This is a genomic window from Massilia luteola (assembly GCF_034420155.1).
GTDB lineage: Bacteria > Pseudomonadota > Gammaproteobacteria > Burkholderiales > Burkholderiaceae_D > Telluria > Telluria luteola.
This window is the reverse complement of the sequence record NZ_JAXOFN010000038.1, coordinates 1-57,239: the sequence shown is the minus strand read 5'-3', so window position 1 is coordinate 57,239 and position 57,239 is coordinate 1. Positions and strand designations below refer to the sequence as shown.

The following is a 57,239-nucleotide window of genomic DNA, read 5'->3' as shown; positions in this document are numbered from 1 at the left end:
GAACGCGCGCAACCGTAGGGTGGGCGGCTGCACCGATGACTAACAACGCCGCGTGCGCCGCCCACGCGGTGATACGCGGCGCCGCTGCTGCCGCACCTGGAATCGACACCCGATCATGCGCCTCGCCCTGCTGACCGACCTGCACGCGAACCGCGAAGCCGTCGAGGCCTGCCTCGCGCACGCGGAGCGCCAGCACGTCGACCAGTACGCGTTCACGGGCGATTTCGTCGGCTACGGCGCCGATCCGGCCTGGGTCGTGCGCACGGTGATGGAATACGTGGAACGCGGCGCCGTGGCGGTGCAGGGCAACCACGATGATGCCGTCACGCGGCCGGTACGTTCGCAGATGCATGCGGAAGCGCGCGCAGTCATCGCCTGGACCGGCGGCCAGCTGGACCAGGAACAGCTGGCCTTCCTGGCCGCGCTGCCGTTGACGCACAAGCACGGCAACGCCTTCTTCGTGCACGCCAGCGCGCATGCGCCGCAGCAGTGGGAATACGTCACGGACCTCGATGCGGCCGAGCGCAGCATCCGCGCCAGCGGCAGCCGCATCGTGTTTTCCGGCCACGTGCACGCACCGGCGCTGTACCGCCGCGCGGACGACGGCCGCATGGGGCGCCACGTGCCGGCGGCCGGCGAATCCATCGCGTTGCAGCCGCAGCACCAGTACCTCGTGCTGCCCGGCGCCGTGGGCCAGCCGCGCGACCAGAACAACGCGGCGTGCTATGCGATCTTCGACGACGCGGCCCGCGAGATCCGGTATTTCCGGGTGCCGTACGACCACGGCGCCGCCGCGAGAAAGGTCATCGCGGCCGGGTTGCCGATCGTGTTCGCGATGCGGCTGGTGGAGGGGATTTGACGGCGGTGCGCTGACGCCGGCACATCGCGAACGTCACTCGTGGGCACCCCGTGCCCACGAGTACGAATCACACCGGCTGCTGCATGATCCGATGCTTGCGCGACCGGCTCGCGAGATACCACACGATCGCGACGGGCACCAGCAGCGGCAGCAGCAGCGGCGAGATCAGGAGCGCCAGCACGCAGGCGCCGATGGCCAGGCCGCCGATGCACAGGATGCCCACGCCGGCGAACACCACCGCGAGCACGGCGCCCACGACCAGCATGATCAGGCCGGCCAGCAGGATGCCGCCGCCCGCGAAGACCGTCGCCAGCACGGCGCCCAGCGGTCCGCCAATCTCGTCGCCGTCGAAGCTGACGACGCTGTCGCCGAACGTGAAGACGTTCCAGGCGAGCAGGGCGAACAGGAACAGGATGATGATGGCGGTGGTCTTTTTCATGATGGTCCTCTTGGGTTTCTCGTTGATTGGGTTCGCGTTGAACGGGTCATGTCGTTCTCGGCATGGTCGTACTGTATCCATACGTCCCGTGCGGCTCCAGCGGGCTGCGACAAACTGCATGTTTCGAGGGCCGGAGGGCGGCTTGCGGCGACGAACGGCGCCGACCCGGGCGCTGGTCCAACCAGGAACGGCTAGTCGTCTTCGGCGTCGAACCGGCTGCGCACATAGTCGATGTGCGTCTGCATCGCCGTGCGCGCTTCTTCCGGGCGGCGGGCGCAGATCGCGTCGCAGATCGTGCGGTGTTGCAGCGCCAGGTTTTCCGATACCGACTGGTTCAGCTCGCGCAAGCCGTCGACGTTGCGGATGATGTGCTCGCGCATCATCTTCGTGATGCTGCTGTGCAGATGCAGGAACATGCTGTTGCGCGAGGCCTGGGCGATCGCCTCGTGCAGTTCGACGTCGACGCGCGATTCGCCGGCGTGATTGCCGTCCCGGCGCGCCTGCTCCAGCCGCGCCGTCGCGGCGCGGATGCGTTCCAGGTCCTCGTCGGTGCCGCGCAGCGCGGCGAAGTAGGCGGTGGCGCCTTCCAGCACGCGCCGGAATTCCAGGATGTCGTCGCGCCGCGCGGGACTGTCGGCGATGAGCTGGGCCCACGGCGACGGCGCGCCCGTGCGCAGCTGGTCGGACACGAAGACCCCGCTGCGCGGCCGGATGTGCACGAGGCCGCGCGCGTCCAATTGCTGGATCGCTTCGCGCACGGTGTTGCGCGACACCGCGTAACGCTGCGCGAGCTCGCGCTCCGACGGCAGTTTCGCGTTGGCCGGAAAACTGCCGTCCAGCAATGCTTCTTCCAGCCTGCGTATGACCACAGCGACCCGTCCGCCGGCCTGCCGGTTCCCTGTGACCACGCGTTCTCCTCCTCTGGCCCAACCAGTTTGTGATGCACACAGAATACTGGAAATATCGGCCGACCAAAAGAGAAGCCAACGAACCTGGAGGCAATGCATGACCCGTAACGTGTATCTGTTCGGCACCTGTGTGATCGACCTGTTCATGCCGCAGGCGGGGCTCGACGCCGTGCGCGTGCTGGAATCGGCCGGCATCACCGTCCACTATCCGCGCGGCCAGAGCTGCTGCGGCCAGCCCGCATGGAGCAGCGGCAATCCGGACGAGGCGCGGGCCGTCGCGCGCGCCCAGCTCGACCTGTTCCCCGAACCGTGGCCCGTGATCGTGCCCTCGGGGTCGTGCGCCGGCATGATGCGCAAGCACTGGCCGGCGCTGTTCCGCGCCGATCCGGTAGTCGAGCCGAAGGCGCAGGCACTGGCCGGGCGCGTGCATGAGTTCGCCGAATACCTGACGTGCGTGCTGGGGTGGGAAATGCCCGCCGGGGCGCCGGCCGCCGGAACGCCGGCCGCCGGGACCGAGGACGTCGTGCTGCACACCTCCTGTTCCGCACGGCGCGAGATGGGCACGCGCACGCACGGCGTGGCGCTGCTCGACGCTCTGCCCGGCGTGACGCGGGTGGAACACGAGCGCGAATCCGAATGCTGCGGCTTCGGCGGCTCGTTCTCGATCAAGCATGCGGACATTTCCGGCGCGATGGTCAAGGACAAGATCGCGTCCGTGCGCGCGACCGGGTGCCGCCGCGTCGTGTCGGCCGACTGCGCGTGCCTGCTCAACATCGGCCACGCCGCGCAGCACCAGGGCGCGCCGCTGGCCGTCGAGCATCTCGCCAGCTTCCTGTGGCGCCGGATGGGGGAGCCGTCATGAGCGCGCGCGACCGCATCCTGGGCCGCCTGCGCGACGCCAGCCCGCGCGAACCCGCGGTCAGCGATCTCGAACGGCGTATCGACGCGCATTTCGACGCGCGCCGGGCGGTCCCGCCGCCCGCGCCGGACGTGCTGGCGCGGCGCATGCAGGCCGCGCTCGTGGCCGTGCGCGCGCAGGCCTGGTGCGCGCATGCTGGCGAATGGCCCGTGCGGCTGGCAGCGAGCATCGCCGAGGCGGGCGTGTCGCGCATCGTCGTCGACACCGCGAGCCCGGAAGGCCGGGCCTTGCGCGCCGCGCTGCCGGCCGGCGTCGAGGCGCTCGCATTCGAGCGCCCGCTGGAAGACTGGAAGGAAGAATTGTTCGGCACCGTCGATGCCGGCTTCACCGTCGCGCGCTCCGGCATCGCCGCCACCGGCACGCTGGTGCTGGCGCCGGATGCGGCGTCGCCGCGCACCGTGTCGCTGGTGCCGCCGCTGCACATCGCGCTCGTCTACGCGCACACGCTGCACGCCGACCTGCACCAGGCCCTGCACGCGGAGCGCTGGCAGGACGGCATGCCGACCAATCTCGTGCTGGCGACCGGACCATCGAAGACGTCCGACATCCAGCAGACCCTGGCCTTCGGCGCGCACGGTCCGCGCTGGACGTGGGTCGTGATCGTCACCGACGCACCCGACGTAAAGGAAGCCGCATGAAGACGTCCACCCTGCATTTCGTTCCCTCCGACGATTTTCACGCGCGCAGCCGCGCGGCGCTGGACGACCCGCAGCTGCGCCAGAGTTTTCGCGGCGCGATGACCTTCCTGCAGGACAAGCGCCGCGGCCAGTTCGGCGACGAGGACGAATTCCAGCGCCTGCGCGACCTCGGCGAAGCGGTGCGCAAGCACGCGCTGGCCAGGCTGCCCGCGCTGCTCGAACGGCTGGAAGCGACGCTGACGGCGGCCGGCGCCAAGGTCCACTGGGCCGACACGCCGGACGAAGCGAATGCGATCATCCACGGCATCGCGACCGGCCGCGCCGCCCGCCGCATCGTCAAGGGCAAGTCGATGGCGAGCGAGGAAATCGAGCTCAATCACTACCTCGAGCAGCGCGGCATCGCGTGCCTGGAATCGGATATGGGCGAATACATCGTCCAGCTGGCGGGCGAAAAACCGTCGCACATCGTGATGCCGGCGATTCACAAGACCCGCGCGGACATCGGCGCGCTGTTCGCCGAGCACATCCCCGACACCGGGTACACGGAAGACGTCGACCGCCTGATCCAGACCGGGCGCCACACGCTGCGCAACGCGTTCGTGGAGGCCGACATCGGCCTGTCGGGCGTGAACTTCGCCGCCGCCGACACGGGCACCTTGTGGCTCGTCGAGAACGAGGGCAACGGCCGTCTGTCGACCACCGTGCCGGACGTGCACATCGCCATCATGGGCATCGAAAAGGTCGTGGGAAAGCTGGAACACATCGTGCCGCTCGCGAGCCTGCTGACGCGGTCCGCCACCGGCCAGGCCATCACGACCTACTTCAACCTGGTCTCGGGCCCGCGCCGTGCCGGTGAACTGGATGGGCCGCGCGAACTGCACCTCGTCCTGCTCGACAACGGCCGCACGCAGGCGTATGCCGACGAAGAGCTGCGCGCCACGCTGCAATGCATCCGCTGCGGCGCGTGCATGAACCATTGCCCCGTCTACGGCCGCATCGGCGGCCATGCGTACGGCACGACGTATCCCGGACCGATCGGCGCGATCCTGTCGCCGCATTTGCTGGGCCTCGAGTCGACCGCGGATCTCGCCACGGCATCGAGCCTGTGCGGCGCGTGCGGCGACGTCTGCCCCGTGCGCATCCCGATCCCGCAACTGCTGGTGCGCCTGCGCACCGAGGCCAACCGCGCTCCCGACGCCGCGGTCGAACACCCGCTGCGCGGGCAGGGTGCCAGGTACAGCCGCGGCGAACGCCTCGTCTGGCGCTTCTGGCGCGGCGCGTTCGCCCGGCCGGCCGTGTACCGGATGTTCCGCTGGGCGGCCACGCGGCTGCGCGTCCTGGCCCCGCGGGACCAGCTGGGCTGGACGACGTACCGCACCCCGCTCATACCGGCCCCGCGCAGCCTGGCGGACCTGTTGCGCGCGCGCGGACAACCATGAACGTTGCCGTCTTTTCCGAATCCCGGCCGGCACGTATTCGGTGCCGCCATCGGGGACTGACTGACCGGTGGCGCACGGGTAAAAAGTGGCCGGAAATCAAGCCTTGCAATGCTGGACTCGAAGTCTATACTGACAGCCTGCTCTGTTGCAGGAGGCATTCTATGCAATGTGTTTTGAACCACCGCAATCTGGACGCGGCCGGCCACAAGAATCCGCCCTCGGCACCGCCGGCGATTCCACCCATCATCATCAATCCGTTCAGTCGCCATATTCCGTCGCCATCGCCGGCCATCGACCCGCGCAACACGCCGCCCGGCCCACCCATCGTGCCGCCACGCGGCCCCGACCTGCGCATCATCTAGCGGTACGGAATCGGCGCTTGTCCAGTGCGCCGCGAAGGCCTATGATCTCGCTTCTGGGCGTATGCCCGCACGACCGAGACAGCAAGAATGAACGACCAAACCCCCGACCACGCTCCGGAGCAGGACAGCGACGCCCCCGTGCAGGAGCCCCGCCTGTGGCAGGGCAACGGCTGGACCGCGCGCGTCATCAAGAACGAGGACGATGACGGCTGGGCCGTGGCCATGTACAAGGATGGCGAATCCGAGCCGGCCCTCGTCGGCCCCTGGACCATGGGCCGCGACAAGAAGAACCCGAAGCCGCTCGATACCCCCGCCTTCCACACGCTCGTCAAGACCGCGTCGGAGGTGATCCGCCGCCACGAGCAGCAGCTGCACGCGCGGCTGCACAAGAGCACCGTCGTGTCGACCGCCGAGGGCGAGCTGAAGGTGACGCTGGACATCGTCCCGGACGAGGACAACCCATATGCGCTGCTGAGCGCCTTCGACGAGATGGGCGAGCGCGTGGCGCAGGTGCGGGTGGCGCCGGATTTCAAGCTGTCCCCCGGGTCGGCCACGACCTGGATCGACAACGATTTCCGCGCGCCCCGTTAGGGTGGGCGGCCTCCGCCCACGCGTAAGGCACGCGATGCTGCGGCGTCACCAGGCGGCCGGACATCGGGTGTGTGGTTTTTGGCGGCACAACCCCCGCAGTCACGCCCCAAGCTGATAATATTTCCCGAACGCATCTTTATGGTCCGATAAGGGGAATCGATGGAAGACCGTCTCGCCCGCCTGGAAGCGGTCCAGGCCATGTTGCTCGACATCGGGCACCTGTCCGCCAGCTGCACCGACGTCACCGAGTTCATCGGCGCGGTGCATCGCGCGCTGGGCCGCATCATGTATGCGGAGAACTTCTACGTTACGCTGGCCGAACGGGAAGACGACACGGTCCGCTTCGTCTACTTCGTCGACTCGATCGACCAGGGTCCGAGTCCCGACGAGCGTGTGACGCTCGCCTCGCCCGACCAGTCGCCGACGGCCTGGATCATGCTCAACAAACAACCGCTCGCGATGACGGCCGACGAGATGCGCCAGCGTGAGACCGGGATGGCATGGGGCACGGGCAGCATCGCCGAGCACTGGATGGGGTGCCCGCTGCTGGACCAGCAGCACGAGGTCCTGGGCGCCGTCGTCATCCAGAGCTACCTGCCGGAACACCGGTACAACGCCGAAGACCAGGCGCTGTTCGAGCTGATCGCCAGCCACGTGTCGAATGCGCTGCAGGGCCTGCAGAGCATGGACCGCCTCGAGCGCGCCGTGCAGGAGCGCACCCGCGCGCTGGCGCGCGAGGTCGCGGAGCGCCGCCGCGCCGAGCAGGTGCAGCACGCGCTGTACCAGATCGCCGACCTGTCCGCGACCGCGCTCGAGACCGACGTGCTGGCCGCAAGCCTGCACACCATCATCGGCGAATTGATGATGGCGAAGAACTTCCTCATCGCGCTCACGCACCCGGACACGGGTGAGATCAGCATCCCATATTTTGCCGACGAAAAGGACAGCGAGGCGCCCCATCAACGCTTCCCATTCGGGATGGGCATGGTGTCGTACGTGCTGCAGACCAAGCAGGCGCAGCTCCACGACGCCGGCAGCTTTGCGCGCCTGCATGCGGCCGGCAAGGTGAAACACCCGCTGGGGAACACGGACATCGCCAGCTGGATCGGCGCGCCGATGCTCGTGCACGACAAGGCGTACGGCGTGCTGGTCGTGCAGAGCTACGACCCGACCATCGTCTACGCGAAGGCCGACCTGGACCTGCTGGCCTTCATCGCCAGCCACGTCGCGGTGGCCATCGCGCGCATGCAGGCCGACCGTGCCATCCGCAAGGCCAAGGAACGCCTGGAACAACAGAACGCCGCGCTCGAACAGGCGCTGCACCAGTTGCAGGAAGCGCAGTCGGAGCTCGTGCGCAAGGAAAAGCTCGCGTCGCTGGGCCAGATGGTCGCCGGCGTCGCCCACGAAATCAACACGCCGCTGGGCATCTGCGTGACGGCCACCAGCCACCTCGTGCAGGAACTCAAGCTGACGCGCGAGGAACTGGCGGCGGGCGAGATGACGGAAGACAGCCTGGGCGCGTTCTTCGACGTCGTCGACCAGTCGCTGCGCATCATGACGACGAACACGCAGCGCGCCGCGGCCCTCGTGCGCAGTTTCAAGCAGGTGGCGGTGGACCAGTCCTCGGACGACATCCGCAGCTTCAATCTCGGCACCTATCTGAACGAGGTGCTGCTGTCGCTGCAGCCGAAGCTGAAGGGGCGGCCGCTCGAAGTCGCGATCGACTGCCCCAAAGACCTGCTGCTGGAGAGCTTTCCCGGCGCCGTGTCGCAGATCGTCACGAACATGGTCGTCAATTCGCTGATGCACGGCTTCGAGCGCGACCAGCGCGGCCACATCACGATCCAGGCGGCGCTCGACGGCGACGACGTCGTCTTCGATTATGGCGACGATGGCGCGGGCATGGATGCGGAGACGCTGGCCAAGCTGTTCGACCCGTTCTTCACGACCAAGCGCGGCAGCGGCGGCAGCGGCCTCGGTGGCCACATCCTGTACAACCTCGCGACCGGCGTATTGGGCGGCACGCTGCGCGTCGAGAGCAGCCCGGGACAAGGCCTGCGCTACCACCTGCGCTTCCCGCGCAAGTCCGTCCGGCCCGCGCTGAAGGCCGCCTGAGTTTCAGCGGAACACGGCGGCGCCGGTCGCGCACACTGTCGGGCTCGTTGCCGGACCGGCCATCCAATCCTACCCGACGAGCGTCGCCGCGACCGATTGCCGCGCCGGCGCGGCGTCGGGGAGGGGCGCGCCGGCGGCCGGCTCATCGAACCGGTAACCGCTGGCGTCGATCACTTCCCAGCCGCCGTCGCCTTGCAGATGCAGCACGTGCGTGTGATGGCGCAGCACGCCGGCGCGGTGGGCGATGCTGACGAGGGTCGCGCCGCTGTCGCGCAGGCGCGCGTACAGGGACGCTTCGTTGCCACTGTCGAGCGCGCTCGTCGCCTCGTCCAGGATGACGATATGTGGCTTGTGCACCAGCACGCGGCCGAAAGCCAGGCGTTGCTGTTCGCCGACCGACAACAGTTTTTCCCAGTCGTGCACGGCGTCCAGGCCGCCCACGCGTTCGGCCAGGCGCGGCAGGTGAACCTGTTCCAGGATCTCCAGCAACTGCTCGTCGCCCAGGTCCGACCGCACGCTGGGGTAGATGAGCTGGCTGCGCAAGGTGCTCGCCTGCAGATAGGGCTGCTGGGGCAGGAAGAACACGTCCTCGATGGGCGGATGGTGGATCACGCCGCTGCCTTCGTGCCACAGGCCCGCGATCGCGCGCAGCAGCGAGCTTTTGCCGCAGCCGCTGTCGCCGGTGATGAGCAGGGCATCGCCCGGCTTCAACACCAGGCTCAACTCCTTGATCAGCACCCGGTCGGATTGCGGCGGGCACAGCGTCAGGGATTCCAGCGCCAGGTGGGTGCACGGCGTCATCCGGATGCTCGGGCGCTCGGCGCCGGCCGCGCCTGCGGGCGCCGCGCCGGGCAGGACGAGGTTCGATAACGCCTGCAGGCGGCCGATGCCCGCCACGAAGCGGCTGAGGCTCTCGAAGTTGTCGACGATGACGCCCACGGCACCGAGCACGGCGGTGAACGCGCCGGCCGCCTGCGTCGCGCGGCCCACTTCCAGCGCACCCGACAGGACGCCGCCGGCCAGGATCACGTAGGGCAGCACCACGGTGAGTTGGCTGAACGTGCGCTGGAAAAAGTTCAGCGCACGCTGCTTCTTGATCAGCCGGGCAAAGTTGCGGATCACCTTGTCGAACGTGTGGTCGATGTGCGTGCGTTCCTGCGCCTCGCCCCGGTAGAACGCGATCGATTCGGCGTTTTCGCGCAGGCGCATCAGGCTGAAGCGGAAATCCGCCTCGCGCCGCAACTGCCAGAAATTCAGCTGGATCAGCGGACTGCCGAAGACGTAGAGGGCGACCACGTTGCCCATCACGGCGTACGCCACCAGCACGCCGACCAGCACGTGCGAGATCGACCACAGCACGGTGCTGAACGCGACCAGCTGCATGATCGACCCCAGGAAGATCAGCAGGAAGTTGATGGACCGTCCCGTGAACGTGTTGATGTCTTCGCTGATGCGCTGGTCCGGATTGTCGATCTCGCCGCCGGACCCCAGCGCGTAGTATTTGCGGCCTGTCAGGTAGCCGTCGAGGAAGCGGCCGGTGAGCCAGCGCCGCCACTGGTTCGCGAAGACGTCGCGCATGTAGTAGTAAAAGGCGTAGGTCGGCACCGCGAGCGCCAGGATCGCCAGGCAGGCCCGCACCGACGTCCAGAACCGGTCGCCGTTGCGTGCGGCCAGCGCCGAGGTCAGCTCGCCGGTCTGGTTGTTCAGCATGACGGCCAGCTTGGTGTCGACCAGCATCAGGACGATCAGCAGCATCAGCAGCGTCCACGCTCTTTTCTTTTGATCGCCCAGCCAGTAAGGCTTGGCCACGTTGACGAACTGCTTCCATGCGGCGAGCGACAGGGGCGCGGGCCTGGGTAACGGCGTGTCATCCGTTGCGGCGCCGGTGGGTGAGGATGTGGGGGTGGTCATGGTCGGTCTCTCCGGTCGGCGGCGGGGTATTGTCTTTACCCTCGAGCTTACGACCGGGCGTGCGACCGTTCGGTGCGGAGACGGACATAGCACGCCGTTCCGGTTGTGATCACGTGTGCGTCCAGTGCTGCGATTACCGTCGATCCGGACGCATGCCGCAGCCCGTCCGGTCCCGCAATGCATCACATAGCGCCACGCTTCACGTCTGGCGGTGAAATGAGCAGGCGATGCTCGGGAAGATCGAACAGCACGCGATGTTCATGAAAAAATGGCGCGCCCAACAGGCCGTCGAACGGCGCCCCGTCCAATTTGACCCGTTCAGCCTTCAATTCGCCCAATGAGTGGCCGTCGCTGTCCTGCACATTTCCAAGCGAACGCGGATCGCAATCCGGCTTGCCCGAAGCCGGCTTCCGACATGCGATCGACGCGACCGCCAGGTTCTCGGCGTTGACGAGATTGACGGGTGTCCCGGTATCCAGTACGAATTTTAGCGGCTTCCCATTGACGACAAATACGACGCTCGGGCCTTCCTTGCCGTAGCCAAGGCGCAGCGTCTGCCATTCCTGGCGGCGGGCCCATGGATCTTCGCCGGGCGCGTAGATCGCCAGGTTACCCAGACGATAATCGAACATCACCGGCCGATTTCCGAATGCCGCGAGACCGATCGCGCCGGCCTGCCGCGCCTTCGTGAGCTCCGCGTCCGGTCCTTCCGGGGCGCCGCCCCACTGTACGTGCACCCGGCCTTCCACCGGATCGAGCCGGGTAGCACCGATCACAACCTCCTTGGCGACGAGATTCCGGACTTCGTACACCTGGCCATGTAAGTCGCGAAACTTGCTTGTGCTGTCGAGCAGCGTTACCGATCCGGATGTTTTCGCCATCGTTTCCGGCATCGAGATGCCAAGCGAACCACCCGAATCAATCATGAGACGAGCGGACGCATTACCCACCTTGACGGTCGTGAACGGGATGTCGTTGATCAGGGTGATCGGCACGAGATCCGCCGCATCTGCCGCGGCAGGGAGGATCGTCCCGAGAATCGCGATAAAAGCTCTGCTTTTTAAAAATCTCTTCATTCCACTCATGATCAATCAGGCTCCGGATTATTGAACAGCTGAATCGAAGCCGATGAGCTTACCGAAAAAGCGGCGCCGAATACGCGCGGATTCTCCCCACGAGTGCTCGTTCCCACGCCGACCGCAACGGTATCTCGTCCGCCCGGGTATGAAAGGCCCCGGCTCGCCGGCCACGTCACGGAAGTGCCGGCCGGCGCTGACGAGTCAACACCGTCAAGCCTTCACGAACAACTCGTCGAACCCGGTCGCCGGATCGAACTCGCGCCGGAACCGGTGGCGCGGCAGCAGTGCCACCAGCACCTCGGCCGTCGTGCGCACGATGCAGCCGGGGCCCAGGTGGCCGCCCAGGACGCGGCCGCCGTCGTCCGCCACGGACACGTGCAGGTGCGGGCCGTCCGGCGACAGCGAGCCGCCCAGCGTGAGGATTTCCAGGTCGCCGCGCAGTTCCGTGAATTCCGGCCGGCCGGCGAAGCGCAGCCGGGCGACGGACAGGCTGCCGACGCCTTGCAGGACGAAAGCGGCTTCCACGTGGTGCTGCGCGACGAGGGCGTCGAGCACGGCGCGCAGGTCTTGGCCGGCGCCGATTCGCAGGGGCAGGGTCTGCATATTGGTGTCCTCCATGATCGCTTTCATTCTACGCCTGCCGACCGCGATGGAACGCAACCGATAGTTTCTGTACGGGAATTGTAAATATCGGCATTCGGCCGGAATTTGCATTGCAAAAAATAAATATAAATTGTCTTTTTTGAATATTGATTTTCAGAAAAATACCCGTATGATTGCGCGTTCCTGAAGAGAAACGCGAAGATAAGCGAAGATTACACAAAGATGTCAACAAAATTCATGATCGCGGCCGTCCTGGCCGTCACAATGTCCGGCTGCGCTGCGTTCGCGCCGGTAACCGACACTCACTACACGAGCCGCGACGGGAAGCTGGACATCCATGGCGAACTGGTCGACAGCTCGGACGTCCGCATCTTCGTCAACGGCGCCAAGGTCATCGATGACCAGATCTCGCTGCTGCACGGCGACGGCAAGTTCGACGGCAGCTACCAGGGCAAGCCGGTCCGTGCCGATTGCGCCACGTCGGCGGGGCGCCAGGCCAACGCCACCCTGTGCACGGTCGCGGTCGACGGCGAGCGGGTCACGCTGCGGCTTTAACGCTTCAAAACGGCGGTTCAGCGCGGGGTGGACAGGTTGGACAGCAATTCGACCAGCTGGTCGATCTCGTAGGGCTTGGCCAGCACCTGCACGCCCGGGATGACGGCGCGCTGGTCGGTGTAGCCGGTCGCGAGCACGACCGGCAGGCCGGGGCGGCGTTCGCGCAGCAGGCCGGCCAGGTCGATGCCGCTTACCTTGCCGGGCATGACGATGTCGGAGAACACGACGTCGGCATCGAGGCCGGCGTCGAGCATGGCGAGCGCCTTGTCGCCGTCCGCCGCCACCATCACGTCGAAACCGCAGTCCTCCAGGCCCCGCACGACCGCTTCGCGCACGAGCGGATCGTCCTCGACGAACAGGACGCGCCCGCTGCCGCGGCCCGGCGCCTGGCCGTCGGCGCGCGCCGCGACGGCCGACAGCGGCTGCTGCGAGCGCGGCAGGTAGATGTCGATGGTGGTGCCGGCGCCGACGGCGCTCGACAAGGTCAGCCAGCCGCGCGACTGGGTGGCGAAGGCGTACGCCTGGGGCAGGCCGAGGCCGGAGCCCTGGCCCGGCGGTTTCGTCGTGAAGAACGGGTCGAGCGCGCGCGCCTGCACCTCGGGCGGCATGCCCGTGCCGGTGTCGGTCACGCGCACGCGCACATAGTCGCCGCCCGTACGCTCCACCGTCGGCTCGAGGGTGCAGTTGCACACCTCGATGGCGAGGCGGCCGCCGTCCGGCATGGCGTCGCGCGCATTGATCGCCAGGTTCAGCAGCGCCAGGTCGAACTGCACGGGGTCGACGGTCACGGGCCACGGATCGTCCGCGCACAGCACCTCCATGCGCGTGCCCTGGCGCAGCACGCCGCGCAGCAGTTGCACGGAGCCGCGCACCAGGTCGCCCGGATCGACCGTCAGCAGGCGCGCGTCCTGCACGCGGCCGAACGACCCCAGGCGCGTCGTGAGCGCCGTGGCGCGGCTGACCGTGCGCTTGCAGGTGTCGACCAGGCTCAGCACCTTGGGCTGGCTTGCGGTCAGGGCGGCCAGCTGCAGGGCCGTCGTCAGCGTCTGCAGCAGGTTGTTGAATTCGTGCGCGATGCCGCCCGTGAGGCGGCCGAGGGCTTCCAGCTTCTGGCCGCGCACGAGGGCGCTCTGGGCGCGCTCGCTGGCGGCCACGGCTTCGGCCACGCGTCGTTCCAGCTCGGCCTGGGCCGTGAGGATCTGGTGGCTGGCTTCGGCCATGCGCTGCGCCACCGCGTCGATCTCGATGATGCCCTGGGGCTGGTAGCGCACTTCGCGGCCGGCACCGAGGTCTTCGGCGCTGCGGCCCAGGTATTCGATCGGGATGGCGGCGCGGCGCGCGAACCAGCGCGCGGCCACCGACGACAGCACGAGCAGCATCGCCATGATCGCGGCCAGGAACGTCGCCGCATGCAGCGGCACGCGGCGCAGGTCGGCCGTGGGAATGCTGACGAGGACCTTCCATTCCGATGCGGGCACGGTGCTGTAGAACGCCTGCACGGGAATGCCGGCCAGGTTCTTGTTGGAGAACACGCCTTCGCGGTGGGCCGCGAACAGGGACATGGCCATGTTGCTGACGGTGCGCCCGCGGTACCGGTCGACGTCGAGCGAGCGCGCGACGACCTTGCCGTTGCGGTCGAGGATCGTGGCCTGCCACTCGGCGGGGAAGCGCTGTTCGCGCAGCACGTTCTGGAGGATGGCGGCGTTCACGCCCATCGACAGGTAGTAGCGGATGGCGCCATCCACGCGCACCGGCACCTGGATGGCGAAGTCGTGGCGGTGCAGGATCTGCGAGACGAACAGGTCGGACACGATCGTGCGGTCGGCGCCGTCGCGTTTCATGAGGCCGTCGATGTTCGACGCGCGCCGGAACGGCAGCGGCGCGCCCAGCGGGGCCCGCGTGTTGACCAGCTGGCGCCCGTCCAGGCCGATCAGGATGATCGCGGTCTCGTCGGTCGGGGCCAGCGACCTGACGTGGCGGTAGAACGTGTCGAAGTCGCCCCGGGCCAGCGCGGGGGAATTCGCCAGCGCGTGCAGGATGCCTTCCTTCGTTTCGAGTTCGTTGTCGACCACGAGGGCGAAGGCGCGCACGGCTTCCTTGACGCTCGTTTCCTGGGCGACGCGCTCTTCCTGATAGACATACCAGACGGCCAGCACCGCCGCGACGAAGGCGGGGACCAGGATCACGAGGATCAGGATCAGCAGTCGGGTTCGGATACGCATGGGCCGGAATGGCAGTCGTGACAACGTTGCCTCGAAGCTCAGCATACTACCCGACAATGCCTAGCTTGTCCCGGCCTGGCGGAAAGAGGACTCGTGCGTCAGTCCGGCCAGCGTTCGTTGATCTCGGCCGCCTTGTCGAGGTTGCGGATAAGGATGTCGACATAATACGGGTCGAGGTGCTGGCCCGCCACGTCGTGCAGGTAATCGCGCACCTGGTCGATGGGCCACGCTTTCTTGTACACGCGCTCGTGGGTGAGCGCGTCGAACACGTCGGCCACGGCCACGATTCGGGCATACGGGTGGATGTCGGCGCCCTTGAGCCCCTGCGGATAGCCGCTGCCGTCCCATTTTTCGTGGTGCTGGTGGGCGATCACGGCGGCCGCCTTCAGGATCGGGCGCTGGGAGCCGTCGAGGATCTGCAGGCCGATGGTCGGATGCTGCTTCATGATGTCCCATTCCTCGGGCGTGAGGCGGCCCGGTTTCAGCAGCACGGCGTCCGGCGTGGCGATCTTGCCCACGTCGTGCATCGGCGCGGCATGCATCAGCACGGCCGTTTCGTCGTCCGGCATGCCGGATTCCAGCGCCAGCAGGTGGCAGACCTGGGCCATGCGGCGCACGTGGTTGCCGGCCTCGTTCGAGCGCGACTCGACGACGTCGCCCAGCCGCAGGATCAGTTCGGCCTGGGTGTCGGTGATTTCCTGGTTCAGCAGGATGTTGTCGAAGGCGATGGCGACGCCCGAGCAAAAGACGTCGAGCAATTGCACGTCGATCTCGTCGATCTCGTCCACGCCCTTGAGCACGAGCAGCGACGCCTTGCCGCTGTTGTTCGGGAAATAGCCGACATAGGTATCGCCGTGCAGTTTCGAGATGCGGTTGTGGCGCGCCTCGTCCAGCTGGGCGATCAGTTCCGGCCCGATGTCCTGTTCGCCGACGTCGCCGATGCGCGCCAGCACCTCGTACTGGCTTTCGCCCGCGATGACGCTGGCGCCGGCCACGCGCAGCAGCATGCTCTGCTCCAGGCGCAGCAGGGCGACGACCTGCTGCAGCAGGCCGCTGGCGAAATCCTTCAGGTTGCGCTGCTTGAACAGGTGCGACGACGCCGAAATCACGCGCTCCAGGCCCTCGCGGTAGTTCTGCTGGACGCGGCGGGCGTCCTCGACCTTCATGATGTCGCGGTAGGCGCGCAGGGCGGCAAACGTCGTCGTGAACAGCTTGGTGCGGTCGAGCTCGGTCTTTTCCTTGTAGTCGTTGATGTCGTAGTCGACGATCACGCGTTCCTCGGGCGCCTGGCCGGGCTGGCCCGTGCGCAGCACGATGCGGGTGAACTGGTTGTCCAGCTCCTGGCGCATCCAGCGCGCCACTTCCAGGCCGCTGTCCTCGCGCTCCATGACCACGTCGAGAAACACCAGGGCGATGTCCTTGTCGCGCGCCAGGATGGCTTTCGCCTCGGCGCCGCTGTACGCGTGCAGGAAGGACAGGCTACGGCCGTCGAGGCGGAACCGGGACAGCGTGAGCTTGGTGATGTCATGGATGTCCGGTTCGTCGTCGACGAGCAGTACTTTCCAAGGGGCAAGCTTCGGCGCGGCTGAGGACAGGAAGGACATAAGACGATCCAATCTCGTAACGATATCTGGGAAAAGAACAGGGCATTGCGATGAAGCAGCACCGTCTTAAATAATTGTAGTATGAGCAGTGACCATTAACAACAAGAAATATTGCTGGCATCGGGTCAAAAGTCACAATGTCGCGATGTGTTGCTTCCCAGTCATTTGCGCCGCTCATTCATACCGCTTCTGGCAGCGCTCGCACCAGAAGCTGCGCCGGTTCGTCCGGCCCAGGTGCGCTTTGTGAAATGGGATATGGCAGCGGGGACATGTTTTCTTGTTATGCGCAAGCCAATGTTGCTTGAGGGTGAACGCCTTTTTCCATTCGAGGAAGTCGAAGCTGTACTGGCGCGCCTCCTGCACGAGCGCGCGCAGCTTGGCCGGCGGCAGCGCGCCCACCGTCGACAGCGGGTGCACCCGGATGCGGAACAGCACCTCGTTCTTGATGATGTTGCCGACGCCGGCAAAGATGTCCTGGTCGAGCAGGGCGTCGCAGGCGAGCGTGTCCGGCGCGGCCCTGAGCTTCTTGCGCGCCCTGGCCGGGTCCCAGGCGTCGGACATGACGTCCGCGGCCCAGTCGTACGACGCGTCGATGTCGCTGTCGATTTCCTTCACGGAGCAGGCATAGAAATTCAGCTCGCCGCCGTCCGCGAAGCCGAGCGACAGGCGCGGGGGCTTGTCGCGCCGCTCGTTCACCCGGTACGTGCCGAACAGGAGGAAATGGATGCGCACGACCATCGCCGGCGTCTGGATCAGGAAGTGTTTGCCCCACGTGCGCAGCGCAACGATGGGCTGGCCGACGAGGCGCGCCGTGTCGATGGCCCAGGTATTGCCGTCGGCGCGCACGATCTCCTGGCCCACGAACCGGGCCGTCTGCTCTTTCAGGATGACCAGCGACGGGCCTTCCGGCATGATGTGTCCTTGCTGATGTTGAGCCTGTTGGAATTGTGCTGCGCAAGACCTCGAGGCACCTGTGCGGGGACTAACATTTCGATACAAACTTTGACGATCTTGTAACGGACAGCGGGATGGAAACCGGCGTATAAGAATCAGGTATTAACGGTGGCAGCAGTTCGATGACAGAGAAAGAAAGGAAGACATCATGAAAACGTTCATGAAGACGATGGCCCTGGCGGGCCTGCTGGCGCTGGCCGCGGGCAGCGCGTCGGCCGCGGTCAGCGTGACGTGGGTCCACCCCGAGAATTTCCATGATTTGCCGTTCCCGACCTGGGAGCGCAAGGAGATGCTGGACCAGATCGCGGACCACTTCAAGAAGCTGGGCGAGAACCTGCCGCCGGGCCAGGACCTGCGCATCGAGATCACGGATTTCGACCCGGCCGGCCGCCTCATCCCGAGTATCCGGCTGGGCCGCGACCTGCGCGTGTTGAGCGGCCGCGCGGACTGGCCGCGCATGGAACTGAATTACGCGGTCGAGCAGAACGGCCAGGTGCTCAAGAGCGGCCAGGCGCAGCTGCAGGACATGAATTACCAGCAGACGTACAACCACTACTTCGATTCGGAGCCGCTGCGCTACGAGAAGCAGATGATCGACGACTGGTTCGTCAAAACGATCGCGCCGATCCGCAAGCGCTGACGCTCATGGCGCCTTGCTGCCCGCCTTGTCGCGCCAGCGGGAACCCGCGTCGCGCACCGTGTAGTCGGCCGGCACGATGAACAGGGCTGCGGGCGGTTCCTCGCGCTTGATGTTTTCGAGGCGGAATACGACGTCGCCGCTGCGCGGGTCGCTGTGCTTCGTGTAGACCGTCACCAGCAGGTCGGGCGCCGTCCACGTCTCGTCCGCTACGACGATCGGGTTGCGGTTGCCGATCGCGCCGGCCGGGATCTCGTAGCTGCGCAGCTTGCCCTCGGCCTTGATGCCGCCGAAGTCGCGCGTGCCCAGGTCTTTCGTCACGGCCTTCGACGCCCACTTGAGGTCGTCGAACGCGCTGGCCAGCGGCGCCACCCGCATCTGCATGTCGCGCACCGCCGCGCCGTTGTCCGCGAACGCCCTGGGAACCTGGATGCGGACGTCTTCCTGCGTACGCTGGCGGGCGTCCGGACCGGTGCGCACGACGCGCTTGACGATGACTTCCTGCTGGCCGTCCGGGGTCGTGCGCCGCTCGATCGACGGCAGCGTGCCGTCCTGGCGCATCCGTGCGACGCGGGCGCGCAAGTCGTCGGCGCTGACGGGATGATGCCGGTCGAGCTTGATGGCCACACGCTCCCTGGGCTTGAGCACCCAGTCCAGGCCGGCGGCCGGGTCGTCGATTTTCACCGTCTGCAACTCACCCTTGTCGTCGACGATGTCCTGGCGCGTGCGGCCCGTGCTGTCGCGGTAGGCCGCCATCGGGCCGCGGCGGACGTCGATCTGGTTGCCGTCGGCCAGGTGTTGCGAGCGTTCGCGGACGACCTGGGCACTGTACGGCGCATTCCTGACGGGGCGCATCCAACCGGTAACGGTGCCGTCGGGCGCGGTGGCGATCGCGTCGGCACGCATGATCGTGGTGCCGTCGCGGCGCACTTCGAGATGCCCTTTGCCCGCCGCGCCGGCCGTGTCGTCGGCGAGCACCGGTGCAACGATGCCGGACAGCAGCAGCGCAAGTATCAATTTCTTGGTTGTCATGACATCCTCTTGTCGATCAGGTCATTCGATGGCACTGAGCCGCAGGGCCAGCGGCTGGCCGTCGGCCGCGACGAGCATCTCGGCGCGCACCGAATCGCCCGCGTTTTCCGGCGTCAGCGGCACGCCCAGCGCGGCCAGGCTCGCGCGCGGCACGTCGGCGGCGACCATGCGCGGCGCCGGCTCCGCGGCGATGCGCTCGGCCGAATCGAGCGCGATGAACAGGCCGCTGTCGTCGCGCGCGACGAGCGTGCCGGCCCGGCCGCCAGCCACGTCCGGCGCCTGCAGGGCGAACGCCAGCGCGAGCGCGCCGGCCGCCAGGCCCGCCAGGCCGCCGGCCAGCGTCCAGCCGCGCCTCGTCAGGCCGTGATACCAGCGGTGCCGCGACGGATGCTGCCGGGCGAACGCCTGCAGCAATGCGTGTTCGACGGCGCGCGGGGTGTCCAGCCGTCCGACCTCGGCGCGCAGGACGTCGAATTGGGGATCGCGGTCCGTCGTTTTTCGGGTGTCCATGGTGACTCTCCTTTTCATGCCGCGCGGTCGGTCGCGCGCCAGCCGACCAGCCGTTTGGCCAGCGCGGCCCGCCCGCGCGACAGGCGCGAACGCACGGTGCCGATGTCGACCTGGCACACGTCGGCGATCTCGGCGTACGACAATTCATGCATCTCGTACAGGATGACGGCGTCGCGGTAATGCGGCGCCAGCAGCGCCAGCGCGCGCCGCACTTCCTCGGCGGCCTCGTTGTCCAGCAGGCGCCCCAGCGGGCAGGCCGCGTCGTCCGGCGGTTCGGACCCGGCGTCGCCGTCCTCGTCGTCCGGGCCGGACAGCACCACGTGGCGCTGGTGCGCCGTTTCGTGTTTCAGGATCAGGTTGCGCGCCACGCCGAACAGGAAGTGCTGCAGCTGGCCGCGCAACGGATCGAACCGGAACCGTTCCGTCAACAGGCCCATGAACGTTTCCTGCACGACGTCGGCGGCCGTGTCGGACGAGCCGCAGCGCAGCAGCGCGAAGCGGTACAGCGGCCCCTGGTGGCGCCGGTACAGGGCCGCGAAGGCGTCGGCGGCACCGCCGCGCATGCGGCGCAGCAGGTCGGTGTCGTCGCAGCGGGTCGAGGTCGTGGTCATGGGTCGTTGTGTTTACCCATATTCCGGCGGGAGGCGGGGAAAGTTCCAGGTTTTTGTTTTTATCTGGAAAAATATGCGGGGCGCTCAGTCCACCCAGTTCACCCGCTCGAACTTGCTGCGGAATTCTTCCGGCATGGCGACGACCTGGCTCGTCTTGTAGTTGAAGAAGACGAAGCCCTGCTTGGCCATCGCGACCAGGGTCTTGTCCTTGGGACGGGTGACGCGGAACGTGATGTCGCCGCCGTACTTGTTGAAGTCCATGACCCCCACTTCGAACAGCAGCTGGTCGCGCGCATGCGCTTCGGCGCGGTACGTCGTCGCGAGGTCGGTGACGATGATGCCCGTGCCGTCGCGTTCCGTCTCGGGGACGCCGAATTCGAACAGGAAGCGTGCCCGCGCCTCGGAAATCATCGAGATCATCGAGTCGTTGCCGAGATGGTTGGCGGCGTTGATGTCGGTGACGCGCACCGTCAGCAGGCTCGTGTAGTAATACTGGTCTTCGGGGAAGGTGAGTGTCAGTCGTGCCATGTCTGCATTCTAGCCCGTGCGGGCAGTGTGTCCGGTTGAGGGAATTCGACGGGCGTCAAGGCCGGAGCCGCAACGCCCATGGGTTCAGCGGGTCAAACGATAGATCAGCAATGCGGCGCGCACGGCACCCCGTTCGATCGAGCCCACGTCCAGGTCTTCGTTCGGCGAATGGGCGCCGTTGCCGCTCGCACCGAGGCCGTCGAGGCTGTCGACGAGCGGCGCCACGAACTGGATGTCGCCGGCGCCGCGCGCCTCGGCCGGCACGGCGCCGATCGGACCCAGCCCGGCGTCCTGGCTGGCGCGCGAGTACAGGGCCAGCAGTTTCAGGTTGCCGGGTGTGACGGCCATGGGAGGGTAGGAATCGTGGAACGTGATGGTGGCGCTGGTGCCCGGCAGGTTCTGCGCGACGATCGCCTGCATGCGCGCGTGGGCGCGGTCGCGCTGTGGATAGTCCAGGTAGCGCAGGTCGCCTTTCACGGTGGCCGTGTTGGCGATCACGTTCGTCTTGCCGAACGCGGTGCCGCGCGCGGCGGCGGCGTCGAACGCGACCTCGGTGCCGCCCAGGATCACGCCCGGGTTGAACGTGAGGCCCGGCTCGATCACCTGCTGGCGGAACGCGTCCAGGATGCGGGCCGTCTCGTACACGGCGCCGTAGCCGTTGGCGCCGAACACGGCCATCGAATGGCCCTGGCGCCCCTTGACGTCCAGCTCCCACGTGGCCGTCGCGCGCCGGCCCACGGTGGCTGTGGCCATGCCGTCCTTGTCGATGATGCTGCCCTCGAAGCTGAGCGCGACGTCACTGCGTTTGGCGAGTTCCGCCATGTCGCCGCGCGAGACGCTTTTCGGATTGCCCGCTTCTTCCTCGTCGCCCGTGAACATGACGGCGATGCGCGCGCCGTCGAGGGCGCCCGCGCGTTGCAGCGCGCGCAGCGCTTCGATGACGATCACGTCGCCGCCCTTCATGTCGGAGACGCCCTGGCCGCGCACCCTGTCGCCGTCGCGTTTCCACATGGGGACGTCGGAACCCGGCTCGAACACGGTGTCGAGGTGGCCGAGCAGCAGCAGGCGCTTGCCGCGGTTGCCGTCGCGCGTGGCGACGAGGTGGCCGGCGCGGTGCATCCCGGGCGGCAAGTCGATCCAGCGCGTGCTGAAGCCGAGCTCGTCGAACTGCTTGCGGAACAGCTGGCCGACGTCGCGCACGCCGCGCGTATTCATCGTACCGCTGTTGATGAGGACGCTCTGCCGGAGCAGGTCGAGGGCCTGCGGCGCATGCGCCTTGACCTCGGCGACGATTCTCTGCTCGGTCGGATCGAGCCCGTCGGCATGCGCCGCCTGTACGCACGCCAGCGCCGCCAGCACCGCCCCAGCCATCTTGCGCATCGTGATCTTTCCAAAAACAATGATGCTCAACTTTACACCGATTCAGTCCGCTTGCGCGTCGAGGCGCTGGTTGCTCACCTGCACCGTCTGCGAGCGGATCAGGCCGTTGACCACGTCGTAGATCGCAACGAGGTCGACCTTGCCCCGGCCCTCCGGAAAATTGCGGGTGACCGTCTCGTAATCGATGACGATATTGCCCATGACGGCACGCTGCAACAGGTGCGCGTGCAGGTCCGGCTCCTGGAAGCGCGCGGCGAAGCGGGGGCGCATTTCCGCGTGGCCCGTGGCCAGCAAGGTCGCCGGCAGTTCGTACTGGCGCGCGTCGGGCGCATAGGTCGCGAGCAGGGCGTCGAGGTCGCGGGCATTGTAGGCGTCGAGCTGGCGCTGGATGACGGCTTCGGGGGAACCGGATGTGGGCATGGCGCTTGTGGTAGGGATCGAAGATGTCGATTCTGCCACGGAACACGCGTCAGTGTTTCGGGTCGGTCGGGTCGGTCGCGTCGCTCGGCTCAGGCGGCCGCTTGCGCATCTTCCGCACGACGCCGTCGCGGCCGAGCAGCAGCACGAGTTCGGTATGCCCGCCGCCCGCCGCCGGCGCCGTGTAGAGCCACGCTTCCATGCCCGAATCGAACACGACCGTTTTCGTGGGCCCGAACGCGGCCAGCAGCTCGGCGCGCGTCGTGCGGCCCGGTACGACGAGCGCATCGAAGCGGGCCTCGGCCACGCTCGTGCCGGGTTCGGGCGCGCGCGTGGCGCAGCCGGACAGCAGCGCTGCCGCCAGCGCGCCGATGCAGACAAGGCGGCGCGGGGTCATGGCGCTGTCTCCGGGGCCGGCGACGCATCGTCCATGGTCTCGAAGCTGACGAGCGTATCGTCTGGCCAGCCGCGGTCCCAGATCGGCGCGTAATACGTGCGGTCGAGCAGCACCTGGCAGTCGCAGAACGGCAGCATGTCGCGCGTCTGGTCGCCGCCCGCATACAGGAAGTGGAAGGGCAGCACTTCCGTCCGGTCGCCCGCGCGCAGCGTCACGGCAAACACGGGACGCTCCGTAAAGAACAGGAAATTGCCGTCGGGGCTGTCGCAGACCTGCTCGGGACGCGTGAGCGCATTCGAGATCCACCCGAACAGCGGCGAGCTGTTCGACACGAGTCCGGCCTCCATGCCGACGAGACATTCCAGCCGCAGGTCGCCCAGCCGGCGCGTACCGGGCGGCAGGCCGGGTGTCACGACGTGCGCGCGCCACGTCATGCTCGTCGTCTTGCGGTTGGCGACGACGGCGGCGTCTTCCCGCAGCGCCTGCTCGTTGCGCGGCAAGGTAAAACTGTTGTCCGGCGCAACCGGAACGGGCACGGCGATGTGGTCGCCGATGACGCGCAGGGTGATGCCGTGCATGTCCACGGTTGGCGAGCGGGGCAGCAGGCGGAAGCGCAGCGTGGCCCGGGGCGCCAGCGCATGGTCGCGCTCGAAGCGTTCCATGCCGCGGATCATTTTGCGGTAGGACTTGTCGACCGGGTCGCGCGTGTACGTGACGGTGACGGTCTGGATGCCCGCGGCCGGCGCGGTCTGCTCGGTTGGGGGTGTCACGGTTGCCGGCACGGTTTGCTCGGTCGGCCCTGCTGCCGCCGCTGCCCTCACGGTCTGCTCGGCCGGGCTCGCCACCGCAGCCGGCGCGTGCGCCGACCACGCCAGCACGGCACCCAGCAGTGCCGGCGCGATGCCACGCGAGACCGGCCGCCGCATGATCACCAGTAACGCACGCGGCCGACGTCCATGTGCACGAACTGCGATTCGGGGTAATAGCCGACCCCGCCCGCGCGCTGGGCCATCGCGACCGTGTGCAGCTTGGCGAGGTCCTGGCCCGGGATACGCACGTCGATGGCCTTGCCCTCCATGTGCAGGCTGTGCTTGGCTACCCCGCTCGTGTTTTCGTGCAGCATCGCATTCGTTTCCGGCGAGCGATAACCCGAGATCACGTGCATGGTCGGATGGCTGCCGTATTGCGCGCTGATGCGGTCCAGCAAGACGAGCAGCTTCGGATCGATGGCCGCGATCTTGTTGTTGCGGTGGTCGCGCAGCAGTTTATTTATGTCCTGCAAGGCTTCGGGAATGAACTCGCCCTCGGCCCAGAAAATGGTCCGCAGGCTTTCGCCCGTGTGCGTGTTGTACAGGCGCACGATGCGCTCGCTGGGCGCGACCGGTGACACGGGCGCATCCGGCAGGGTCTTGGCGCTGGCGCGGATCGCGGGTGCACCGAGTACCGATGCGAGGACGGCCGAGCTTTTGAGGAAGGAGCGTCGTTGATTCATGAGCTTATCCTTTGCTGATTGCCAGCCTCAATGATACGCCCCATGCATGATTCGTGCACAGGACTGCGCCCGGGGCGCGTGTCGGTGCAGGACGACAGGGCGTGACTGCCTTGGGGGCACTTGGTTCCTGGACGGCAAGGCCGATATGATGCACCGCGGACGCGCGTCTCGCAGTGCCGCGTGGCAAATGTTTGGCTATGACCGGTAGATCGGGATGTGGCAAGCGCACATATTTACCTGAGCGAAATCAGCATGGATAGTATCGCATCATAATGAAAAGATCCTGTTAGCATAGAAAGTTGTTATGTTTAAAACCATTGGTGCAGTAAATCTCGTTTTTTCTCTATGCTGTCTGCCTGGCACATCGCAAGCGAATGATTTCAATTTAACCAGGCTCGGAAACGTTTTGAGTTTTGAGGGCTATATTACTCCAGACTCTGCCAGGGCGGTAACTAAGGAACTCGAACATAATACCGATGTATTTTTGATCGACTCTTTTGGTGGAGACGCTGTAGCAGGCCTGCAAATTGCAACCGAGATTCGAAAAAAGGATGTGTTAGTAATCGTTAATCGATATTGCCTATCCAGTTGCGCAAACTACATTTTTGTAGGTGCAAAGCGAAAAATTCTGAACTCGGCCGGGATAGTTGGTTTTCATGGTGGCCTAACGGGCTCACCGCCACCAGTTTTGGAAAAAAATGATTATCCCTTCTTAACTGAAAACGAATTAAAGAAAGAGCAAATTGACTTGCAGCGGCAATATTTGCGCGAGGCCGATTTTTATAAATCGATTGGCTTTAATCCGGAATTTTTAAAAAAGTCTTTTGATCTTACAAAACTGGAGAGGCCCGAGCGATACATTGAAATAATCGCCGATAAGAAAAATTACCACTTCGAGCTAAAATATGCCGATAAGGCAAAAGAGAAAATGGCTCAACTCGACGCTGCTCATAAGAGCTATGAATTTCACGTTATGACGAATGTTCAAGTTAAAAAAAAGTTTTATTTTCCAAAAAAGGAGACCCTGGAAAAATATGGTGTCAAAGGAATTGAGAAATATGAGTACCCAAGAAATCCGGTGGAAATCCGGGAATTGAAAAAGGGCTTGGATAAGGAATATTTGCTGCCTGGGCTAATTTTGGTCGGTGACGATTTTTAGTTCCGAAGTCGACGGCAAAACAGTTTGTTTATAAATTAATAATATTTATTGATGATTCTCCAGCACTAAAAATTGTCAAAGAAGTGTAGAAAGCACATCGACGGCGTCCTGAAAAACCCCGGTTGACCTGACGCTGGCTCGATAAAATTCCGACGTCGAATCAAGTCAGCGAATGCGGCGACGATGGCTTAGAATGGGCGCGGTCATGTGCGTCATGCAATCTTGCCAGGAGAGCAGCATGCGTTTTGCTTACCGTTTCGTGTTCGTATCGATGCTGGCGCTCGCCGGCAGCACGGCCAGCGCCGCGCCCGCGCCCGCGCGCGACGCCGGCATCGATATCCCGATCCCCGACATCCCGTACACGAAATTCGTGCTCAGGAATGGCCTGACGGTGCTCGTGCACGAAGACCACAAGGCGCCCGTCGTGGCCGTCAACACGTGGTATCACGTCGGCTCGAAGAACGAAAAGCCCGGCAAGACGGGTTTCGCGCACCTGTTCGAGCACCTGATGTTTTCCGGCAGCGCCAATTTCGACAAGACGTTCTTGTCTGCCCTCGAAGGCGTCGGCGCGACCGACCTGAACGGCACGACCAACAAGGACCGCACGAATTATTTCGAGACGGTGCCGACGTCGATGCTCGACTACGCGCTGTTCGCCGAGAGCGACCGCATGGGCCATTTATTAGGTGTGCTCGACCGGAAGAAGCTCGACCTGCAGCGCGGGGTCGTCCAGAACGAAAAGCGCCAGCGAGAAAACCAGCCGTACGGCATCGTCGAGCAGATCGTCACGGAGAACACGTGGCCGGCGAACCACCCGTATTCCTGGACCGTGATCGGTTCCATGACCGACCTCGATGCCGCGTCGATGGCCGACGTCACCGACTGGTTCAAGGGTCACTACGGCCCGAACAACGTCGTGCTCGTGCTGGCCGGCGACATCACGCCGCAGCAGGCGCGCGACAAGGTCGAAAAATACTATGGCGACATTCCACCCGGCCCGCCGCAGGCGCACCAGCAGGCGTGGGTCGCGAAGCGCAGCGGCACCCATCGCGGGCAGGTGCAGGACCGCGTTCCGCAGGCGCGCATCATCCGCCTGTGGAACGTGCCCGGCGCCGACACGCCGGAAGAACCGCTGCTCGACCTGGCCGCGCAGGTGCTGGGCGGCGGCAAGACGTCGCGCCTGTACCAGCGCCTCGTCGTCAAGGAGCAGCTGGCCACGAGCATCGGTTCCGGCAACGATTCGAACGAGATCGCCGGCCAGTTCGGCATCAACCTGACGGCCAAGCCGGGTCTCGCGCAGGCCGACGTCGCGCGCATGGAAACCGGGGCCGACGAGGAATTGCGCGCGCTGATGAAGTCCGGCCCCGCGGCCGCCGAACTGCGGCTCGCGCAGACGACCATCCTCGCGCAGCACGCGCGCGCCGTCGAGCGCGTGGGCGGCTTCGGCGGCAAGAGCGACGTGCTGGCGCGCTGCGCCACCTACACGGGCAATCCGGACTGCTACAAGGTCTACCTGCAGCGCATCAAGGATGCGACGCCGGCCGCCGTGCGCAAGGCCATACAGGACTGGTTATCCGACGGCGACTACGTGCTGGAAGTCGATCCGTTCCCGGCCGCGCTGTCCGCCGACGCGTCCACGGTCGACCGCAGCAAGGGCCCGCCGACGGGCCATCCGGAGCCGTTGACCCTGCCGCCGATGCAGAAGATGACCCTGTCCAACGGCCTGAACGTGGTGCTGGCCGAGCGCCACGGTGCGCCCGTGATCAATCTGTCGCTGATGTTGAACGGCGGCTTCGCATCCGATACGGAGGCGCTGCCGGGGCTCGCGAGCCTCACCCTGCGCATGCTGGAAGAGGGCACGGCGACGCGCAGCGCCTTGCAGATCAGTCGCGAACTGGAAGCGCTGGGCGCCTCGTTCGGCACGACGATCAACCTGGACGGCGCCTTCGTCAACATGAACGTGTTGAAACCGACGCTGACGCAGGCGCTGGGCCTGTACGCGGACCTGGCGCTGCACCCGTCGTTCCCGCAAGCGGACTTCGAACGCGTGCGCAAGACGCGGCTGGCCGCGATCCAGCGCGAGCAGACCGTGCCGCGCCTGATGGCCTTGCGCGTGCTGCCGCCGCTGCTGTACGGCCCCGGCCATCCGTACTCGTTGCCGCTGACGGGCACCGGCACGGAGGCCGCCGTGGCGCGCATGACGCGCGCGGATCTCGTCGCGTATCACGACACCTGGTTCAAGCCGAATAACGCAACGCTGCTCGTCGTCGGCGACACCACGCTGGCCGAACTGAAACCGCTGCTGGAACGCGCGTTCGGCGCGTGGAAGGCCGGCACGCTGCCTACGCACGACATCACGACAGTCGCCCAGCCGGCAGGCACGACGATCTACCTGATCGACCGTCCCGGCGCCCTGCAGAGCGACATCGTCGGCGCCCAGCTGGCGCCGCCGCGCAATACGCCGGACGCCGTCGCGCTGAATCTGTTGAACGATGTGTTCGGCGGCACGTTCAGTTCGCGGCTGAACATGGACCTGCGCGAAGATAAACACTGGTCGTACGGTGTCGGCACGTCGCTCGTGGCGGCGCGCGGCCAGCGCATCCTGTACAGCGATTCGCCGGTCCAGACCGATAAGACGGCCGACGCGCTGCGCGAACTGGCGCGCGAGTACGCCGAGCTGGGCAGCGCCCGCCCGATCACGCCGCGCGAGTTGCAGGAGGCGCAGGCCAACGAGACGCTGGGCCTGCCCGGTTCGTTCGAGACGGTCAGCCAGCTCAGCAACGCCTATGCGACGATCCTGCAATACGGCCTGCCCGAGGATTACTACAACACGTACACGGCGACGGCGCTCGCGTTGACGCCGGTGCAGCTGAACGCGCTGGCCGGGCGCGTCGTGCTGCCCCGGCAGCCGGTGTGGATCGTCGTCGGCGACATGAGCAAGATCGAGGCACCGATCCGCGCGTTGAACCTCGGCACCGTGCGCCGCATCGACGTCGAGGGGAACCCGTTGCAGTGACCGCGGTAGGATGGGCATTTGAGGCCGGGGGCCTCAAATGAAACGTGCCCACGCGCGCCGCCACCGCCCACGTTACGGTTTCGCCTGCTTCCGCAACTGCTCCTGGTAGCGCTGGAAAATCTCGAACCGTTCCTCGCGCCTTAAAATCTTCGAATGCGGGTCGAGCGTGTACGTGGCATCGGGCGGCAGGGCGATGCTGCCGTGCCCGTCCGCCATCGGCAGCGTGACGATGCGCGCGCCGACGCGCACGTCGAGCGGCATCGGGAACGGCGTGTTTGCGGCCGTCTTCCACGTCAGGTCGAGGGTTTCGGCATGGCGCCGGGCCACGAGTTCGGGCAGGGCGGCCTGGTACATATAGGCCTGGAAGAACCAGTCCAGGTCGCGTCCGCTCGCGCGCCTGACGATGGCGATGAAGTCGGGTGTCGTCGCATAGCGCGGCGTGAAGTTGCCGGGACGCGGGTCGGGACGGCCATACACGAGTTCGCGCACGGCGCGGAAAAAGGCGTCGTCGCCGATCAGGCCGCGCAAGGTGTGCAGCACGAGCGAACCCTTCGTGTAGATGTCGCCGCCGGGGCCGCCGCGTTTGAGGTCGTAGACGTCTTCCTCGCGCTTGTGCTTGCCGGAGACGAGCGGCGCCTTGTTGCGGATCGACGCCCGTTGCTGCATCAACGCCGCGTAGTATTCCTGGTCGCCGTGCAGGTATTGCATGTACAGGGGCTGCATGTACGAGCCGAGGCCTTCGTGCAGCCACATGTCGTCCCAGTCGGCATTGGTGAGCTGGTTGCCGAACCATTCGTGGGCGAATTCGTGCTGCAGCAGCTCGTCGTAGCCGTACGGCGTCTTGGCGTATTTGTTGCCGTAGGCATTGATGGTCTGGTGTTCCATACCCTTGTGCGGCGTTTCCACGACGCCCATTTTTTCGTCGCCGAACGGGTAGGGGCCGATCGTCGATTCGAAGAAATCGAGCATCTGCGGGAATTCCGCGAACAGGTCCCGCGCATGCGCCTTGTTGTGCGGCAGGTACCAAAGCCGCAGCGGGATCACGTTGCCGTAGCGGCTGTGGTATTCGCCATCCAGCTCGGCGTACGGCCCGACGTTGATCGCCACGCCGTAGGTGCTGGGGTGCCTGGCGCGCCAGTGCCAGGTGCGCCAGCCGTTCGCTTCCGTCATGCCGAGCGCGACGCCATTGCCCGCCGCGACCAGCGGCGCCGGCACGGTGATGTGTTCGTCGACGACGTCCGGCTTGCCCATCGGGTGGTCGATGCAGGGCCAGAACAGGTCGCAGCCTTCGCCCTCGACGGCGCTGGCGACCCACGGCCGGCCGTCCGGCGTGCGCGCCCACACGAAGCCGCCGTCCCATGGCGCCCGCTTCGCCACGTGCGGCTCGCCGTGGTAGGTCACGCGCACCTTGACGCGCCGGCCCGGCTCCAGCCGTTGCGGCAGCGTGATCGTCAGCTTGCCGTCCGGATTGCGCCACTGGCCCGCGCCGAGCGGCGCGCCGTCGACGCTGATGGCGTCGATGGGCAGGTTGCGGTCCAGGTCGAGTTCGATGCGGTCCAGCGGCGCGCGCGTGCCGAACGTGAGCGTCGCGTCGCCGCGCAGGCTGCGGCTGTCCGGGTCGATGCGCAGGCTCAGGTCGGCGTAATCGAAGGTGAGCGCCTGCTGGCCGGGGCTGCGCTGCGCGCCCGAGTTGACGGTGTAGTCGGTGAGGGCGGGCTGGCTGGCGCAGCCCGCCAGCAGCAGGCCCAGGGCGGCGATGGCGATTCTTTGCATGATGCAGGGAATTTATCACAGCGGAAAGCGGCGCCACGCAAATCGCGACTGGTGAATACTGCGGCGAGGAGGACTTGCAATGAGCGACCTGGACATCGACATCGGCCGCACCGCCCTGGTGCTGATCGATTTGCAGAACAGTAATGTGAAACGCGACCTGGCGCCGTACACGGCCGAGCAGGTGGTGGGCAATTGCGTGCTGCTGGCAAGCGAAATGCGCGACCGCGGCGGGATGGTGATCTTCGTGCGCGTGCTCGTCGACCAGCTGCAGCTGCCGCCGGCCGACGCGCCCATGCGCAAGCCGGGCACGCCCGCGCCGCCGCCGGATGCGTCGCAGCTTGCGCCGGACGCCCAGGTGCAGGCGACCGACATCGTCGTCACGAAGCGCCAGTGGGGCGCCTTCTACGGCACGGAACTGGACCAGCTGCTGCGCCGCCGCAACATCAAGACCATCATCCTCGGCGGCATCGCCACCAACCTCGGAGTCGAGTCGACGGCGCGCGCCGCGTTCGACCGCGGCTACGGCGTCGTGTTCGTCGAGGATGCGATGAGCAGCATGCGGGCCGACATGCACAGGTTCGCCTGCGAACACACCTTCCGCATCATGGGCAAGGTGCGCTCGACGCGCCACGTGATCGACGCGCTGCAGGCGGGGACGGGCGACGCGTAAGCCGGTTCGTCAGCGTTGCATCGTCGTCCCCGCGCAGGCGGGGAGCCAAGTTGCGCGATTTGCCGGCAAACCTGGATTCCCGCCTGCGCGGGAATGACGGTAGAAGAGGGGCTTACTTGCGCGGTGCCGGCTGCTGCGCATTGGCCTGCGCCTGTGCCTGGGCCTGCGCATTGGCCTGGGCCTGTGCCTGCCGTTGTTGCTCGCGTTCCTGCTTCTTCGCCATGTGGTGGCCGATGGCACAGCCGGCAGCGGCGCCGAGCAGGCCGTGCTTGCCGGCCACGTGGCCGCCCACGCCGCCGACGATGGCGCCTTTCGCGCAGCTGGGTTTGGCGTAGGCGGCGCCCGTCGAGGCGAGCGAGAGCATGAGGGTTGCGGCGATGAGCTGGATTTTCATGGTGTCCTCCGTGGATGATGCTATCAACGGCCGAATGCCGTCCATGGATGACAGCCTAGCCGCTGCCGCGCCGGTTGAATGTTCGCCAGATCACCGTTGCGGCCGACGGTCATGTCTGTCAGCTTTTCGTCCGGATCGCCGCCGCGATCTCGTACGAGCGCAGGCGCGCCGCGTGGTCGTGGATCTGCGACGTGATCATCAGCTCGTCCGCACCGGTGCGTGCGATGAAGGCTTTCAATTGCTGCTCGACGGTGTCCGGCGCGCCGATCGCCGAGCACGACAGCACGCCGTCGAGCATGCCGCGTTCCGCCGGGCCCAGCAGGTCGAGATAGCCTTCGACGGGCGGCTTCAGGCGCGTCGGGTGGCCGCTGCGCAGGTTGACGAACGCCTGCTGCATCGACGTCGCGCGCCACCGGGCTTCCGCGTCCGTCTCGGCGGCGAACACGTTAAAGCCGAGCATCACATACGGCTTGTCGAGCTGGGCCGACGGGCGGAAGTTGGCGCGGTAGATCTCGATCGCCTGCATCATCATCTGCGGCGCGAAGTGCGACGCGAACGCGTACGGCAGGCCCAGCATCGCGGCCAGTTGCGCGCCGAACAGGCTGGAGCCGAGGATCCACACGGGCACCTTCAGGCCGGCGCCGGGCACGGCGCGCACGTGGCGGCGCGGGGCGTCGGCAAAATACTCCATCAGCTCCACGACGTCCTGCGGAAACTCGTCGGCGTCGGACGCGAGGTTGCGGCGCAGCGCGCGCGCCGTCGCATGGTCGGAACCGGGCGCGCGGCCGAGGCCCAGGTCGATGCGGCCGGGGAACAGCGATTCGAGTGTGCCGAATTGTTCCGCGATGACGAGCGGGGAATGGTTCGGCAGCATGATGCCGCCGGCGCCGAGGCGGATGGTCGAGGTGCCGTTGCCCACGTGGGCGATCAGCACCGCCGTCGCCGCGCTGGCGATGCCCGGCATGCCGTGGTGTTCGGCCAGCCAGAAGCGGTGGTAGCCCCACCGTTCGCCGTGCTGCGCGAGGTCGAGCGAGCGGCGGAAGGACTCGGCGGCGTCGCTGCCTTCCGTGATCGGGGCGAGGTCGAGGATCGAGAAAGGAATCATGGGTGCAGTCATCGGTAAATGATACGCCGATCCTTTTTTTCGCGTGCGCCACGGTCCGGAACGGCGGGCGCGGCGCTGTCCGTGCTTGACCCCGCCTGGCGGGCTGCCTATGATGGCCGGTCGATCCATGTCCTGTGGTCATCTTTTTCGTCCCGTCATGCGTATTTACCCGCCCCCATCCCGAACCCTGCTGGCCGCCGTCTGCATCGCCGTGCTGGCCGCCGGCTGCGCCGCGCCATCCCGTACGCCGCGCGTGCCCGCGGGCGAGGCGCCGCAGCTGGACGTGCGCCGTTTCCCGCAGATCGACCATGCCATCGACGCCGCCATCGGCGCGCACAAGCTGCCGGGTGCCGTGTTCCACCTGGAGCATGGGGACGCCGTCTACGAACACGCCTACGGCAGCCTGGCGTATGACGACGACGCGGCGCCCGTCACGACGGCCACCGTGTACGACGCCGCGTCGCTGACGAAGGTATTGGCCACGGCGCCGTCCGTGCTGATCCTGGCCGAGCAGGGCCGCCTCGGCCTGGACGACAAGCTCGTCAAATATTTCCCCGAGTGCGCGAACGGCGGCAAGGAAACGATCACGATCCGGCAATTGCTCACGCACAGTTCGGGCCTGCCCGCCGGGCTGCCGAAGGAACCGGACTGGCGCGGCCGCGCGGCCGCGCACAAGCTCGCGTGCGAGCAGACCGTCACGCACGCGCCCGGCACGTTCTTCCGTTACTCCGACATCAATTACATCCTGCTGGGCCAGATCGTCGAGAAAGTCACGGGCACGCCGCTGGACGATTACGCGCAGTCCCACATCTTTGCGCCGCTGCGGATGCAGAACACGGGTTACCTGCCGCTGCGCCGCGTGGACGCCGCGACGATCGCGCCGACCCAGCTGGGGCGCGACGATGGCCAGGCCAAGGACAGGGGCGCGCATGCGGACCTCGCGCCGGGCGAGCTCCTGCGCGGCGTCGTGCACGATCCGACGGTGCGCCGCATGGGCGGTGTGGCCGGCTCGGCCGGCGTGTTCACGACGGTCGGCGACGTGGCGCGCTATGCCCGCATGCTGCTCGCGGGCGGCGTGCTGGACGGCGTGCGCATCCTCGGCCCGCAGAGCGTGCGGCTGCTGACGACGGTGCAATCGCCCCCGGGCCTGGCCAGGCGCGGCCTCGGGATGGACATCGATTCGCCATATGCGAAGCGGCCGCGCGGCTCGGTGTTCCCGGTCGGCAGCTATGGCCACACGGGCTTCACGGGCTGCGTCCTGTGGGTCGATCCGGGCTCGGGCGCGTTCTACGTCTTCCTGTCGAACCGCGTGTATCCGGACGACAAGAGCAACGTGCTCGACCTCTACACTCGCATGGGCACGCTGGCCGCGCAGGCAGCCGGCGTCGACTGAACGCCGAGCGCGATCCGCCGCTTTCCCTCTGCACAGGCCTCGTTCGAGGCCTTTTTTTGTTGCCGTCAGGCTAACGCGCGCACCCTTCGCGGCGATCTCTTTAAACTCCGCCTCCACAATATCTTCTTGATATTGCAGAGTTTTTTGCCCCAAATCCATTCTCTCAGGAGTGCGACATGAAAATGAATAAGTTATTGAAAGGCCTGCTGGGTGCCGCCGTCACGGTGGCGATGTTCGGCACGGTGAATGCCCAGGCACAGACCAGCGGCAGCTCGTCGACGGGCAGCAGCGCGACTGCGCAGGATCAGGCGACGTCGGGCAGCGCAACCACGAAGAAACACAGCAAGAAAAAACATCATCACAAGAAGAGCAGCTCGAGCAGCGGTTCGAGCGGCAGCAGCGGCACCACCAGCAGCGGCTCCAGCACCAGCGGTTCGAGCATGGGCACCGGCTCGTCGTCGAGCGGTAGCCAGGATACCCAGGGTACCTCGGGTTCGTCGGGCACCAGCGGCACGTCCGGCACGTCCGGCAGCATGGGCACCGGCACCACGACCACGCCACCGGCCGGCAGCGGTTCCTCCGGTTCGAGCGGGATGAGCGGCAGCACGGGCTCGGGTGCGTCGGGCACCAGCGGCATGAGCGGCAGCACCGGCGCCAGCGGCACGGGCCTGTCCGGCTCCGGCATGAGCGGCACCGGCTCGGGTTCGGGCACGGGCACCAGCGCGACCGGCACCGGCACGAGCGGCACCGGCACCAGCAGTACCGGTACCACCAGCGGCACGAGCCAGGATGGCAAGCGCGGCTATTGATCCCGCGCGCCGGCCGGCCCGGCCGGCAACGACGACGCCAGCTGGCAAGCTGGCGTTTTTTTTTTGCACGCGGCGAGGCGCGGCATCGCGCGACCACAGCCTTTTTTGCTGTGTCCGCGCCGGGTATGTGAACCGAATCCGGTTGCCGGGGTCATCTCCATCCAGAATGTCGACAGCCGGCGCAGCCGTTTCGAGAGCCGGCTGCTGCGCTTGTTTACCTAAATAACGCGAACACAGCGTTTTTTTTACCAACCAGTACCAGAAAGGCTGTTCACTGGTATAACATGATTTCTTTCGAATAATGATATGCGCAAACATCCGCATCGAGCCGGATGGCGCACCAAGACAACGACGAGGAATCATGATGGAGACAACGCGGATGGCCGTGCCCCTGCTGGCACTCGCCGCCGGCTGCGCCTGCCTGCCCGGGCAGGCGGCCGAACTCGGACTGGCACGCATCTTTTCCGACCACGCGGTCCTGCAGCGGGACCAGCCCATCGCCGTGTGGGGCACGGCCGACGCGGGCCGCAAGCTGGCCGTGACCCTGGGTGGGCGCACGGTGAACGGCAGCGCGGACGCGCACGGCAAATGGAAGATCCAGCTGCCGCCGCAACCGGCTGGCGGACCGTACACGCTGACCGTGGCGTCGGGCGGGCAGACGGTCAGCCGCACCGACATCCTGGTCGGCGACGTGTACCTGTGCTCCGGCCAGTCGAACATGGAATTCACGCAGCGCCAGTCGACCAATGCCATCGGTGCGGCTTATGCGGGGCGCAACGAGACGCTGCGCTTCCTGAACGTGCCGAAGAACAGCACGGCGACGCCGCAGGATGAGCTCAAGGGCCCCGTCGAGTGGAAGGTCGTGACGCCGGAAACGGCCGGCGACGCCTCCGCCGTGTGCTACTACATGGCGCGCTCCCTGCAGGGCAGCTACAAGGTGCCAGTGGGCTTCGTCAACGCCAGCTGGGGCGGTACGACGATCCAGGGCTGGATCGGGGGCGAGTCGCTGCGCACCCTCGGCGACTACAAGGCCGGCGTGGACGCCGTCGCGCAACTCGGCGCCGATACGGCCGCGGGCATGCGCGCCGAGGAGGCGCGCAACGAGGCATGGTGGCGCGCGCACGACCCGGCGGCCACCGCGCAGCGCGCGTGGATCGCGACCGACTTCGACGACAGCGCGTGGGCGACCGTGACGCCGGCCGGTTCGTGGAAGGACAGCGGCCTGGCCGGCTTCAAGGATTTCGACGGCGTGGCCTGGTACCGCACGACCGTCACGCTGACCCAGGCGCAGGCGCAGGCCGCGAACATGCTGCACCTGGGCCCCGTCGACACCTACGACACCACCTGGGTCAACGGCGTGCGCGTGGGCGGCGCCAGCACGTCCTGGATGTGGCGCGATTACGCCGTACCCGCCGGCGTGTTCCGGCCGGGCCGCAACGTGATCGCCATGCGCGTGCTGAGCGGCGGGCAGGGCGGCGGCCTGTCGGGCGCGCCGTCCAGCCGCACCATCGGCCTCGCGGACGGCCAGGCGATCCCGCTGCCGGCCGCATGGAAACTTGCGCGCGGCAGCGCATTGAAGGGCCTGTCCGTGCCGCCGGCGCCGTGGGACGTGCCGACGAGTCTCACCACGCTGTACAACGGCATGATCGCGCCGCTGGTCGGCTATAAATTCAAGCTGGCGGCGTGGTACCAGGGCGAATCGAACGCGGGCGCGGCGCAGGAATACCGCACGCTGCTGCCGATGCTGATGCGCGACTGGCGCCAGCGCTTCGGCCAGCCCGCGCTGCCGTTCTTCGTCGTGCAACTGACGTCGTTCGGATCGCCGGCAAAAGCGCCCGGCCAGTCCGGCTGGGCCGAACTGCGCGACGCGCAGGCGTACGCCGTGGCCAACGATGCGCACGCGGGACTCGCCGTCACGCTCGACGTGGGCGACCGCTTCGACATCCACCCGACCCAGAAGACGATCGTCGGCGAACGCCTGGCGCGCGCGGCGCGGGCCATCGCGTACGGCGAGAAGACCGTGCCCGGCAGCCCGACGGCCGTGGCGGCGCGCAGGACCGGCAACGACATCGTCATCGCGTACAAGGACACGGGCGGCGGCCTCGCGACGTATTCGTCCGACCGCGCCATCGGCTTCGAGGTGTGCGCGGGCACGGCCTGCCGCTATGCCGAAGCGCGCGTGGCCGGTGATACGGTCGTCCTGCCCGGCGCCGCCACGCCCGGCGTCACGCGCGTGCGCTATGCCTGGGCCGATGCGCCGTTCGTGAACCTGTTCGGCGCCGACGACTTGCCGGCCGCGCCGTTCCAGCTCGACGTCAAATAGCTCAGCTGAGCCGATAGTTTTCCGGCAGCAGGGCGGGCGGCAGGTCGCGCTCGCCCAGGGCCGTGCGCAGGTCGATCTCGATCGTGCGGCACAGCGCCTCGAGCGGCAGGCCGTTGTCGGATGCACGGAACGGTTCCTCGAGCTCGTCGCCGAGGGCGTCCAGGCCGAAGAAGGTGTAGGCCACGATCGCCGACACGACCGGCGTCAGGTAGCCGATCGTGTCGACGAGGCCGAACGGCAGCAGGAAGCAGTACAGGTAGGCCGTGCGGTGCAGCAGCAGCGTGTACGAGAACGGGATCGGCGTGCCGCGGATACGTTCGCAGGACGCCGCGACGGCCGTCAGCGCCGACAGGCTGGCGTCGATCGACGGCGCCAGGCAGGCGTCCAGGCGGCCCGTGCGCAGGCAGTGTCCGAGGTCCGTTCCCATTTCCAGCATCAGCGCGTACGGCACGTTGGGCAGCGCGCGCACGCGTTCCCATTCGGCCGGTTCGAGCCAGGGCGCGACGTCGGCTGCGGGCATGTCGCCGGGCGCGCCCGCGCCCGCGCGCAGGCGGTGGCGCAGCACGAGTTCTCCCCACTGCTTGCGGCCTTCCCAGTAGCGGTCGTAGGCGGCGTTGTTGCGGAAGCCGAGGAAGATGGCGAGCGGGAGGCCCATCAGCGTGAACGGCGTCGTCGTGAAATGCAGTTTATGGTGGCCGAGCTGGCCGTCGGTCCAGGTCACGAGCAGCGCCAGCAGCGTGCTGACCGCGAGGTGCATCCAGATGCGCGGCAGCACCGATCCGCGCAGGATGAAGAACAGGCGCAGGGCGGAGGGGCGGTCGCGGACGATCATGTCCGGCTCCGCGGCTGGTCGTTGGTGGTGTGCATGGATCGGTTCGTCGATGTGAGAGAGGCGTCGTCGCGTCATCATAGACCGGCCGCGTCACGTGTGCCGCGCCGGCCCCGGCGAGAGCGCGGAAGCCGTTGGCATCGACCCCGCGCCGGCGCAGTTGGCGGCTCCGGACGCCGGCCGCCAAAGCCTACGGCAGCAGCGGCAGCGTGACGGTGAACGTGCTGCCGCGCCCCGGGCCGGCGCTGGCGGCGTCGACCTGGCCGCCGTGCAGTTCGACGAGCTTGCGCACGAGCGCCAGGCCGAGACCCAGGCCGCCCTGGGCGCGGTCGAGCGTGCGCGAGCCCTGCGTGAACAGGTCGAACACGACGGGCAGCAGGTCGGCCGCGATGCCGTTGCCGTCGTCGTGCACCGCCAGGAACGCGTGGCCGTCGGCGGCTTCCAGTTCCACCTCGATGCGGCCGCCCTCGGGCGTGTACTTGGCGGCGTTGGTGAGCAGGTTCGCGACCACCTGCACGAGGCGCGTGTGGTCGCCGTCCACCATCACGGGCGCCTCGCCCAGCCGGACGTCGAGGACGTGGCGGCGCGCGTCGACGAGCGGGCGCGCCTGCTCGGCCGCCTCGACGACGACGCGGCGCAGGTCGAGCGCCTGCCGGGCCACGGTGACGAGGCCGCGCGTCACGCGCGAGACGTCCAGCAGGTCGTTCACGAGGTGGCGCATGTGGGCGACCTGGCGCGCGATGATGTCGCTGATCTGCTTCACACGCGGCTCGCCCGCATAGGCCAGGCGCAGCATGTCGGCCGCGCTGGAGATCGGCGCCAGCGGATTCCTCAGCTCGTGCGCCAGCATGGCGAGGAATTCGTCCTTGCGCTGGTCGGCCAGCTGCAGGGCTTCTTCCGCGCGCTTGCGCTCCGTGATGTCGATCGCCACGACGTGCACGACGGTGCTGCGGCCGTCGGCGCCGAGGCCGAGGCGGCCGCGCATGTCGATCCAGGCCAGGCGGCCGTCGTCGGCGCGGCGGATGCGCGGCGTGGCGCGGTATTCGCCGCCGGCGCGGAGCGCCTGCTTGACGGTGTCGCGCAGGGCCTGGCGGTCGTCCGGATGGACGAGTTTCTGCAGCTCGGCGACGTTGTGCCAGTTCTTGCCGAACACGCTCTGCAGATTGGCCGAGAAACTCACCTTGCCGCTGTGCGGATCGCGCTCCCACACGGCCATGCGCGCGGCGACGAGGCCTTGCTGCAGGCGCTCCTCGCTGTAGCGCACGGCCCGTTCCGCCCGTTCCAGCGGGGTGACGTCGGTGCAGGTGCCGAACCACTGGACGATGCGCCCGCCGTCATCGCGCAGCGGCGCCACCGACGTGAAGAAGCTGCGGTAACGGCCGTCCGCGCCGCGCAGCGGAAAGGTCATCTGCGCCATGTTGCCGCTGGCGAGGGCTTCCTGCCAGCGCCGCATCACCTGGGGCAGCACGTCGGGATCGTGGTAGCGGTGCCACTCGTCCACGCCGATGCTGCCCGGCGGGCTGCCCGTGAATTCGTGCCAGCGGTCGTTGAACCAGACGATGTTGCCGTCCGGGCCGGCGATCCACACGAGCTGCGGGACGTTGTTCGCCAGCTGCAGGAATTTGCGGCGCTCCGCTTCCAGGCGCGCATGCTGTTCGTACAGGCGGTCGAGCATGCGGTTCAGCGCGCGCGCCAGGCTGACGACTTCGCGCGAGCCGTCGAGCGGCGCGCGCTGGCTGCCGATGTCGTCGCCCAGGCTCGCGGAAAACGTCTCGAGGCGGCGCAGGTCGAGCGTGAGGCCGAGCGCCAGCCGCGATGCCAGCATGAACACGACCAGCGCCAGGCAGAAGGCGACGAGGACGATCAGGAGGTAGTGCGGACCGGCCGTCTCCAGCGGCACCTGCAGGTGGCGCTCGTCCTCGCGCAGCACGAGGCGCAGGTGGGCCAGGCGCGGCGGCAGCGGCACGGCGGCCGCGATCTCGTGCGCGCCGGCGGCCGCCTGCGCGGGCGCGGCGGCCAGGATGGCCCAGGGCACCGGCTTGAGGTCGGCCACCCGCATCTTGTACATCAGGGCGCCCTGCGGCGCGTGCGTGCGCGCGTGGCGCAGCAGGACGACGCCGATCAGTTCAGCGCCCGCGGGACGGTCCCGCAGCGCGGCGCGCTCGCTGCCGTCCGCAAGGCCGGCGCGCAGCCAGGCCAGGTCGCCGGGCGTGAATCCGGGCACGCCGTTGTCCGCGATTTCCTTGCCCTCGGCATCGGTGAACAGCAGTTGCAGCGGGATCCCGTTCATCTCGCGCAGGCCTTGCAGGAACGGCGCCAGGTAGGTTTCCTTGCCGGTGCCGTCGACGAGTGCCCTGGCCAGGATCGGACTGGCGCCCACTTCCTGCAGCCGCGTGACGATCGATGCCAGATTGTGGCCGACCGTCGTGGCATGGAAGGCGACTTCGCGCTTCTGCAGCAGGGCGTTGGCCTGCGCGCGCTGGTAATCGATCAGCCAGAACGAGACGCCGGCGATCAGCAGCACGGAGGCCGCCGCCAGGATCGCGGCCGCGATCGCGAAGCGGCGCGACAGGCTGGCCGGTGCGGCGGACGGTGCGTAGTCCGTCATGACAGAAAGGAAACCGACATGGCAAGCCCGTAGCAAAGCGGTATCTGGGATCTTAACTATATACCCGCTGGCGGCCCTTCATTCTTCGACGAAATAGCGTTGCTATGGCGCAACCAACTATTCCATGAGCAAATATCGCGTGTATCATCGAACTGTGGCACGGCCCCGCCCATACAGGCGTCTTCCGTCGGGCCCAAGCCCCGCCCCGGTCACCGCTTCGGCCGCCGCCACGACGCGCCGCGCGCACCCGCAGCTTCAGCGCGCAGCGTCACTGCGCAGTTTTATCGTTTCCGTCGAGGTACACATGACTATCCAGAACCTGAAAATCGGAGCCCGGCTCGGCCTTGCGTTCGCCGTCGTGCTGGCGCTCGCGGCGATGCTGACCGTCGTCGGCACGCTGCGCCTGCAGGATGTCGTCGGCGCGACCGTCGACATGGACGCCTCGATCCACAAGACCCGCCTGGCCGACCGCTGGCTGGCCGACACCCGCATCAACCGTGCGCTGACCGAAGCCCGGCTGCGCGCCCTGGATGCGGACGACCGCGCGCGGATCGACGCCAGGATGAAAGCGAACAGCGCCGACATCTCCGCCATCGACAAGGCATTGCAGCGCGACGTCGCCAGCGCGGAAGGCACGGCGCTGCTGGCGAAGCTCAACGCGCAGCGCAAGGTGTACACGGCGGCGCGCAAGAAGCTGTTCGCGCTCAAGGAGGGCGGCACGGCCGACGCGGCCGCCATCGAGCGCGCCGCCGACGCCGAGATGAATCCGGCGCTCAGCGCGTACGAGGCCGCGGCGGACGCGCTCGCCGAGCACCAGAAAAAGGGCTTCGACGACGCCAAGACGCACGTCGAGGACGTCGCCGCGCGCGGACGCCTGCTGCTGGGCAGCGTGGGCGTCGTGGCGGTGCTGCTGGGCGCGGCGCTGGCGTGGTGGCTGTCGCGCAGCATCACCGGTCCGCTGCGCCGCGCCGTGACGCTGGCCAACGCGGTCGCGCAGGGCGATCTGTCGAGCCGGATCGAGGCCGTGAGCCGCGACGAGACGGGCGAACTGATGGCCGCGCTGCAGGCCATGAACGCGAACCTGAACGCGCTGGTGACGCGCGTGCGCAGCGGCGCCGATACCATCGCCACCGCCGCCGTCGAGGTGGCGACCGGCAACCACGACCTGTCGACCCGCACCGAGCAGCAGGCCGGCGCGCTGGAGGAGAGCGCCTCGTCGATGGAGGAATTGACGAGCACCGTGCGCCAGAACGCGGAGAATGCGCAGCAGGGCAACCAGATGGCGGTGTCGGCGTCCAGCGTGGCCGTGCGCGGTGGCGACGTCGTGGCGCAGGTCGTCGCGACGATGGGCGCCATCGACGCGTCGTCGAAGAAGATCGTCGACATCATCGGCGTCATCGACGGCATCGCGTTCCAGACCAATATCCTGGCCCTGAACGCGGCCGTGGAAGCCGCGCGCGCGGGTGAGCAGGGCCGCGGCTTCGCCGTCGTGGCGACCGAGGTGCGCACGCTGGCCCAGCGCTCGGCGGCGGCGGCCCGCGAAATCAAGGAACTGATCGGCGACTCCGTCGACAAGGTCGCCACCGGTTCGCGCCTCGTCGGCGAGGCCGGCACGACGATGCAGGAAGTGGTCGCCAGCGTGCGCCGCGTCTCGGACATTATGGCCGAGATCTCGGCCGCGTCGGGCGAGCAGAGCGCCGGCATCGAACAGGTCGGCGCGGCGATCTTGCAGATGGACCAGGTGACACAGCAGAATGCGGCGCTCGTGGAACAGGCCGCGGCAGCCACGGAATCGATGCAGGATCAGGCACGCAGCCTGGCCGAGGCGGTCAGCGTGTTCAAGCTGGACCAGGCGAGCGCGCCTGCATTCGCGCCAGCGGCGCGGACGCCGCGCAACAAGGCCAGGCCGCAACCGGCCATCGCGCGCACGCCCGCACCGGCCGGTGCCGACCGCTGGGAAACGTTCTGAATCCCGTCGACGCCGGCGCCTGAACCTGCCGGCGCCGGGCGCGGCGTCAGAACTTGGATTTTTGCGCCTGCAACTGTTCGCGCAACTGGTGTGCGTTGCAGTGGCTGTAGTCCTTGTTCAGTTCCAGGTCGACGAATGGCTTGAGCTGGTTGTCCAGCTGGCCGCGCAGCACGCCCAGGAACTTGGGCTCGGCCACCAGTTCCAGCTTCTGGAAGCGCTGGTCCTGCCAGCCCTTGAGCAGGAAATTGCAGATGTCCCTGGCGAAGAATTCGGCGTCGTGCTGCTCCGGCGTCTGCGCCGGCTGGTATTGCTTGTTCGGCGTGGCGCCGCCCGTGCTGTGGATGCTCTGGCCGGCCGCGGTCGCGCCGATCCGGTCGGTGTTGATGTCCGCATCGCGCAGGCGGGCATTGGCGCTGACCATGTCCTCGACTTCGATGTAAGGCTGCTTGGGGTCCGATTCGGCGAAGATGCGGGCGCGGCCCGCGTCGGCGGATACGATCCAGGTGGTAGTCATGCTGTCCCCTTTCGTCCAAAGTTGCAATCGAGATGTAGGCCCCGCGGGGGCATACAGGCTGAGGGGAAGTCTATCCCAACCAGATTTTTCGAGCGGTACGAAACGGAACGTCGCGAACCTGCCGCGCGTTGCACTGCCGTCCTGCGATGCTCGCTGTACTTTCGTACGGCGGCGCTTCTCGAACGGCATTGCTGCCGCTCGCGACGGTTTTGCGACGCTCCCTCGAAGGTGCCTGCTAGACTGGCGGTATGCAAAAAATCCTGATCGTCCTCGGCCTCGTGCTGCTCGCCGCAGGGCTTGCGTGGCCCTGGCTGCGCCGCTTGCCGCTGGGCCGCCTGCCCGGCGACATCCACATCGTGCGCGACGGGTTCAGCTTCAACTTTCCCATCGTCACCTGCCTCATCGTCTCCATCGTCGTCTCGTTGCTGCTGTGGATCTTCCGGCGCTGAACGTCGCGCGCGCATAGCCGTTTTTCGCCGATTTGTCTGCAAGTTTCGGCTATCCCGTCCATGTGTCGAAAATATGACGCACGGGTTCGCGATAGCAAGATTTGACAAACATGGTCGGAATTTCAACGAGACAATGCGCCCCATACGAAGACGAGAGACGCTGCAGCGTCCGCCGAATTCGAAACTGGCAAGGTTCACTTGATCGCACCGCGGTCCACCGCGGGCACCACAGTTTTGGGAGAGCACATGAGACAGTCGATGGGACGGAAAATGGTTGAGCGCACTGCAATCGCGAGCGCGGTGACGGTACTGGTGATGGGCATTGCCGCCCAGGCCCGGGCACAGGACGACGTGACGGGAACGCAGACCGTGATCGTGACGGGCGTGCGCGCCGCGCTGGAACAGTCGCTGCGCCAGAAGCGCAATGCGGATGCCGTCGTCGAGGTGGTGACGGCCGAGGATATCGGCAAGATGCCCGACAAGAACGTGGCCGATGCGATCCAGCGCCTGCCCGGCGTGAACACGCAGTCGTCGGCGGGCGGCGAAGGCGGCTTCGGCGAGAACGACCGCGTCAGCCTGCGCGGCACGAGCCCCAGCCTGCAGCAGACCCTGTTCAACGGCCACGCCATCAGCACCGGCGACTGGTTCGTGCTGAACCAGTACGGCGGCAACGTGGGACGCTCGTCGAGCTTCTCGCTGCTGCCGTCGGAACTCGTGGGCTCCGTCGTCGTGCAGAAGAGCGCCACCGCGGATCTGGTCGAAGGCGGCGTCTCCGGCGCCATCAACGTGATCACGCGCCGTCCGCTCGACTTCCGCCAGCCCCTGACGGTGGAAGCGTCGGTGCAGGCCAACTACAACGACCTCGCGAAAAAGACCGAGCCGCAGGTGTCGGCCCTCGTCAGCTGGAAGAACCCGGCCAACAACTTCGGCGTGCTGCTGCAGGGCTTCTCGGAAAAGCAGAGCGTGCGCCGCGACGGCCAGGAGATCCTCGGCTACACCCCGATCAGCGCGACGAGCGCCGCCGCCGTCGCGAACCCGGCGCTTGCCGGCGTGAAGGTCCCGACCTTCATCGGCGCCGCGCTGTTCGAGCAAAAGAAGAAGCGTGAAGGCGGCGCGTTCGATATCGAAGCCAAGCCGTCGCGCGACGTCGGCGTCGACTTGAACGGCTTCTATTCGAAGCTGAAGGCACCGCACCAGAACACCAACTGGCTGGCCGCGCCCGCGAATTCCATCAACAGCGCGGGCCTGATTCCGGCGAACCCGGTGATCCGCAACGGCACGCTCGTCGGCGCGGCGTTCTCCAGCAACTCGGGCGAAGTCGACAACATCTACCGTCCGGATGCCGGCGGCGAATCGTGGTACCTCGACCTGAACGGCCGTTGGCGCGCCACGGAAGACCTGAGCTTCACGGGCAAGCTGGGTCGCACGCACGGCGTGGGCTATGACCACGCCGACGTCTACTACCAGAACAACGTCGACGGCGGCATGACGTATGCGCTGAACGGCATGACGCCGGCCACGGTGAGCTACCCGGGCGGGAACACGACCAAGCCGGGATCGACGGCATGGGCGGGCGGCGGCGAAGCGCAGTCGGTCGACAAGGAAAAATACGCGCAGATCGACGGCGAATGGCGCCTGCACGACAACCCGTGGATCCAGGCCGTGCGCTTCGGCACGCGCTGGACGGATCATAAACGCACCGCCGAGCACCCGCTGGAAACCCGTCCGGGCCCGAACGGCTTCACGAATCCGGGACCGGCGTGGAGCGGCCAGATGTACCCGTCCGACTTCGGCTCGGACCTCGGCGGCAGCGTCTACAACAACTACTTCAAGTACGACGGCGCGGCCCTCGGCGCCTGGGGCGCGGTGCCCGGCAACCGCCTGCTCGACTTCACGCTGCGCCACAACTGGCTCGACGAATTCAAGGTCGGCGAGAAGACGGCCGCGCTGTATGGCATGGCCGACGTCGGCGGCGACGGCTGGAGCGGCAACGTCGGCTTGCGCGCCGTCGAGACGCGCCAGACGACCGTCGTCAACCTGCCGGGCGGCACGGCCCCGATCACCGGTTCCGCCTTCGGCCCGTACACGCCGACGACGTACGAGCGCACCTACCGCGACTACCTGCCGAGCGCGAACGTGAAGTTCGACGTGCGCCCGGACCTGGTCGTCCGCGCCGGCGTCGCCAAGACGATGGCGCGCCCCGACTACAGCGCGCTGGGCGGCTCCGTGTCGCTGAACGACGACGCGCTGTCGGGCAGCGGCGGCAACGTCAAGCTCGATCCGATCCGCTCCGTCAACTACGACCTGTCGGCCGAGTGGTACTACATGCCGAAGGCGATGCTGTCGGCCGGCCTGTTCTACATGGATTTCAGTTCCATCGTCGCGCAGGGCACGAGCACGGGCAGCTATTACAACAACAAGCGCGGCGCGTTCACGGACTACCAGATCACGTCGCCGTACAACACGAGCGCCACCAACAAGGGCATCGAGCTGTCCTGGCAGCAGCCGGTGTGGAACAACTTCGGCGTGCTCACCAACTACACGTGGGCGGACGGCGAGCTGGATGGCGGCGGCGAGATGCTCAACGCCTCGAAGAACACGTACAACGTGACGGGCTATTACGAGGACAACCGCTTCAGCGCGCGTCTGGCATACAGCTACCGTTCGTCGTACAAGGCCGGCGTCGACCGCGGCGCGAGCCAGCACGTCGATTCGATGCCGTCGCTGGCGGCGTCCGTGAACTTCAAGCTGAACGAACACCTGACCGTGACGTTCGATGCGCTGAACCTCACCAACGAGACGATCAAGATGTACGCCGAGAACAAGGACCAGCCGCGCGCCTTCTATTCGAACGGCCGCACCTTCTACCTCGGCCTGCGCGGCAAGCTCTGATCGTGTCGCAACGGGAATCGCTGGACGGCGCCGCGATCGCGGCGTCGTGGGAATGCCTGTCCAACCTCGTCGCGGACGAGGTGTTCGCGGCGCGGCTGACGTTGACCAACGTCTCGGGCGCGCCGATCGCAGCGGGATGGACCGTGTACTTCAACGCCTGCCGGCGCGTGCTGCCCGGCAGCGTGAGCGCGGGCTTCGACGTCGAACACCTCAACGGCGACCTGTTCGCGCTGCGCCGCCCCGGCGGCGCGGCCTGGCTGCCGGGCGAAACGATCGACGTGCGTTACGAGGCCCAGTTCTGGGCCATCAGCGTGACCGACGCGCCGCTCGGCTTCTACCTCGTCGAAGCCGACGGCCGCACGGTCGACCTGGGCGACCCGGAGGTCCATCCGTTCGCGCGGCCGGAGCAGCTGCGGCGCCATGCGCGCGACGTGTTGCCGCCGGCCGACGCGGCATGGCGCTGGCGCGAGAACGGCGGCTTGCGCCTGCTGCCGCCGGAGGACGTCGGCCGCATCACGCCGACGCCGATCGCGGCGCGATTTACGGAACAACGCTGCCGGCTGGCGGCCGCCAGCGCGGTCATCGCGGATCGCGCGCTGGCCGGCGAAGCGGCGCTGCTGCGTGCATTGCTGGTGCAACTGCCGCCGGGCGAGGGCGCGCGCGTCCTGCTGGAGATCGGCGCGGTGGCGGAAGCCGTGGCGATGAATCGCCCGGAGGCCTATCGGCTCGACATCGGCACGGACACGATCGTCGTGCGCGGCGCCAGCGCGCACGGCGTGTTCAACGGCATCCAGACCCTGGCCCAGCTGCTGGACATCGATGGCACCCTGCCGTGCGGCCGCGTGCTCGATGCGCCGCGCTTCGGCTACCGCGGCATGATGCTCGACGTGGCGCGCCATTTCGCGTCGGTCGCGACGGTGCAGCGCCTGCTCGACTGCATGGCGCGCTATAAACTCAACCGGCTGCACCTGCACCTGACGGACGACGAGGGCTGGCGCTTGCGCATCGACGCGCTGCCGGAACTCACCGACATCGGCAGCCGGCGCGGCATCGCGCCGGACGCGCGCAGCCTGCCGCCGTCCTTCGGTTCCGGCGCGGACGTGGCCGCGTCCTCCGGCACGGGCTGTTACGACGCGGACGATTTCATCGCGATCCTGCGGTACGCGCACGCGCGCCACATCGAGGTGATCCCCGAATTCAATATGCCGGGCCATGCGCGCGCGGCCGTGCTGGCGATGCGCGCGCGCCACGACCGCCTGCGCGCGCAGGGCGACGTCGAAGGCGCCGAGCGCTACCTGCTGAGCGATCCGTACGACGCGTCGGTCTACGAATCCGTGCAGCTGTGGCGCGACAACGTGATCTGCATCGCGCTGCCCTCGGTCGACCGCTTCATCGACACGGTCGTCGCCCACGTGGCCGCGCTGTACCGCGAGGCCGGCGTGCCGCTGCGCACGATCCACACGGGCGGCGATGAAGTGCCGCCGGGCGCGTGGGAAGGCTCGCCGCGCTGCCAGGCCCTGATGCGCGAACGGGGCTGGACGCAGGTGGGCCAGCTGCATGCGGACTTCGTCGGCCGCTGCCGCGCGATCCTGGCGCGCCACGGCCTCGTGTTCGCGGGCTGGGAAGAGACGGCGCTGGCGTATGGCGACACCGCGGACGCGACCGCGGCGCACGGCGGCGCCGTGCCGCAGCCCGGATTCGCGGGGCCCGGCTTCCAGGTCTATGCGTGGAACAACGCGTGGGGCTCGGGCAAGGAAGACGTGGCGTACCGCCTCGCCAACGCCGGCTACGACGTCGTGCTGGCGAACGCCGCCAACCTGTACTTCGATCTCGCGTATGCCAAGGATCCGCGGGAGCCGGGCTATTACTGGGCCGGCTTCGTCGAGACGCGTCATGCGTTCGGCTTCTGCCCGCTGGACATGATCGTCAGCGCGGCCGACGACCCGATGGGGCAGACCGTGCCGCCCGAACGCCTGGCCGCGATGGCGCGCCTGACGCCGGAAGGACGGCGTCGCATCGTCGGCCTGCAGGGCCAGCTGTGGGGCGAGAATGCCCGCACGCGCGACCGCATCGAATACCTGGCCGCGCCGCGCCTCGTGGCGCTGGCGGAACGGGCATGGGCGCCCGATCCTCTCTGGTGCGCGATCGAGGATGCATCCGCGCGCACCGCCGCGATGGACGCCGCCTGGAACGAATTCGCCAACCGCCTCGGCCAGCGCGAACTCGCGCGCCTCGACCGCGCGCCGCTGGCCTACGGCTACCGCCTGCCGCCGCCGGGCGCGGTCGCCCTCGGCCGGACGTTCCACGCGAACGTGGCCCTGCCGGGCCTCGCGCTGCATTACACTCTGGACGGCAGCGAGCCCGATGCCGCCAGCCCGCGCTACACCGGACCGGTGGCCGCCGGGCCTGGCGCCGCCGTGTTCAAGGTCGCCACCTTCGACACGCGCGGCCGCAAGAGCGCAACCGTCGTCATCGCACTGGACTCCCATGGATAGCATCCGCCCCGATCACCTGACACCCGCCGCACGCCGGCACGGGCGCCATCCGCTGGCCTGGGTGCCCACGCTGTACCTCGCGCAGGGCCTGCCGTTCTACAGCGTCGCGCTGGTGGCGGGGCTGATGTTCAAGAGCATGGGCGTGCCCAACGAGCAGATCGCGCGCTGGACCGGCATGCTGGGCCTGGCCTGGGTGTTCAAGGCATTGTGGAGTCCCTTCCTGGAACTGGCGCCGAGCAAGAAGCGCGTCGTCGTCGTGCTGCAGGTCACGGGCGGCATCGCGCTCGCGGCCCTCGCGCTCGCGCTGCAGCTGCCCGCGTGGTTCGGGCTGGCGATCGCGCTGCTGGGTCTCGTGTCGCTCGCGTCCAGCACGCACGACATCGCGGCCGACGGTTTATATATCGCAAGCCTGTCGGCGCGCCAGCAGGCCGCGTACGCCGGCTGGCAGGGCGCGTTCTTCAACGGCGCCAAGTTCCTGTCGCTGGGCGGCCTCGTGATCCTGGCCGGCTTCCTCGAACAGCGCGTCGGCGCGCCGGCCGCGTGGGCCACCGTGTTCGGGCTGCTGGGCGCATTGCTGGCGGGGCTCGGGCTGTATCACGCGTGGGCGCTGCCCGGGACGCTCACGCCGGCGGCCGCGGGCGCCTCGGTGCGCGGCACGGTGGATGTGCTGGTGGACGTCGTGCGCGCATTCTTCGCCAAGCCGGGCATCTGGATGGGCATCGTGTTCATCCTGCTGTTCCGCCTCGCGGAAGGGCAGGTGCAGACGATCGGTCCGCTGTTCCTGCGCGACGCGCGCGCGATCGGCGGCCTCGGTCTCTCGACGCAGGAAGTGGGCGCCATCTACGGTACGGCCGGTACGGCGGCCTTCCTCGTCGGCAGCATCCTCGGCGGCTGGTTCACGTCGCGCGTGGGGCTCAGGCGCGCGATGCTCGTCCTGATCCTCGCGATGAACGTGCCGAACCTCGTGTTCTGGTATCTGAGCACGGTGCAGCCGTCGAACCTGGGACTGGTCACGGCGGCGTTGTCGATGGAGATGTTCGGCTACGGGTTCGGCTTCGTCGGCATGATCCTGTTCATCATGCAGGTGATCGCCCCCGGGCGTTACCAGACCGCGCACTATGCGCTTGGGTCCGGATTCATGCAGCTGGGGTTCGTGCTGTCGAAGGTGGTCAGCGGCGACATCCAACAGATGCTCGGCTATCGCCACTTCTTCTTGTGGGTGGTGCTGTCGGCGCTGCCCGTGCTGGTGCTGACGCGCTTTGTCGACATGGCGCCGGCCGACGGCGCCCATGGTTCGGGGCCGGCCGGGCAGGACTGACGCCGGCCGGGTCAGCGGCGGTACGTCGGGCGGCGCGCGGGCGCCGCATTGCGTTTCTCGATGTGGCGGAACGTGATCCGGCCCTTGCTCAGGTCATACGCCGACATTTCCAGCGTCACGCGGTCGCCCGCCAGGATGCGGATGTGGTGCTGGCGCATCTTGCCTGACGTGTAGGCGATCAGTTTATGTCCATTGTCCAGGTCGACGCGAAAGCGCGAGTCGGGCAGGATTTCCTGGACGATGCCGTCCATTTCGATGAGTTCTTCTTTGGCCATGAGGGGTCCTTTGGTGGGTATCCGCGCGTGCGGATGCGGTGTGGCGGGCCGGCATGCTGTTCGCGTCGGGACGCGCCGCGATTGCCGGGGCGTAGGGGGTGGGAGGGAACGGAGGTGGACCGGATTTCTATCCGGAAATCACATTATACGCTATCCCGCGTAAAACCACCGTCTATGAAATTTATACGGCGCTCATACTCCAATTGGAGTATATTTTGCGTATAGATACCACGGAGACGCCATGAAGCTCGTCGAAACGAAACCCAAATTCCCCGACACGGACAAGGTCACGATCAATCTGGGCCTGGTCGACCTCGCGCAGATGGACCTGCTCGTGGCCGAAGGTTTTTATACGAACCGTACCGATTTCGTCCGCACGGCCATCCGCAACCAGTTGCAGCAGCACGGCGAGGCGATCCGCCAGACGGTCACGCGCAAGCGCTTCGTCATGGGCATGCAGCGTTATACGAAGGCGGAACTGGAGGCGAGCGTCGCCGCCGGCGAGCAGCTCGACATCCACGTGCTGGGCCTCGCGACGATCGACGACGACGTCACGCCCGAGCTGGCGCGCGCGGCGATCGCGTCGCTCCAGGTGCTGGGGGCCTTTTTCGCCCCGGCCGCCGTCAAGTCCGCGCTCGCGGACCGCATCCATTCTTGAAGGAACACCATGAAACCCTATGAACGATTTGTCGACAACATCCTGGGCGCGGTCCGCTCGGGCCAGGGCAAGGACCCGCTTGCTGCCACCGCGCTGATCCAGGACGTGCTGCGCGACGCCGGCCTGATGCCGGGCACACACGCCCCGGCGGAACCGGTCGCGCGCACGCCGTTCGTCGACCTGAACGGCGTACCGGACTGGCTGCGCCGCCCGGCCGCGCCGCACGGTACCCCATGGGCGCGTCCGCAACGGTCCGCGCCGGATGCGCCGGGCCAGTTCCTGGCGGGGACGTTCGGCAACGCCGCCGGCACGCGCCGCTACCGTTTATATGTGCCGGCGCGCGCCGCGTCCGGGCCGCGGCCGCTCGTCGTGATGCTGCACGGTTGCCAGCAGAGCGCCGGCGATTTCGCGGCGGGCACGGCGATGAACCGCCTGGCGGAGGAACAGGGCTGCCTGGTGCTGTATCCGGACCAGGAGCGCGGCGCCAACAGTTCGAACTGCTGGAACTGGTTCGATGCGGCCCACCAGCAGCGCGAGCAGGGCGAGCCGTCGCTGATCGCGGGCATGACGCGGCATGTGCTGCAAGAACATGGCGCCGACCCGGGCCGCGTCTACGTGGCCGGCCTGTCGGCGGGCGGCGCGATGGCGGCCGTCATGGGTGCCGCGTATCCCGACCTGTATGCCGCCGTCGGCGTGCATTCCGGGCTGCCGGTCGGCGCCGCGCGCGACCTGATGTCGGGCCTGAACGCGATGAAGGGCAAGCACCTGGGCGGCAAGAGCCAGGCGCTGCGCCGGCGCGTGCCGTTGATCGTGTTCCACGGCGACCAGGACGCCGTCGTGCATCCGTCCAACGGCGCCGCGCTGTACCGCCAGTTCACCCAGGCCGGCGTGCGCGAGCTCGAAGAGCGGGGCGACGCCGGCGCGGGCCGCGGCCACACGCGCACGACGGCGCTGGACGATGCCGGGCGCGTGGTCGCGGAACACTGGGTCGTGCACGGGGCGGGCCACGCCTGGGCGGGCGGCGATCCGGCCGGTTCCTATACCGATGCGGCCGGCCCGGACGCGTCGGCCGAAATGCTGCGCTTCTTCCTGGCCCAGGCCGGCGGTTGATCGACCGCTGTTGCGAAGCCGTCAGGTTTGCTATGCTGGAGGATTCCCAGGATCGTTGATGGAGTTGAGATGGTTTCCCTGCAGGAGCAGCTGATGAAGGCCGGGCTGGTCGACAAGAAGAAGGTCAAGGTCGCCAACCAGGAAAAGGTCAAGCAGCAAAAAATCGAGCGCCGCACCGGCGTGCAGAGCGTCAATGAGACGAAGGAGGCCGCGCTCGAGGCCCAGCGCCAGCAGGCCGAGCGCGCCCGCGCGCTGAATGCCCAGCGCGACGCGGCCGCGGCGGCAAAGGCCGTGCAGGCGCAGATCGCGCAGATGATCCAGGTGAACCGCCAGCCCAAGGGCAAGGGCAGCCTGGACGTCGCCTACAACTTCACGATCGGCACGACGATCGAGCGCCTCCACGTGTCCGCCGCCGTGCGCGACCACCTGGTGGCCGGGCGCCTGTCGATCGTCGCCCATGAAGGCGGCTTCGAGCTGGTGCCGCGCGTGATCGCCGACAAGATCGCGGAACGGGCGCCGGACCGCGTCGTGCGCGTCAACAAGGTCGCCGAGGCCGTCGCGGCCGGCGAGGACGATCCGTACAAGGACTTCAAGATTCCAGACGATTTCGACTGGTAATCCCCGCGTTCACCGCTTCTTGACCGGCAGCGCCAGCCAGCCGCGCCAGCGGCCGTCGAGCGCCCGTTCGACTTTCTGGATGTGCGGCCGCGTGCTGTCCAGCCGCCAGACGGCCTGCTTGTCGAGCCAGTCCTCGTACATGGAGCGGAAGCGCGGCCATTCGCCGTCGAAGTCGAGGCAGGCGTAGCTGCCGGCGGGCAGGATGCGCACGCCCAGGCCCGGATCGAGCACCGCGTCGTCGGCGCAGCCGAAGTCGTAGCAGTATTCGCGCTCGCCCGTAAAACCCGGATCTTCGTCGAACACGCCGTACCAGGCCGTCGTGGGGGGCACGCCGTCGGCCTTTTCGCGTTCCTGGATGAAGTCGTGGCACGCGAACGACAGCGCCGCGCCGGACTGGCCGAAGAAGCGCTGGTAGCGCAGGGTCAGCGCCGGCAGGTTGCGCACGGCGATGCGCGCGGCGACCGTGCCCGGCTCGGGCGGGCAGTAGGGGGCCAGGATCGCTTCCAGGTCGTCCGGCTCGGCGACAAAAAAGCTGACGTCGCTCTCGCGCCCCACCTGCTGGTCCATGTATTGACGCCAACCGCCTTCGCGCCACGCCTTGGCCGACATCGCGAACTGCTGCTTGAACGCCTTGGCGAATGCCGCGTTCGACGGGAAGCCGCAATCCTGGGCGATGCGCACGATGGGCACGTCGGGTTCGTGGCGCAGCAGGTGGGCGGCCCGGCGCAGGCGCCGCTTGCGCTGGTATTCGACGGCCGAGAATCCCGTCAGTTCGCGGAAGATGCGGTCGAAATGGAACGACGAATAGCTGGCCGACGCCGCCAGCGATTTCAATGCGAGCGGGTCGCCGACCGAGTCCAGCATCAGGTCCATGACTTCATACAGGCGCGACACGCGCGCGGTGGTCTTCATGCGCGGGTCCTCGCGGCGGGACGGGAAAGGCTCGGCATCGACGGCAATCATTGCAAAATTGAAAGAAGTAAATATTCCGCAAATAAGCCGGGCTGGCAAGCATTTACGCGGCAACGTGTTGTCAGCGCGCGTCCCGCGACACGCATCAGCAGGCGAAGTTTGTTCATGTGAACAAATATATTGTCTTTGTGACTCCGCAAAGTCCCCGTATCTATTGGTGAATGACTAATTTCGCCGGCGGCGGTGGCGGTTTACAGCGCGCCGGTTGACGGCGCGCAAAGCACTGTCGAGCGTGGACGCTGCCGATGGCGTCGCTGGTCCTGCCGGCGGCGGTCGATCGCCTGACGGGCGGCGGCAAAGTCCAGCCGATCCATATGCATCCCTCCGGCGATCCGCCCCGCACAAGCGTGCGTTTCCGGCTATGGCGGACGTGCCGACACCGGCCGGCAATACCGGGAGGCCAGGCCGAGGTCGGCAATACTGCTCAGATCGGTTTAATGGATGGGCCGCTGCCGTCGCCTTTATCTTGCGTGACATCAATTTTTCATACGCAACATATAAAGTTGGTTGCTCATCGCATGTAATTTGTTGCATCGGAAGGTGGTTGCATAAAAGATAAGATTGACTTGCGGACGGAGGTGTCTGTGGAGAAAAAACAACCGAAAACACCTTAAGTTCTACAGTTTATTGCCGTAAAGCATTCGTAGGCGCACCATAAAAATGTATCCTTACGGAAATCTATTTTGTGGGACTCGCGCGACAGGGCAGCGATCACCCGGACAACGTTCAATATATTTAAAGGTTCAACCATGGCATCTGTTATCACCGGAATGGACACCGCCCAAATCCAGGCGTTGACCACTTCCCAAATCGTCGCGTTGAAGACCGCCGACTTTGCTGCATTGTCGACCATGCAGCTCGCAGCCTTTACGACGGCGCAGGTGCCGGCGTTCGGTACGGCGAACCTAGCTGTCCTTACCACGGCCCAGGTCTCGGCTGGCTTGACCACCTCGCAGGTGGCAGTGCTGACGACCGGCCAGATGGGGGCACTCACTACCGCACAAGTCGCCTCGCTGGGTACCGCCCAGGTCGCCGCGATCACCACGACCGACCTGGCTGCGCTGAAGACGAACCAGATCGGTGCCCTTACCACTGCCCAGGTCGCTACTGGCCTGACCACGGCCCAGATCGTCGGCCTGACCAGCGCCCAGGTCAGCAGCTTGAGCACGGCCCAGGTCGCCGCCCTGACGACCTCCCAGGTCGCAGCAATCCAAACGGCTGACCTGGCCGCCATGAAGACGAACCAGGTGACCGGCCTGACGACGGCGCAGATCGCCGCGCTGACCTCGACCCAGGCGGGTGCGCTGACCACGGCCCAGATCGCCGCCCTGAGCACCGCGCAAGTGGCGAGCGGCCTGACGACCGCCGAGATCGCCGGCCTGAAGACCAACCAGATGGCTGCGCTGACGACCGCGCAAGTCGCCGCCCTGAGCACCGCCCAGGTGGCCGCCGTCACGACCGCCGACCTGGCTGCGCTGAAAACGAACCAGATCGGCGCCCTGACCACGGCGCAAATTGCCACCGGCCTGACCACGGCCCAGATCGCCGGCCTGAGCACCGCCCAGGTCAGCAGCCTGAGCACGATCCAGATCGCCGCGCTGACGACCGCCCAAGTCGCAGCAATCGAAACGGCCGACCTGGCCGCCATGAAGACGAACCAGGTTGGCGGCCTGACGACGGCCCAGATCGCCGCGCTGACGACGGCCCAGGCGGGTGCGCTGACGACGGCCCAGATCGCCGCGCTGAACACCGCGCAAGTCGCGACCGGCCTGACGACCGCCCAGATCGCCGGCCTGAAGACCAATCAGATCGCCGCGCTGACCACCACGCAAGTCGCCGCGCTGAGCACCGCCCAGCTGGCTGCCATCACGACCACCGACCTGGTCGCGCTGAAAACGAACCAGATCGGCGCCCTGACCACGGCGCAAGTTGCTACCGGCCTGGGCACGGCCCAGATCGCCGGCCTGAGCACCGCCCAGGTCAGCAGCCTGAGCAGCACCCAGATCGCCGCGCTGACGACCGCCCAGGTCGCAGCAATCGAAACGGCCGACCTGGCCGCCATGAAGACGAACCAGATGGCTGGCCTGACGACGGCGCAGATCGCAGCATTGTCGTCGACCCAGGCCGGTGCGTTGACCACGGCCCAGATCGCCGCGCTGAGCACGGCCCAGGTGGCGACCGGCCTGACGACCGCCGAGATCGCCGGCCTGAAGACCAACCAGATGGCTGCGTTGACGACCGCGCAGATTGCAGCCCTGGGCACCGCCCAGGTGGCCGCCATCACGACCGCCGACCTGGCCGCGCTGAAGACGAACCAGATCGGCGCGCTGACCACCGCGCAAGTTGCCACCGGCCTGGGCACGGCCCAGATCGCCGGCCTGAGCACCGCCCAGGTCAGCAGCCTGAGCAGCGCCCAGATCGCCGCCCTGAGCACCGCCCAGGTTGCAGCAATCGAAACGGCCGACCTGGCCGCCATGAAGACGAACCAGTTTGCCGGCCTGACCACGGCGCAGATCGCCGCGCTGACGTCGGCGCAGGCCGGTGCGTTGACGACGGCGCAAATTGCCGCCCTGAGCACGGCGCAAGTCGCGACCGGCCTGACGACCGCCGAGATCGCCGGCCTGAAAACCAACCAGATGGCTGCGCTGACGACCGCACAAGTCGCTGCCCTGAGCACCGCCCAGGTGGCCGCCATCACGACCGCCGACCTGGCCGCGCTGAAGACGAACCAGATCGGCGCGCTGACCACTGCGCAAGTTGCCACCGGCCTCGGTACGGCCCAGATCGCCGCGCTGAGCACCGCCCAGGTCAGCAGCCTGAGCAGCGCCCAGATCGCCGCCCTGAGCACCGCCCAGGTCGCAGCGATCGAGACGGCCGACCTGGCCGCCATGAAGACGAACCAGTTTGCCGGCCTCACCACGGCGCAGATCGCCGCGCTGACGTCGGCGCAGGCGGGTGCGTTGACGACGGCGCAAATTGCCGCCCTGAGCACTGCGCAAGTCGCGACCGGTCTGACGACCGCCGAGATCGCCGGCCTGAAGACCAACCAGATGGCTGCGCTGACCACCGCACAAGTCGCCGCCCTGAGCACCGCCCAGGTGGCCGCTATCACGACCGCCGACTTGGCCGCGCTGAAGACCAACCAGATCGGTGCCCTGACGACTGCGCAAGTCGCCACCGGCCTGACCACGGCCCAGATCGCCGGCCTGAGCACCGCCCAGGTCGGTAGCCTGAGCAGCGCCCAGATCGCCGCCCTGAGCACGGCTCAGATGGCCGCGATCAGCACGGCCGACCTGGCCGCCATGAAGACGAACCAGGTCGCAGGCCTCACCACGGCGCAGATCGCCGCGCTGACGTCGACCCAGGCCGGTGCGTTGACGACGGCGCAAATTGCCGCCCTGAGCACGGCGCAAGTCGCGACCGGCCTGACGACCGCCGAGATCGCCGGCCTGAAAACCAACCAGATGGCTGCGCTGACGACCGCACAAGTCGCTGCCCTGAGCACCGCCCAGGTGGCCGCCATCACGACCGCCGACCTGGCCGCGCTGAAGACGAACCAGATCGGCGCGCTGACCACTGCGCAAGTTGCCACCGGCCTCGGTACGGCCCAGATCGCCGCGCTGAGCACCGCCCAGGTCAGCAGCCTGAGCAGCGCCCAGATCGCCGCCCTGAGCACCGCCCAGGTCGC

General features: G+C 67.2%; 50 protein-coding genes (1 of these 50 running past the window's edge). 25 read left to right on the top strand and 25 right to left on the bottom strand.

Translation table 11 applies throughout. The features are described from left to right. Positions 1–18 carry the final stretch of a 7-cyano-7-deazaguanine synthase QueC gene (gene queC / locus U9J41_RS25710; RefSeq protein ID WP_322405017.1) on the top strand. 696 nt of this gene lie to the left of the window's left edge, so 18 of the gene's 714 nt are visible here — the last part of the coding sequence; its start codon lies beyond the left edge, outside the window; its stop codon occupies positions 16–18. Positions 19–115: 97 nt separating this feature from the next. After that, a complete protein-coding gene (locus U9J41_RS25705; RefSeq protein WP_322405016.1) occupies positions 116–859 on the top strand; it encodes a metallophosphoesterase family protein in 744 nt (247 codons plus the stop codon). 67 nt (positions 860–926) lie between these two features. Here the strand turns inward: U9J41_RS25705 and U9J41_RS25700 are convergent, their stop codons facing one another. Continuing rightward, the gene (locus tag U9J41_RS25700) at positions 927–1,298 is read right to left on the bottom strand and encodes a hypothetical protein (RefSeq protein WP_322405015.1); all 372 of its coding nucleotides are present in this window, start codon (positions 1,296–1,298) and stop codon (positions 927–929) included. Positions 1,299–1,489: 191 nt separating this feature from the next. After that, positions 1,490–2,206, bottom strand: coding sequence for a FadR/GntR family transcriptional regulator (locus U9J41_RS25695; protein ID WP_322405014.1), 717 nt, complete (start codon positions 2,204–2,206; stop codon positions 1,490–1,492). 97 nt (positions 2,207–2,303) lie between these two features. Here U9J41_RS25695 and U9J41_RS25690 point away from each other — a divergent pair, with 97 nt between their 5' ends. From U9J41_RS25690 to U9J41_RS25665, 6 genes are all read left to right on the top strand, one after another. Further along, positions 2,304–3,068 (top strand): (Fe-S)-binding protein, encoded by a 765-nt coding sequence (locus tag U9J41_RS25690; protein ID WP_322405013.1) that lies wholly within the window; start codon positions 2,304–2,306, stop codon positions 3,066–3,068. Beyond that, positions 3,065–3,763: a LutC/YkgG family protein gene (locus U9J41_RS25685; RefSeq protein WP_322405012.1), complete on the top strand. Its 699-nt coding sequence runs from the start codon at positions 3,065–3,067 to the stop codon at positions 3,761–3,763. The genes U9J41_RS25690 and U9J41_RS25685 overlap by 4 nt, the downstream gene beginning before the upstream one ends. After that, positions 3,760–5,202 (top strand): LutB/LldF family L-lactate oxidation iron-sulfur protein, encoded by a 1,443-nt coding sequence (locus U9J41_RS25680; protein WP_322405011.1) that lies wholly within the window; start codon positions 3,760–3,762, stop codon positions 5,200–5,202. Before U9J41_RS25685 ends, U9J41_RS25680 begins: the two co-directional genes overlap by 4 nt. Before the next feature lie 161 nt (positions 5,203–5,363). Beyond that, the gene (locus tag U9J41_RS25675) at positions 5,364–5,564 is read left to right on the top strand and encodes a hypothetical protein (protein WP_322405010.1); all 201 of its coding nucleotides are present in this window, start codon (positions 5,364–5,366) and stop codon (positions 5,562–5,564) included. A gap of 87 nt (positions 5,565–5,651) precedes the next feature. After that, complete coding sequence (locus U9J41_RS25670; RefSeq protein WP_322405009.1) at positions 5,652–6,155, top strand: hypothetical protein; 504 nt, start codon at positions 5,652–5,654, stop codon at positions 6,153–6,155. Positions 6,156–6,314: 159 nt separating this feature from the next. Next, positions 6,315–8,270 carry a GAF domain-containing sensor histidine kinase gene (locus U9J41_RS25665; protein ID WP_322405008.1) on the top strand — a complete coding sequence of 652 codons (1,956 nt, stop codon included), beginning with the start codon at positions 6,315–6,317 and terminating at the stop codon, positions 8,268–8,270. Between the two features lie 69 nt (positions 8,271–8,339). Here the strand turns inward: U9J41_RS25665 and U9J41_RS25660 are convergent, their stop codons facing one another. From U9J41_RS25660 to U9J41_RS25650, 3 genes are all read right to left on the bottom strand, one after another. Continuing rightward, on the bottom strand, positions 8,340–10,181 hold the full coding sequence (locus tag U9J41_RS25660) for an ABC transporter ATP-binding protein/permease (RefSeq protein WP_322405007.1): 1,842 nt from the start codon (positions 10,179–10,181) through the stop codon (positions 8,340–8,342). 182 nt (positions 10,182–10,363) lie between these two features. Beyond that, positions 10,364–11,257: a pepsin/retropepsin-like aspartic protease family protein gene (locus U9J41_RS25655; RefSeq protein WP_322405006.1), complete on the bottom strand. Its 894-nt coding sequence runs from the start codon at positions 11,255–11,257 to the stop codon at positions 10,364–10,366. 213 nt (positions 11,258–11,470) lie between these two features. After that, positions 11,471–11,863 (bottom strand): PPC domain-containing DNA-binding protein, encoded by a 393-nt coding sequence (locus tag U9J41_RS25650; RefSeq protein ID WP_056449203.1) that lies wholly within the window; start codon positions 11,861–11,863, stop codon positions 11,471–11,473. Positions 11,864–12,085: 222 nt separating this feature from the next. Here U9J41_RS25650 and U9J41_RS25645 point away from each other — a divergent pair, with 222 nt between their 5' ends. Further along, the gene (locus U9J41_RS25645; protein ID WP_322405005.1) at positions 12,086–12,418 is read left to right on the top strand and encodes a hypothetical protein; all 333 of its coding nucleotides are present in this window, start codon (positions 12,086–12,088) and stop codon (positions 12,416–12,418) included. A gap of 17 nt (positions 12,419–12,435) precedes the next feature. On the opposite strand, the gene U9J41_RS25640 is transcribed toward U9J41_RS25645, so the two are convergent. From U9J41_RS25640 to U9J41_RS25630, 3 genes are all read right to left on the bottom strand, one after another. Next, on the bottom strand, positions 12,436–14,640 hold the full coding sequence (locus U9J41_RS25640; RefSeq protein WP_322405004.1) for a hybrid sensor histidine kinase/response regulator: 2,205 nt from the start codon (positions 14,638–14,640) through the stop codon (positions 12,436–12,438). Between the two features lie 98 nt (positions 14,641–14,738). Beyond that, positions 14,739–16,244 (bottom strand): HD domain-containing phosphohydrolase, encoded by a 1,506-nt coding sequence (locus tag U9J41_RS25635; protein ID WP_322405003.1) that lies wholly within the window; start codon positions 16,242–16,244, stop codon positions 14,739–14,741. A gap of 174 nt (positions 16,245–16,418) precedes the next feature. Next, positions 16,419–17,156, bottom strand: coding sequence for a DNA-formamidopyrimidine glycosylase family protein (locus tag U9J41_RS25630; protein ID WP_322405002.1), 738 nt, complete (start codon positions 17,154–17,156; stop codon positions 16,419–16,421). A 190-nt stretch (positions 17,157–17,346) separates the two neighbouring features. On the opposite strand from U9J41_RS25630, the gene U9J41_RS25625 reads away from it, so the two are divergent. Further along, on the top strand, positions 17,347–17,838 hold the full coding sequence (locus U9J41_RS25625; RefSeq protein WP_322405001.1) for a DUF3016 domain-containing protein: 492 nt from the start codon (positions 17,347–17,349) through the stop codon (positions 17,836–17,838). A 3-nt stretch (positions 17,839–17,841) separates the two neighbouring features. On the opposite strand, the gene U9J41_RS25620 is transcribed toward U9J41_RS25625, so the two are convergent. The 9 genes from U9J41_RS25620 to mepK form a co-directional block, all read right to left on the bottom strand. Next, on the bottom strand, positions 17,842–18,867 hold the full coding sequence (locus U9J41_RS25620; RefSeq protein ID WP_322405000.1) for a hypothetical protein: 1,026 nt from the start codon (positions 18,865–18,867) through the stop codon (positions 17,842–17,844). Between the two features lie 21 nt (positions 18,868–18,888). Further along, on the bottom strand, positions 18,889–19,377 hold the full coding sequence (locus tag U9J41_RS25615; protein WP_322404999.1) for a hypothetical protein: 489 nt from the start codon (positions 19,375–19,377) through the stop codon (positions 18,889–18,891). A gap of 14 nt (positions 19,378–19,391) precedes the next feature. Continuing rightward, positions 19,392–19,988: an RNA polymerase sigma factor gene (locus U9J41_RS25610; protein WP_322404998.1), complete on the bottom strand. Its 597-nt coding sequence runs from the start codon at positions 19,986–19,988 to the stop codon at positions 19,392–19,394. Positions 19,989–20,072: 84 nt separating this feature from the next. Further along, positions 20,073–20,516: a thioesterase family protein gene (locus U9J41_RS25605; RefSeq protein ID WP_322404997.1), complete on the bottom strand. Its 444-nt coding sequence runs from the start codon at positions 20,514–20,516 to the stop codon at positions 20,073–20,075. Between the two features lie 84 nt (positions 20,517–20,600). Beyond that, the gene (locus tag U9J41_RS25600; protein WP_322404996.1) at positions 20,601–21,896 is read right to left on the bottom strand and encodes a M20/M25/M40 family metallo-hydrolase; all 1,296 of its coding nucleotides are present in this window, start codon (positions 21,894–21,896) and stop codon (positions 20,601–20,603) included. A 42-nt stretch (positions 21,897–21,938) separates the two neighbouring features. Next, the gene (locus U9J41_RS25595) at positions 21,939–22,316 is read right to left on the bottom strand and encodes a nuclear transport factor 2 family protein (RefSeq protein WP_322404995.1); all 378 of its coding nucleotides are present in this window, start codon (positions 22,314–22,316) and stop codon (positions 21,939–21,941) included. Between the two features lie 49 nt (positions 22,317–22,365). Then, positions 22,366–22,710 carry a hypothetical protein gene (locus tag U9J41_RS25590; protein ID WP_322404994.1) on the bottom strand — a complete coding sequence of 115 codons (345 nt, stop codon included), beginning with the start codon at positions 22,708–22,710 and terminating at the stop codon, positions 22,366–22,368. Continuing rightward, entirely contained in the window at positions 22,707–23,636 is a 930-nt protein-coding gene (locus tag U9J41_RS25585; protein ID WP_322404993.1) for a WASHC3/CCDC53 family protein, read from the bottom strand. The genes U9J41_RS25590 and U9J41_RS25585 overlap by 4 nt, the downstream gene beginning before the upstream one ends. Before the next feature lie 2 nt (positions 23,637–23,638). Continuing rightward, positions 23,639–24,202: a peptidoglycan L,D-endopeptidase MepK gene (gene mepK, locus U9J41_RS25580; RefSeq protein WP_322404992.1), complete on the bottom strand. Its 564-nt coding sequence runs from the start codon at positions 24,200–24,202 to the stop codon at positions 23,639–23,641. A 304-nt stretch (positions 24,203–24,506) separates the two neighbouring features. On the opposite strand from mepK, the gene U9J41_RS25575 reads away from it, so the two are divergent. Continuing rightward, positions 24,507–25,361 carry a hypothetical protein gene (locus U9J41_RS25575; protein ID WP_322404991.1) on the top strand — a complete coding sequence of 285 codons (855 nt, stop codon included), beginning with the start codon at positions 24,507–24,509 and terminating at the stop codon, positions 25,359–25,361. A gap of 238 nt (positions 25,362–25,599) precedes the next feature. Continuing rightward, entirely contained in the window at positions 25,600–28,377 is a 2,778-nt protein-coding gene (locus tag U9J41_RS25570; RefSeq protein ID WP_322404990.1) for a M16 family metallopeptidase, read from the top strand. Between the two features lie 72 nt (positions 28,378–28,449). Here the strand turns inward: U9J41_RS25570 and U9J41_RS25565 are convergent, their stop codons facing one another. Next, positions 28,450–30,150, bottom strand: a complete 1,701-nt coding sequence (locus U9J41_RS25565; RefSeq protein ID WP_322404989.1) for a M1 family metallopeptidase — start codon at positions 30,148–30,150, stop codon at positions 28,450–28,452. 79 nt (positions 30,151–30,229) lie between these two features. Here U9J41_RS25565 and U9J41_RS25560 point away from each other — a divergent pair, with 79 nt between their 5' ends. After that, a complete protein-coding gene (locus U9J41_RS25560) occupies positions 30,230–30,820 on the top strand; it encodes an isochorismatase family protein (protein ID WP_322404988.1) in 591 nt (196 codons plus the stop codon). A gap of 112 nt (positions 30,821–30,932) precedes the next feature. On the opposite strand, the gene U9J41_RS25555 is transcribed toward U9J41_RS25560, so the two are convergent. Further along, the gene (locus U9J41_RS25555; RefSeq protein ID WP_322404987.1) at positions 30,933–31,214 is read right to left on the bottom strand and encodes a hypothetical protein; all 282 of its coding nucleotides are present in this window, start codon (positions 31,212–31,214) and stop codon (positions 30,933–30,935) included. A 118-nt stretch (positions 31,215–31,332) separates the two neighbouring features. Continuing rightward, entirely contained in the window at positions 31,333–32,319 is a 987-nt protein-coding gene (locus U9J41_RS25550) for an LLM class flavin-dependent oxidoreductase (protein ID WP_322404986.1), read from the bottom strand. Positions 32,320–32,476: 157 nt separating this feature from the next. On the opposite strand from U9J41_RS25550, the gene U9J41_RS25545 reads away from it, so the two are divergent. From U9J41_RS25545 to U9J41_RS25535, 3 genes are all read left to right on the top strand, one after another. Beyond that, positions 32,477–33,712, top strand: coding sequence for a serine hydrolase domain-containing protein (locus U9J41_RS25545; protein ID WP_322404985.1), 1,236 nt, complete (start codon positions 32,477–32,479; stop codon positions 33,710–33,712). Positions 33,713–33,888: 176 nt separating this feature from the next. Then, a complete protein-coding gene (locus U9J41_RS25540) occupies positions 33,889–34,521 on the top strand; it encodes a hypothetical protein (RefSeq protein ID WP_322404984.1) in 633 nt (210 codons plus the stop codon). A 361-nt stretch (positions 34,522–34,882) separates the two neighbouring features. Beyond that, on the top strand, positions 34,883–36,844 hold the full coding sequence (locus tag U9J41_RS25535) for a sialate O-acetylesterase (RefSeq protein ID WP_322404983.1): 1,962 nt from the start codon (positions 34,883–34,885) through the stop codon (positions 36,842–36,844). Position 36,845: 1 nt separating this feature from the next. Here the strand turns inward: U9J41_RS25535 and U9J41_RS25530 are convergent, their stop codons facing one another. After that, positions 36,846–37,676, bottom strand: a complete 831-nt coding sequence (locus U9J41_RS25530; RefSeq protein WP_322404982.1) for a bestrophin family protein — start codon at positions 37,674–37,676, stop codon at positions 36,846–36,848. A gap of 187 nt (positions 37,677–37,863) precedes the next feature. Next, positions 37,864–40,281: an ATP-binding protein gene (locus tag U9J41_RS25525; protein WP_322404981.1), complete on the bottom strand. Its 2,418-nt coding sequence runs from the start codon at positions 40,279–40,281 to the stop codon at positions 37,864–37,866. A gap of 304 nt (positions 40,282–40,585) precedes the next feature. On the opposite strand from U9J41_RS25525, the gene U9J41_RS25520 reads away from it, so the two are divergent. Further along, a complete protein-coding gene (locus U9J41_RS25520; protein WP_322404980.1) occupies positions 40,586–42,250 on the top strand; it encodes a methyl-accepting chemotaxis protein in 1,665 nt (554 codons plus the stop codon). 46 nt (positions 42,251–42,296) lie between these two features. On the opposite strand, the gene U9J41_RS25515 is transcribed toward U9J41_RS25520, so the two are convergent. Beyond that, positions 42,297–42,764, bottom strand: a complete 468-nt coding sequence (locus tag U9J41_RS25515; RefSeq protein WP_322404979.1) for a host attachment protein — start codon at positions 42,762–42,764, stop codon at positions 42,297–42,299. A 248-nt stretch (positions 42,765–43,012) separates the two neighbouring features. Between U9J41_RS25515 and U9J41_RS25510 the strand changes: the two genes are divergently transcribed. The 4 genes from U9J41_RS25510 to U9J41_RS25495 all read left to right on the top strand — a co-directional run bounded on the left by U9J41_RS25510 (position 43,013) and on the right by U9J41_RS25495 (position 49,918). Next, the gene (locus U9J41_RS25510; protein ID WP_322404978.1) at positions 43,013–43,213 is read left to right on the top strand and encodes a DUF2905 domain-containing protein; all 201 of its coding nucleotides are present in this window, start codon (positions 43,013–43,015) and stop codon (positions 43,211–43,213) included. Positions 43,214–43,483: 270 nt separating this feature from the next. Then, entirely contained in the window at positions 43,484–46,105 is a 2,622-nt protein-coding gene (locus U9J41_RS25505; protein ID WP_322404977.1) for a TonB-dependent receptor, read from the top strand. A gap of 2 nt (positions 46,106–46,107) precedes the next feature. After that, positions 46,108–48,600 carry a family 20 glycosylhydrolase gene (locus tag U9J41_RS25500; protein ID WP_322404976.1) on the top strand — a complete coding sequence of 831 codons (2,493 nt, stop codon included), beginning with the start codon at positions 46,108–46,110 and terminating at the stop codon, positions 48,598–48,600. Beyond that, positions 48,593–49,918: an MFS transporter gene (locus U9J41_RS25495; RefSeq protein WP_322404975.1), complete on the top strand. Its 1,326-nt coding sequence runs from the start codon at positions 48,593–48,595 to the stop codon at positions 49,916–49,918. The genes U9J41_RS25500 and U9J41_RS25495 overlap by 8 nt, the downstream gene beginning before the upstream one ends. Before the next feature lie 11 nt (positions 49,919–49,929). Here U9J41_RS25495 and infA read toward each other — a convergent pair whose 3' ends face one another. Then, on the bottom strand, positions 49,930–50,193 hold the full coding sequence (gene infA, locus U9J41_RS25490; protein ID WP_056129853.1) for a translation initiation factor IF-1: 264 nt from the start codon (positions 50,191–50,193) through the stop codon (positions 49,930–49,932). A gap of 241 nt (positions 50,194–50,434) precedes the next feature. On the opposite strand from infA, the gene U9J41_RS25485 reads away from it, so the two are divergent. The 3 genes from U9J41_RS25485 (at position 50,435) to U9J41_RS25475 (ending at position 52,579) form a co-directional block, all read left to right on the top strand. Further along, on the top strand, positions 50,435–50,851 hold the full coding sequence (locus U9J41_RS25485; RefSeq protein WP_056435134.1) for a hypothetical protein: 417 nt from the start codon (positions 50,435–50,437) through the stop codon (positions 50,849–50,851). Between the two features lie 9 nt (positions 50,852–50,860). Further along, complete coding sequence (locus U9J41_RS25480) at positions 50,861–51,961, top strand: extracellular catalytic domain type 1 short-chain-length polyhydroxyalkanoate depolymerase (protein ID WP_322404974.1); 1,101 nt, start codon at positions 50,861–50,863, stop codon at positions 51,959–51,961. A 69-nt stretch (positions 51,962–52,030) separates the two neighbouring features. Then, on the top strand, positions 52,031–52,579 hold the full coding sequence (locus U9J41_RS25475; RefSeq protein ID WP_322404973.1) for a DUF2058 domain-containing protein: 549 nt from the start codon (positions 52,031–52,033) through the stop codon (positions 52,577–52,579). A 9-nt stretch (positions 52,580–52,588) separates the two neighbouring features. Here U9J41_RS25475 and U9J41_RS25470 read toward each other — a convergent pair whose 3' ends face one another. Then, positions 52,589–53,491: a helix-turn-helix domain-containing protein gene (locus U9J41_RS25470; RefSeq protein ID WP_322404972.1), complete on the bottom strand. Its 903-nt coding sequence runs from the start codon at positions 53,489–53,491 to the stop codon at positions 52,589–52,591. Between the two features lie 854 nt (positions 53,492–54,345). Here U9J41_RS25470 and U9J41_RS25465 point away from each other — a divergent pair. Next, a partial coding sequence (locus U9J41_RS25465) for a beta strand repeat-containing protein (protein ID WP_322404971.1) occupies positions 54,346–57,239 on the top strand: 2,894 nt, incomplete at its 3' end.

Coding starts and splice junctions, on each gene's coding strand:
- U9J41_RS25705 (WP_322405016.1), top strand. CDS start 116: ATGCGCCTCGCCCTGCTGACCGACCTGCACGCGAACCGCGAAGCCGTC.
- U9J41_RS25700 (WP_322405015.1), bottom strand. CDS start 1,298: ATGAAAAAGACCACCGCCATCATCATCCTGTTCCTGTTCGCCCTGCTC.
- U9J41_RS25690 (WP_322405013.1), top strand. CDS start 2,304: ATGACCCGTAACGTGTATCTGTTCGGCACCTGTGTGATCGACCTGTTC.
- U9J41_RS25685 (WP_322405012.1), top strand. CDS start 3,065: ATGAGCGCGCGCGACCGCATCCTGGGCCGCCTGCGCGACGCCAGCCCG.
- U9J41_RS25680 (WP_322405011.1), top strand. CDS start 3,760: ATGAAGACGTCCACCCTGCATTTCGTTCCCTCCGACGATTTTCACGCG.
- U9J41_RS25675 (WP_322405010.1), top strand. CDS start 5,364: ATGCAATGTGTTTTGAACCACCGCAATCTGGACGCGGCCGGCCACAAG.
- U9J41_RS25670 (WP_322405009.1), top strand. CDS start 5,652: ATGAACGACCAAACCCCCGACCACGCTCCGGAGCAGGACAGCGACGCC.
- U9J41_RS25665 (WP_322405008.1), top strand. CDS start 6,315: ATGGAAGACCGTCTCGCCCGCCTGGAAGCGGTCCAGGCCATGTTGCTC.
- U9J41_RS25660 (WP_322405007.1), bottom strand. CDS start 10,181: ATGACCACCCCCACATCCTCACCCACCGGCGCCGCAACGGATGACACG.
- U9J41_RS25655 (WP_322405006.1), bottom strand. CDS start 11,257: ATGAAGAGATTTTTAAAAAGCAGAGCTTTTATCGCGATTCTCGGGACG.
- U9J41_RS25650 (WP_056449203.1), bottom strand. CDS start 11,863: ATGCAGACCCTGCCCCTGCGAATCGGCGCCGGCCAAGACCTGCGCGCC.
- U9J41_RS25645 (WP_322405005.1), top strand. CDS start 12,086: ATGTCAACAAAATTCATGATCGCGGCCGTCCTGGCCGTCACAATGTCC.
- U9J41_RS25640 (WP_322405004.1), bottom strand. CDS start 14,640: ATGCGTATCCGAACCCGACTGCTGATCCTGATCCTCGTGATCCTGGTC.
- U9J41_RS25635 (WP_322405003.1), bottom strand. CDS start 16,244: ATGTCCTTCCTGTCCTCAGCCGCGCCGAAGCTTGCCCCTTGGAAAGTA.
- U9J41_RS25630 (WP_322405002.1), bottom strand. CDS start 17,156: ATGCCGGAAGGCCCGTCGCTGGTCATCCTGAAAGAGCAGACGGCCCGG.
- U9J41_RS25625 (WP_322405001.1), top strand. CDS start 17,347: ATGAAAACGTTCATGAAGACGATGGCCCTGGCGGGCCTGCTGGCGCTG.
- U9J41_RS25620 (WP_322405000.1), bottom strand. CDS start 18,867: ATGACAACCAAGAAATTGATACTTGCGCTGCTGCTGTCCGGCATCGTT.
- U9J41_RS25615 (WP_322404999.1), bottom strand. CDS start 19,377: ATGGACACCCGAAAAACGACGGACCGCGATCCCCAATTCGACGTCCTG.
- U9J41_RS25610 (WP_322404998.1), bottom strand. CDS start 19,988: ATGACCACGACCTCGACCCGCTGCGACGACACCGACCTGCTGCGCCGC.
- U9J41_RS25605 (WP_322404997.1), bottom strand. CDS start 20,516: ATGGCACGACTGACACTCACCTTCCCCGAAGACCAGTATTACTACACG.
- U9J41_RS25600 (WP_322404996.1), bottom strand. CDS start 21,896: ATGCGCAAGATGGCTGGGGCGGTGCTGGCGGCGCTGGCGTGCGTACAG.
- U9J41_RS25595 (WP_322404995.1), bottom strand. CDS start 22,316: ATGCCCACATCCGGTTCCCCCGAAGCCGTCATCCAGCGCCAGCTCGAC.
- U9J41_RS25590 (WP_322404994.1), bottom strand. CDS start 22,710: ATGACCCCGCGCCGCCTTGTCTGCATCGGCGCGCTGGCGGCAGCGCTG.
- U9J41_RS25585 (WP_322404993.1), bottom strand. CDS start 23,636: ATGCGGCGGCCGGTCTCGCGTGGCATCGCGCCGGCACTGCTGGGTGCC.
- mepK (WP_322404992.1), bottom strand. CDS start 24,202: ATGAATCAACGACGCTCCTTCCTCAAAAGCTCGGCCGTCCTCGCATCG.
- U9J41_RS25575 (WP_322404991.1), top strand. CDS start 24,507: ATGTTTAAAACCATTGGTGCAGTAAATCTCGTTTTTTCTCTATGCTGT.
- U9J41_RS25570 (WP_322404990.1), top strand. CDS start 25,600: ATGCGTTTTGCTTACCGTTTCGTGTTCGTATCGATGCTGGCGCTCGCC.
- U9J41_RS25565 (WP_322404989.1), bottom strand. CDS start 30,150: ATGCAAAGAATCGCCATCGCCGCCCTGGGCCTGCTGCTGGCGGGCTGC.
- U9J41_RS25560 (WP_322404988.1), top strand. CDS start 30,230: ATGAGCGACCTGGACATCGACATCGGCCGCACCGCCCTGGTGCTGATC.
- U9J41_RS25555 (WP_322404987.1), bottom strand. CDS start 31,214: ATGAAAATCCAGCTCATCGCCGCAACCCTCATGCTCTCGCTCGCCTCG.
- U9J41_RS25550 (WP_322404986.1), bottom strand. CDS start 32,319: ATGATTCCTTTCTCGATCCTCGACCTCGCCCCGATCACGGAAGGCAGC.
- U9J41_RS25545 (WP_322404985.1), top strand. CDS start 32,477: ATGCGTATTTACCCGCCCCCATCCCGAACCCTGCTGGCCGCCGTCTGC.
- U9J41_RS25540 (WP_322404984.1), top strand. CDS start 33,889: ATGAAAATGAATAAGTTATTGAAAGGCCTGCTGGGTGCCGCCGTCACG.
- U9J41_RS25535 (WP_322404983.1), top strand. CDS start 34,883: ATGATGGAGACAACGCGGATGGCCGTGCCCCTGCTGGCACTCGCCGCC.
- U9J41_RS25530 (WP_322404982.1), bottom strand. CDS start 37,676: ATGATCGTCCGCGACCGCCCCTCCGCCCTGCGCCTGTTCTTCATCCTG.
- U9J41_RS25525 (WP_322404981.1), bottom strand. CDS start 40,281: ATGACGGACTACGCACCGTCCGCCGCACCGGCCAGCCTGTCGCGCCGC.
- U9J41_RS25520 (WP_322404980.1), top strand. CDS start 40,586: ATGACTATCCAGAACCTGAAAATCGGAGCCCGGCTCGGCCTTGCGTTC.
- U9J41_RS25515 (WP_322404979.1), bottom strand. CDS start 42,764: ATGACTACCACCTGGATCGTATCCGCCGACGCGGGCCGCGCCCGCATC.
- U9J41_RS25510 (WP_322404978.1), top strand. CDS start 43,013: ATGCAAAAAATCCTGATCGTCCTCGGCCTCGTGCTGCTCGCCGCAGGG.
- U9J41_RS25505 (WP_322404977.1), top strand. CDS start 43,484: ATGGTTGAGCGCACTGCAATCGCGAGCGCGGTGACGGTACTGGTGATG.
- U9J41_RS25495 (WP_322404975.1), top strand. CDS start 48,593: ATGGATAGCATCCGCCCCGATCACCTGACACCCGCCGCACGCCGGCAC.
- infA (WP_056129853.1), bottom strand. CDS start 50,193: ATGGCCAAAGAAGAACTCATCGAAATGGACGGCATCGTCCAGGAAATC.
- U9J41_RS25485 (WP_056435134.1), top strand. CDS start 50,435: ATGAAGCTCGTCGAAACGAAACCCAAATTCCCCGACACGGACAAGGTC.
- U9J41_RS25480 (WP_322404974.1), top strand. CDS start 50,861: ATGAAACCCTATGAACGATTTGTCGACAACATCCTGGGCGCGGTCCGC.
- U9J41_RS25475 (WP_322404973.1), top strand. CDS start 52,031: ATGGTTTCCCTGCAGGAGCAGCTGATGAAGGCCGGGCTGGTCGACAAG.
- U9J41_RS25470 (WP_322404972.1), bottom strand. CDS start 53,491: ATGAAGACCACCGCGCGCGTGTCGCGCCTGTATGAAGTCATGGACCTG.